The organism is Paenibacillus glufosinatiresistens, from assembly GCF_031470375.1.
Taxonomy (GTDB): Bacteria; Bacillota; Bacilli; order Paenibacillales; family Paenibacillaceae; genus Paenibacillus_AQ; species Paenibacillus_AQ glufosinatiresistens.
Window position 1 is genome coordinate 461,374 of sequence record NZ_JAVFHT010000001.1, and the last position, 57,671, is coordinate 519,044.

The following is a 57,671-nucleotide window of genomic DNA, read 5'->3' on the forward strand; positions in this document are numbered from 1 at the left end:
GTATTCGGTCACACCGATAAATTTCGGGATAATCAGGATGACCAGAGTGGAGATGAACAGCGAAATGGCGTTGGAAGCCATAGTGTAATATATATTCTTCATCGTCCTGAGCGCTTTTAGGTTCAATGGCTTCACATCGTTTCTACGCGTATTGGAGCAGCTTTTTCAGCTTGTTTCTGGCACGGTTGAAGTGGTAGATATAGAGATCGACAAGCCGCAGCCGCTTCTTATTGTATTTTTTGAAGTCCTCGCTTGTAATGGCCGAAGCGTTCTTCAAGGCGAAGCCGGTAGGAGTGATATAGAAGGAGCATGGGCCGTTCGGCGGCTCGATTCCGCGCATCTTCCTCTTCTGGAAATGGATATAGGCAAAAGAATCCCTCCGCGCCATCCGGTATCGGTCATCCAGATATTCGCGGAACACTTCACCGTCCTCCCAGTAGAAAACCTGGTGCTTATAATTGTAGGATTCGACCAGGGTCAGCTGTTTGTGCTTATCAGAAATATCGGCAAAAATCCGGTTGCCGTACTGACGGATGCCCGCCGACCGTACAATCGGGTCCATTCCGCCGTGTTCATCGAAGAAACGGCATTCCGGGTCGGCCAGGATCTCCTTGTAGTCGATCTGCCCGCCGGGATGCATGAACAGCCGGTTGATAGCCGGAGTGTTTCTGTAGATCGTCAAATGTCCATAAAACAAAATTTTGTCACACTCTGACAGAATAATGTCGGTTATGAATTTGCGGATGTTGCCGAAGATCAGGTCGATGTCGCAGTATCCCCAGTATCCATAAGACTCCAGCATTTCCTCAAACACAAATCCGTAAGTCGGTTTAAAATCGCATAATTTATAAGGCTTGTCAATAGTAAGGGGAGTCGGAATTTTGGCAGCAAGAATTGCGCAAAATTCATGAAACCCGATTTCAATGATTCGGACATTAGGCGGCAGGGACAGGGCTGGCGGGTGGTCGACGAACAGCAACCAGTCAATCGCCGGATTGTGCTCGCAGGATTTCAGCCATAAAGAGAAATGCTCCGGTAATTTTCCAAAGTAAGGTACGAACAGCAAAATGCGATTTCCCTTATCTTTGGCGCGATGTTTTTCCCCCATAGTCATCCCGACCTCTCCCGCTTCCATTTTTATTAATTTTTATAATACAATAATCGTCCTCCTTTAATCTTTCAAGTCAAAAATGCGAAGAAAGCCCCAAATGTGCAAAAAATACTCAAGCCGGGGCCTTCCATCCCGCAGCTTGAGTATGACCATGTAACCAATCGGCTTCCTACAGCGCTCCACCGATCACCTTCCGCCCATACGTATACGACAGCAGGCCGAAGACCGAATACAGGGCCGTGTAGAGCAGCATGACGATCACCATCGGCGTCCACAGCTCCGATCCGAAGAAGAACCAGCCGGAGCGGACGGCGAAGTAGCTGTGGCAGAGGCCAACGGCCAAGGGGATGCCGAAGGTAATCAGCTGTTTCACGGCAAGCCCGCCGCCCAGATCGGAGCGGGTGAAGCCGAGCTTCCGCAGAATCGTATAGATCGGCCGTTCGTTCTCGCTCTCCTCCATCTGTTTGAAATAGAGGATGCAGCCGGACGTGAGCAGAAAGGCAAGTCCGAGGAAGCCGACGATGAACATGATGAGTCCCATGTTGCGTCTTTGCTCCAGGGTCGTCTCATATTGGGATTCTTCACCCGGAGCCGAGCCGAAGCCCAGCGCGCGGAAGAGCGCATTGGTCTCCTTGATATCCCGGCTCTTGTCCGTCAGGTTGAAGCCGTAGTACCAGGGAAGCTTCTGAATCCGGGGATCCGGATTCTTGGCAATCGCCGCAAAATCAGCCGCATCCAATATGGCAACCGGCATGCCGAACGTATAGGAATATTGCAGAACGGCCGCTTCCCGGAGAGCGGTGACTTTAAAAGAACGGCTCGACAAGACAATGGAGCCTTTATGCAGCTTCAGCAGACTGGAGGTATCGCTTCGGTAACCGGCCAGCACTGCCGTCCCGGGCTTGACATCCGTCTTCTTCACTGTATCCTCGCTGACGGCAACCAGGGTGGTGTGAGCGGGACTGTGGTTGTTGTACCATTCAAAATCGGCCCCCACGATGCCCGAAATGTCGGCCTGGGTATTCACCGCTTCGCGTTTGACCAGGGAATAGCGGATTCCGTGCTCTTGGAGAGCCTGCTCGAACTGGGCGGCCGTCTCGGCGGATGTCAGGGAGAAGTCGTCGGGGACGTTGCCCTGCGCTGTCTTCTCGGTAGAGTAGTACGTAATATAACTCAGCGATAAGAGTCCCAAAGCCAGCGCCGACACGGTAGTGATGACCGTCAGCAGAAGAGCGGAGGACTTGATCCGGAACATGATGCTCGACAGCGAGAGTACATGGTTGACGCCGAGATAGCCCCTTTTTGCCCTGCGAATCAGGTTGAACAGAAAGGAGACCGAACCTTTGTAGAAGAAATAGGTGCCCAGAATGACGGAACCGAGGATCGCAACCATCACGATATACAGGGAACCCACGTCGTTGAAATCTCCGCTGAAGAGCTGGGTCGACAAATAGTAGCCGGTCAGAATCAGTCCGATTCCCAGAATGCCGAGCAGAATCTGGAACCAGGACAGCTTGCGTCCGGTTTCTTCCGATACCGTCCCGCCTTTGAAGAGCGACAGCAGATTCTGGCGTTTGATAAAGACGGCGTTCATCAGCATGATCAGCACATAGATAGCGGAGAAGACCAGCAGCGTTCGCTCCAGCGCTGCCGACGAGAAGGACAGCGTGGCATGATTGTCAACGCCGGTAAGCTTGAAGAGAATCAGCTTCAGCAGCCGGGAGCCGGCGAAGCCTGCGGCGATTCCAACGATCAGAGAGCCGGCGTAGATGGCCAGATTCTCGGCGGTCAAGAGCCGGAAGATGCGCGGCCGGGTCATGCCGCTGAGCTGGAATAATCCGATCTCCTTGCTGCGGCGCTTGATGAACAGATTGTTCGCGTACAGCAGGAAGACGGCGACAATGACAATCAGCAGCACAGTGGCTGCTTTGATCGCTGCCTCCCCCTTGATAGAGCCCGCGGTCTTATCCATGGCCGGATCGAACTGCAGCGTCACGAACGAGAAATAGAGGGCAACGCTGAAGACCAGCGCGAATACATAGAGATAGTAGTTGCGGATATTCTTCTTCAGATTCCGGTAGATCAGCGTGCTAAGCTTCAACCTGCACACCCCCGAGAACGCCCTGCGTCTTGATGATATCGTTGAAGAACGCTTGGCGCGAATCGCCGCCACGGTTGAGCTGGGTAAAGACCTGTCCGTCCTTGATGAAGACGACCCGGCTGCAATAGCTGGCGGCGAACGGATCGTGCGTGACCATAATGATGGTCGCTTCCCGGCTGCTGTTCATCCCGCTCAGCTTGTTCAGCAGATCGGCGGCGGATTTGGAATCCAGCGCTCCGGTCGGCTCATCGGCAAAAATAATGCTGGGCTCATGAATAAAAGCGCGCGCCGCCGAGGTCCGCTGCTTCTGTCCGCCGGAGATTTCACTCGGATACTTGTGGGCCAAATCCGAGATGCCGAGCTCGGAAGTGACGGCGGCGAAGCGCTTCTCCGCCTCCTGGCGCGGCAGCTTCTGGATGGTCAGCGGAAGGAGGATGTTCTCCTTGACCGTCAGAGTGTCAAGCAGGTTGTAATCCTGAAAGATAAAGCCGAGGTGCCGTTTGCGGAACTCGGCGAGCTGCTTTTCCTTCATGGCGGTGAAGGTGTGTCCTTCGATCTGAATGCTTCCGAGATTCACCTTGTCGATGGAGGAGAGGACGTTCAGCAGGGTCGTCTTGCCCGAGCCCGAAGGGCCCATGATGCTGACGAACTCGCCTTTCTCCACCCGAAGGTCGATGCCCTTCAGCACCTCCTGGGAATTGAATTTGCTGCCGTAGCTTTTGTGAATCCGACTTGCTTCAAGTATAGCCATTCTCGCTCACTCCTTTGATTGATACCTTCATCTTACAGGAGCGGCATCTGATTCTCCTTCGTTTGGCCGAACAATCGCGGAGTCCCGTGTGACAATGCTGTCACCTGTTCGTGAGGCGAAGCAGATCGTTCTTCTGCGGAAAATGGAGCGTGAACGCCGAGCCGGCCCCCGGCTCTGATTCCGCCTCAATCGTGATTAGCAGGCGCTCGGCTGCCTGTGCGGCCAGATACAGCCCCATGCCGCTCGAGGCCTGGTCGCGGTGCCGGCTGCCTGCGGTAGAAGTGAAGCCCTGCTCGAAGATCCGGGGAAGGTCCTTGGCGGAAATCCCCCTGCCCTGGTCCTGCACGCGCAGTGCGACATGTCCGTCGCTGCGCCGGAAGCTCTCCACCGTGATATCCGAGTCGGAGCTGTACTTGACCGCGTTGCTCAGAATCTGGCGCAGAATGAAGCCCAGCCACTTGGCGTCGCTCAGCACTTCGGGCTCGTCCAGGGAGATGTCGAAGCCGATATGCTTCTGCATGCACCAGGAGCGGAGCGACTGGATCTCGGCGTTCAGCAGCGGCTCCAGAGGGACGGCAGCGACGGCAAGATCGTTGTGCATAAAGGGGAGACGCTTGCGGTGAAGCTGCTGGTCCACCAGCAGATGGACGCGCAGCCATTCGGCCATCAGGCGCGGCCGGGCCGACTCGTCGTCCAGCCGGTCGATCATCAGCTGCAGTGTGGTGAGCGGCGTCTTGATCTCATGGACCCAGGACAGCAGCTCGTCTTTCTCGCGCGTCAGCTCCATTCGCCGGGCCGAGGCTTCTGTCCGGTAGCGGTCGTCCTGGAGAGCGACCGCGTCCCAGACAATCCGCTCGAACGGACTCGAAGGCTCGCGTCCGGGAGCCAGGTCGCCGGCCGGGTCGTACTCCCGCAGACTCCGGTAGAAGGCGGTCTCCCGGGAAGCCCGCCAGAGCAGGAAGGCAAGGAAGGCCAGCGAAGAGAGCAGCACGATATAGAGCAGCGAACCGAGCGGGACGGAACGGTCCAGCCAGGCAACGAGCAGGATCAGCAGCTGGGAAGCGGCGAAGAACACCAGCCAGCTCAGGCGCTCCCGAAGAAAGGCCCGGATCATGCTTCCGCCTCTTCCGTGGCCATATACCCTTGACCGACCTTGGTTTCAATATATTGGCCGAGGCCGATGTCATCCAGCTTCTTGCGCAGCCGGTTGACATTGACAGTCAGGGTGTTGTCGCTGACGAACTGCTCGCTGTTCCAGAGCGCGGCGATCAGCTCCTCACGGCCGACGATGGCGTTGCGCCGTTCGAGCAGGAAGTCGAGAATGAACATCTCATTGCGGGTGAGAAGGACCGTGCCTTCTTCGGCCGATACTTTATTCTTGGCGGATTCCACCGATGCGCCTCTCCAGGTGCGAAAAGCGCTCTGTTCGTTCCCGTAGTTGTAAGCCCGGCGAAGGACCGCCTGGATTTTGGCGATCAGCACATCGAAGTGGAACGGCTTCTGTATGAAGTCGTCGGCGCCAAGCTGCATGGACATGACCATATCGGTCGGATGATCCCGCGAAGAGAGGAACAGGATCGGGACTTTCGAATGGGCGCGAATCATCCGGCACCAGTGAAAGCCGTCGTATTTGGGCAGCTGAATATCAATAATGACCAAGTGCGGCCGGCAGGCCGCAAATTCCTGAAGCACCTGGCCGAAATCAGAGACGCCGCATACTTCATAGGACCACTGCGAGAGGCGTTCCCGCACCTCTTCGAACAGGATATGGTCGTCTTCGATCATCATGATTTTGAACATGGCAGATACACTCCCGTATAATAGCGTTCCAGCCTTAGTGTAGCGGAATTTGCAGAAAAACAAAACCGTTTGAGGCTCCCGGACGTCTATATGGAAGAAGGGGCGAAAGGAGAACGATATGGAGAGCCTGATTCAGATACAGGCCCCGTCCCTGTCCGAAGAAGAGGAATTCTTCCGGCAGGTGGGGGAGCACCGGCGGACCTTGTACGGCATCGCGTACAGCTATCTGCGCAGCGAGTCCGATGCGCTGGAAATGCTGCAGGAGGCGACCTGCCGGGCGTGGATCAAGCGGGGAAGCCTCAGGGAGGCGGAACGGATGGGCCCCTGGCTGATCCGGATTGTCATCAACTGCTGCAACGACGAATTGAAGCGGCGCAAGCGCAGCCGGTCGGCCGGCTACCGGAGTCCGGCGGAGAACGGAGTCGCCGAGATGAGCAGCGACGCCAGGCTCGACATGGAGCGGGCACTTGAGGGCATCTCCCCGAAATACCGGCAGGTGCTCGTGCTGAAATATTACCGCGACATGACGGTAGCCGAGATAGCGGCCGTGCTGGAGAAGCCGGAAGGCACCGTCAAGACCTGGCTGAACAAGGGGCTGGCCGGAATGAGACGCCGATTGGGGAACAGGAGGGATCAAGACGATGTATGAAGCTGAGGAAAAAGCGCTCCGCGACTATTTCGGCGTTCTGCCCGCCGAAAGCGGGGCCGTTCCGGACGAGGCGCTGGAACGCGCCGTCCGGTCGGGAATAGGCCGTGGGCGGGCGCGCCGAACCGCGGCCAGACGGCTGCGCGCGGCAGCCGGCGCAGCTGCGGCGGTTCTGCTGCTCCTGTTCGCCCTCCCCTGGCTGTCCGGGAGGACCGGGGAGCTGCGCAGCAGCCGGGAAGCGCCGCTGAGCTGGGGCAGTCTGGAGAAATATCGCGCAGTTGCCGAAGGCGATATTACGGTCAGCTCTGCGCTCGATTCCGGCCAGTACACCCGGATCGGATCGTCCAGCGGAGAGAAGAACGGCTATTCCTTTACCGTGGATGCGGTCATTGCCGACCGCCGGGGCATGATCGTGCTGTATACGACCGAGAACCGGACGGAGGAGAAGGTTCAAATCGGAGGCTTCCAACTGAAGGGGAAGAGCCCAAAAGCGATTTCCCTCATCTCCTATTCCGGCTGGTCGGAGGAGGAAGGGCGAATCGGCGCCGTTCCGCACCTGATCCGCATCAACTGGGCGGACGGCTACCAGCCGAAGGGAGACTGGACGGCAAGCCTGACCATGACGCCGGATAATGCGGCGGCGCTGAGTGCGAGCAGCAGCAGATACCGGACGGTTCTGCAGGCTCCGATCAAGCTTGACCCGGCGGCGGATATCGCTTCGGGTAAAGTGCGCAGGCTGGACAAGGAACTTGTCATCGGCGGCCAGAGCCTGACGCTGGAGCAGGCGTATTACGGAACAACCGGCATTTACCTCGACTATATGTACGGCAAAGATAATTCCAAGCAGCTGTTCAGCGCGATCAAGCCGACGATCACGGAAGAGAGCGGGGGGAAGCAGCCGACGACGGAGTTGACCTCCTCCACAGAGATGTACCGGACGGACGGCGGACGGACCCTGATTTTTGAGAATGACAACCGGAATGCGAACGGAGCCATGGAGCTTCATATCCTGGGCCTTCAAGCGCTGGATAAGACGAAGCTGGACCTGGTCGTGGACACGAAGCGGCAGCGGGTGCTGCAGGGGCCGGATGACAAGCTCTCCTTCTCGGAGCAGCCTGCGGCCAAGGGTCAGCTGATTCTGTCCTATCAGCTGGGGCAGCTTATCGGCAAGGAAGGCAGCAAGGAATACCTGCGCTACGGAATCAATCTGGAGGAAGATTATACAGATGGGGAAGGGAAGCGGCACCGCATGGACGCGAACCGGTCTTCTTCGACCTACAGCGGTTCCTCCGGGGAGGAACGGCAGGATTTTATTTATGACCTGGGCACCGCCGCAGAACTGCCGCAACCGCTGACCTTTCGAATCTCCTCTTATCCGAGTCCCGTGCTCGAAGCCAAGACGATACGGATCCGCTAGCCGCATCATCTCCCGGAAGCCGGCCTTGGCCGGTCCCGGAACGACGCAAAAGCGGCCTCTGAAACCCGAAAGTTCAGAGGCCGCTTCCTTCTATCTGTTACTGGATTCGCTTCACGATTCGCCGGAACCGGCCAGCGCATCGCAAAAGGCCTTGCCGTAAGGCGGGAGATCCGGGGGACGACGCGCCGATATAATATGACCGTCGGCCACGACCGGCTCGTCCTTCCATACGGCTCCCGCGTTCTCCATGTCGTCCCGGATGCCGGGAGTAGAGGTAACCGTCACGCCCTTCAGGATCTTGGCGGAGATCAGCACCCAGCCGGCATGGCAGATTTGTCCGATCGGCTTGCGGGCTTCGTGGAAATCCCGAATCAGCTTCAGCACAGCGGGGTAGCGGCGGATTTTGTCCGGCGCCCAGCCGCCGGGAACGAGGATGCCGTCATAATCGGCCGCATCCAGCTCGTCCCAGGAGCGGTCGGCCACGGCCGGAACGCCATATTTGCCGGTGTAGGTTGCCCCGGCTGTCGAGCCGGCCAGCACTACCTCGGCGCCTTCCTCCCGTACCCGGTAGACCGGATACCAGAGTTCCAGATCTTCGAATTCGTCGTCTACAAGCGCAATGACTCGTTTGCCAGTAAGTCGCATGGCGCAGCTTCACCCCTTCATCCAATGTCAATCCAATTGTAGCAAATCGGGTCCGTGAAGTCACTCTGCGGGAGTAAGCCCTGGCTTCTGGCCGATCTGGTAAATAAAACATGATATGCAATCGGAAGGAATTGAGCGCTCTGGCGCCGAATAAATCAAGTAGTCCGAAAATCGCCGATTTTCGGCATCACTGATCAGGTCCGAGGTGTCTGTTATGAGCGATTGGAGCAGGATTCAGAAGCGCTGCGGCTGCGGAGCCGCAATGACGATACATATGCATACCCTGATATATAAGCGAAGAGTTCAGATCGCGGAGGTACCGGTCTACAGCTGCGCCCGCTGCGGCATCTATGAGCCGGTGCCGATGATTCGCCAGGAATTGATGACCCTTCTGGCGGAATTGAATGAGCAGACGCCCTCCGGCAGTCTGTCCTTTGCGGAACGCTCCGAATGGGCCGCTATCGTGCGGGACACGCTAACGTCAGAAGGTGCGGGAGCAGCAGAGGAAGACGGATTGGAGCCGGCCATTCAGCAAGCCGTTGAGGGCCGGATTGATCTGCTGCTGGATTTATACCGGTTCGCTTCCGCCGCCGGAGAGGCGACCTGGATGGCGGAGATCGAGCGAAGATTGTCGAGCCTCACCGGTGTGGCCTTAAATGGAATGAAAATGGAATCGAATTGAAATATATCTGAAAAACTATTGAAAATTTTTCAGGAATGATGGATTTTTGCGTCGAATTTTGATAGGATTAAAGTAATGAAGCAACACCGTGTAAAGTAACGTCTTTGAAAGAAATTCTGAAAGGAAATTGAAGCGTTATCATTGCACAAAAGCACGAAGTGTCGTATCATGTTTTTAATTGAATGATCGATAAAATTTATCGCAATGGAGAGAGTATATTGACGGTAACCATTTACGATGTGGCGCGAGAAGCAGGCGTATCCATGGCTACGGTATCCCGGGTTGTGAACAACAACCCGAACGTGAAGCCTCAGACCCGCAAGAAAGTATATGAAGCGATCGAGCGCTTGGGCTACCGCCCGAATGCAGTGGCGAGAGGCCTTGCCAGCAAGAAGACGACAACAGTCGGAGTGGTTATTCCCGACATTTCGAACTCGATTTTTGCCGAAATCGCCCGCGGTATCGAGGATATCGCCAACATGTACCATTACAACATTATTCTGTGCAATGCCGACAAGCGCAAAGAGAAGGAAATCCGCGTCATCAACACGTTGCTCGAGAAGCAGGTGGACGGGCTTCTGTTCATGGGCGGCACGGTAACGGAAGAACATATTCTGGCCTTCCAGACCGCTGCGGTTCCGATTGTACTGTGTGCGACAAGCGATGAGAAGGGGCTGTATCCTTCCGTGGATATCGACCATGAGACGGCGGCCTTTGATGCAGTCAACACGCTGATCCGGCACGGACACCGCGACATCGCCATGATCAGCGGCACGCTGCAGGACCCGGCCAACGGCTACGCCCGGTTCCAGGGCTACAAGCGGGCGCTGGAAGCGGCTGGAATTGAATATCAGGAGGATCTTGTCCGCATCGGCAACTACCGGTACGAATCCGGGGTAGAAGCCATGAAGTACTTCCTGGGTCTAAAGAAGAAGCCGACGGCAATTTTTGCGGCAACGGACGAGATGGCTATCGGCGCCATTCACAGCATTCAGGATGAAGGCCTCAAGGTTCCCGGTGATTTCTCGGTGATCAGCGTGGACAACATTCGCATGGCTTCGATGGTTCGTCCGCTGCTGACGACCGTAGCCCAGCCGATGTATGACCTGGGCGCCGTGGCCATGCGTCTGCTGACGAAGCTGATGAAGAAGGAGACGGTCGATAATCCGCGGGTGATTCTGCCGCATGAGACCATTCTCCGTCTGTCTGTCAGCCATGTGAACGAATAGGCCAAGTCGTACAAGCTTACAGGAAGCCCCGTTCGGGGCTTCTTTTTTTGAAGAAACGAAGGGGGAGACTGCCATGCGTCCGAAGAGACTCGGACTGATCGGAGCAATGGAGGAAGAAGTCCGGCTGCTGCTGGAGGAAATGAAGGAGAAGACGGAGAGCGTCCGGGCCGGTATCCGCTTCTATGAAGGAATGGTGCAAGGGCACAAAGCCGTCGTCTGTACGACGGGGGTCGGCAAGGTCAATGCTGCCGTGACCACGCAGATTCTGATCGACCGGTTCGGCGTGGATGCGGTACTGTTCACCGGTGTAGCAGGTGCGCTGCATCCTGAACTTGAAATCGGCGACCTGGTCATTTCGTCGGACTGCATTCAGCACGATATGGATGCCTCGCCTCTCGGTTATTCGCCGGGGATGATTCCTTACCAGGACAACTCCGTGTTCGCTGCCGACCGGGCGCTGATTGCGCTTGCGGAAGCGGCTTGCCGGGACAGCGGCGTGCATGCCGTTACCGGACGGGTGCTGTCCGGAGACCGGTTCATCGCCGACCGAAAGGAGGCGGCCGCTCTCCGGGAACAATTCGCGGGATGCTGCGCCGAGATGGAAGGGGCTTCCGTAGCCCAGGTCTGTTCGATGAACGAGGTGCCGTTCCTTATTCTGCGGTCGATGTCCGACCAAGCCGACGGTTCGGCAGAAATGAGCTACCGTGAATTTACCGAGCTGGCTTCGCGTCGAAGCCACGAAATTCTGATGTATATCCTGAAGCGCCTCCCGGACTTGTCCGGAACCGACACTTTCTGACGAACAAGAAGGGCCGTACCGTTCAGCGTCTGCTGTAAGGTACGGCCCTTCTGCTTAATCGGTGTCGACTTCGGTTCCCTCGCCGCCCGGTTGAACAATAATCATGCCGGGATCGACGGCTCCCGTCCCGGGGTCCGCGACGGTCCCGGGGTCCACGCCGGCGTCTGCGCCAGGGAGCAGGCCGCCGGGCTGTTCGCCGCTGCCCGGAGTCGGTTCTCCTTCCGGCAGCCCGAGACCCGGAGGCAGCGTGTTATCCGGGCTTGGCGAAGGTTCGGGCGTCGGGGCCCCAACCCGTTCCGACGAAGATTCATGCCCGGCGACATCAACAGCCACGACATAGAAGATTGCGCCCGAGGAAGCCGGGGTCCCGGAGTAGAACGTAGATCCGTCTCCCGCACTCAGCACGGCTTGCTTCTGGTACGAGACACCGTCGAGCGAGCGGTACAGCCGGTAGCCGACGACATCTGCCGAATGGCTCGGCGTGAAGGTTACCACGGCTTTGCCGGTCGCATACGACACGGATACGCGGGCCGGAGCCTGCGGCGCGGCGCCGTCATCGACCCGTGGATCGACTTCGGTCGGCATGTCGGTTCTGGCATCCTCCGGCATATAATACTCCAGCGGCTCGTGCTCCTTCATTCCCTTGAAGGCGTCCAGAAGCTCTTTAACCAGCTCCTGAATCGGTTTGTCCCGCTTAACGACCACCTTATCTTTCAGGAAGTCTTCCGGGGTTCCCTCCTGCGGAATATAGTTCACGCCCTTATAGGTAATATAGGTGGCTTGCGCGATTCCGTCATCGCTGTCGGTCGGCACATACTTCTCATTGAAGAGGTCGGTAGTGAATTTGTCGGTAAGATCGGTCGGCAGCTTGCCGCTGTAAGCAGAGACGGTTCTTTTGACGATGCCTTCGGGCTTGCTGAACGTCTTTGTCTCAAAGAGCTCCGGTCTCCGGTCGATCACGGCGTTCATGACTTTGCTCCACAACGCCTGCGCCTGCTTGCGCTGGGTTTTGCCCTCAAGCGTGTTGATCTGTTCCTTGTATCCGACCCACATTCCGAGTGTGACATCGGGTGTGTAGCCCATGAACCACACATCGCCGTAGTTCTGGGTCGATCCGGTCTTGCCGACAATCGGAATATCCTGAAAATGCTTGTAGCTGCTCTTGACCGTACTGCCGGTTCCGTCCGTTATGACGGTACGGAGCATGTCGGTCATGAGGTAGGCGGTCTGCGGCGAGAATACCGTAGCCGGTTCCGCCTTGTGCTGGTAGACAATATGCCCGGCGGCATCGACGATCTTGTCGATCATATAGGCATCGTTGAATACCCCACCGTTGCCGATGGCGGAATACGCATTGGTCAGCTCTTCGACCGAGACCCCGTGGGTCAAGCCTCCGAGTACGCCGGTCTGCGCGTAGTCATCTTTGTCCTCAAGCGTTGTAATTCCCAGCTTTCGGGCGAAGGCCCAGGCGTTCTTGATGCCGACCTTCTCGTTGAACAGCTTGAGAGCCGGCAGATTGAGCGAGTTGTTCAGCGCGTAACGCGCGGTAACCAGCCCCTGATAGCGGTTATTGGCATTCTTCGGGATATGGAAGCCTTTCTCTCCGTCCTTCATGACCATCGGAGCATCGTCAAGGATGCCGGCCGGTTGAATCAACCCGGCTTCGAGAGCAGGGAGATAGGCGGCAATCGGCTTCATCGTCGAGCCCGGCTGGCGAATCATCTGCGTGGCATAGTTCATCTGCTCAATGTTGAAGTCCCGACCTTCAATCATGCCCAGAATAGCGCCGGACTTGTTATCGATCATCATGCCGGCGGTCTGCTCCTTGCCCTTGGTTTTGCTGTCGGGCGTGAAGTTGGAGCTGTCCTCCGACACACTGTGCATCGCGGAATACACCTTCTTGTCAATCGTGGTGTACACCCGGTAGCCTCCGGTCATCAATTTCCGGCGCGCGTCTTCAAACGCCTGGGAAGAGTTGTTCGCACTCGCCGCAGACGGCGCATTCTCGGCCGCCCCGGCATCCGTATCGGACTTTGCATTCTCCATCGAGAGCAGAATGGCGGTAGCCTGACGTTCCGTTTCCAGCATCAGATAGGGGTAAGTCACATAGGCTTTTTGGGTCCGGGGAGCCAGCGATCCTTTGATATCAAAAGCCAGCGCTTCCCGATACTCTTCGGAAGTGATTTTGTTCTCCTCGAGCATCCGGCGCAGAACCAGCTGCTGGCGTTCCACCGCCCGCTTGAAGGCGGCCTCGTTGAATTCGCCCGTTCCCTTGAAGGCGGAGTAGGAGGAGGGAAGCTGAGGGAGGCCTGCCAGATAGGCGGCCTGCGCAATGTTGATCTTGTCCAGCTGATCGATGCCGAAGATACCTTTGGCGGCCGCTTTGATTCCGAACAGATTGTATCCGCTTGCCCCGTTGCCGAAGGGCACCTTGTTCAGGTAGGCGGTAATAATTTCTTCTTTGGTCAAAAAGCGCTCCAGGCGCAGAGCCAGCAAAATCTCCTTGACCTTCCGGTCTTCCGTCCGGTCCAAATTCAGAAAGACGCGGCGGGCGAGCTGCTGCGTCAGCGTACTGCCTCCGGTCTGCACCGGTTCATTCAGCAGCTTTTGCTTCACGGCGCGCAGCGTACCGCGGAAATCGACGCCGGGGTGAGTGTAGAAGTCGTTATCCTCAATCGAGACCACAGCGTCGAGAATGACCTGCGGAATATCCTTGTACTGAACGAGCCTGCGGTCCTCTTCGGTCCGCAGCTGGCCGATTGGCGAACCGTCGCGGAAATAAGCGAAGCCGGTAACGTCGTTCTTCTCGATCTCTTCGTGAATCAGCTTGCCGGAGCGCACCGGATCGTCTTTCACAATGGAAGCGATATATCCGCCCACGGCGCCGCCGGCGAACAGGACTCCCATCAGGCCGAGTATGAACATCCATTTGAAGACGGAGCCCAGCCGGCGCAGCCAGGATCTTCGCCCGGGTTTCGGGGTGGGGTTAGGTTTGGCTTTCTTTTGCTTGTTGTCCTCAACCATCAACGACAATCCTCCTTTATAACGGACTTATTATAGCATAATTCGGAGAATTTGAATGCGCTTCGCAGGCGATGAGGCAGGAGGACAGGAGAAAAGGCCAGACAGCGAAAAGAAGCCCCCGGCATAGCCGGAGGCTTCGGACCCGCATCCTCTCGGATGCCGGGCGGATTAACGGTTGTAGAATTCGACGATCTGCTTCTCGTCGATGTCCTGGGACAGCTCGGAACGCTCCGGCAGGCGGATGTACTTGCCTTCCATAGCGGTGTCGGCGTATTCCAGGTATGCCGGCAAGTGATTGCGGTTCGCCAGGGCTTCCTTGATGGAAGACAGGGAACGGCTTCTCTCGCGAAGACCGATGACGTCGCCGAGGCTAACGCGGTAGGAAGCGATGTCGACCTTCTTGCCGTTAACCGTTACGTGGCCGTGGGAGACCAGCTGACGGGCGCCGGCACGGGAGTTCGCAAATCCGAGACGGTATACGAGGTTGTCCAGACGGCTCTCAAGCAGGAACATGAAGTTCTCGCCCGCGATACCCTGCATCTTCTGCGCATGCTCGAACAGCGTGCGGAACTGCTTCTCGCCAAGACCGTACATGTGGCGCAGCTTCTGCTTCTCTTGCAGCTGCATGCCGTAGTTGCTGATCTTTCTGCGCTGGTTGGCGCCATGCTGTCCCGGAGGGAATGGGCGCTTCAGGTCTTTGCCTGTGCCGCTCAGGGAGATTCCCAGCCGGCGGCTGAGTTTGAATTTAGGACCGGTGTAACGTGCCATGTTATAGTAGACTCCTTTTTAAATGAAATTCTTCAGGGCTCTATTTGCGCCGCTTTTCGTATAAGGCGGCACTGTCCGAACGGACGGCCGCACTGAGGGAGAAGTTCAGCCGCTGCTCCTTCAGTAACAAAATGCGTGAGGGTGACACAACGTTACGCCCAATGCAGACTGATACAGTCTTGCTCAACAATAAATATTATATGAAATACCATGATGAAGTCAAGCAAATCCAAGCCAAATCAAAATTAATATTGACGATAGTTCTAAGGGCCTAAAAAAAAATCCCGATTCTACCGAAAATATAATGCAAGGGAATATGAGAAAGAGTAAAATATGGTTAATTGCTAGTGTACGGTTTGCATGAACTCGCAGGGTTTGAAATTGAAGGTAAAGGGGAACCTCTTTATGTCAGAGCATGAAGCTTACGGCCATAAAGATCATCATGCCCTGATCAAGGGCTCCACAGCGGACTGGAGCGGGGAGGACCCCGTTGCCTGGCTTGCCGAAGCGGACATGCTTGAGGCTGATTTTCCCCATGCCGCCGGGATGATTATGGAGACTTTCCGGGAATGGATCGAGAATGGAACCCGGCTTTCCTTTGCTGAGAACTGGGAATGGAGCTTATTCGATTACAAGGGCAGATGGCTGGCGGATTCGCTGGAGCGGGAAGCGTCGGACAATCCGCTGTGGGAGCAGGTCGCATCGGTCAGCCTTCTCTCGCGGCGGGAATGCAGCCTGCAGATTGTAGAAGACGGAGCGGAGAAATCCTATATGGCACTCCCGGTCGGCAGCCGTTCCCGGGGAGAGATCTTCGCCCTGCTCGGCTGCTCCATGCCCGCTGTTCAGTTCTCGGCGGGAGGGAAGAATGCGGCGGAAGCTATGGCTCCGCATTTCCGGACGATCTTCTACCGCCGCTTCGAGTATTCGTTCATCTCCGATCTCGCCAGCGTTCATGGCGACGGCGAGAGCGCCAGCAGCCATCATTCGCTGCTGTTCCAGATGGTTCAGCGCATGCATGACTCGATTGACGTCCGCGCTGTGCTGACGGAAGTATTCGACAGTCTGGAAGCGATGTTCCCCGATGCCGAACTGACCCTGTACATCTCGCAGGACCAGGTGAGCGGCTTCTCGCGCGTCAAGCCGCTGCCGACCGGCTGGGAGGGCGACGATGTGCGGGAGAGAGCGTTCAAGGACGGGACGGTATCCGTACGCCTCGGAACCGGCGATAACGAGCAGATGGAGATTGCCCTGCCGCTGGGCGGCAAGCAGGGGGTGTACGGTGTGCTCCATTTGACCCAGCGGGGTTCTTGCGACGTGAACCGGGAGCTGCTCGGAATGATTGCGAGCACGGCTGGGACCGCTTTCGAGAATGCGAAGCTGTACGAGCGTTCCAACCAGCTCGTCCGCGAGCTGCGGATGAGCAACGATTTGACGCAGCGGCTGAACCAGAGTCTGCGTCTGGAAGATACGTTCGAGGCCGCTTTTGAAGAACTGATGGATATGTTCGAAGCGGATTACTGCTGCATCCTGCATTTCAACGAAGACAAGGGCGGATTGGAGGCCGTAGCGTGCAACCACCCGGCTCTGGCGAATGAGATTATTGAGATCGGCAGAGGATTGGGCGGGAAAGTATACGAGACCGGGGAGTCTATGATTTTGTCGGATTACCTGGACTTCAACGAGACGCGTTCCAAGCTGATGGATCTGACCGACTCGCATTCGCTGATTGCCACGCCCCTCAGTGTCGGCGGCCAGGTCAGAGGCGTCATTATGCTGAGCCATCAGCAGCCCCACTTCTTCTCTTATGACAATTACAAGTTTCTGCAGGCGGTAGCGGGACATATCGGACTGGCTGTGGGCAACGCCCTGCTGCACGCCGAAGTGAGAAGGCTGGCCAACCGGGATACGCTGACCGGACTGTTCGCCCGCCACTATCTCGATGATGAGATCAAATTCCGCCAGGGCAATGATTTTTGCGGGTCGCTGATCGTTGTCGATATCGACGAGTTCAAGATTGTGAACGATACATACGGGCATCAGCAGGGAGACAAGATTCTCAAGCAGGTCAGCGAGGTGATCCGGACCTCGATCCGTGGCGGGGATGTAGCCGCCCGCTGGGGCGGGGAAGAGCTGGCTATCTACTTGCCCCAACTGGGCCTGGATCAGGCGCTTGTGGTTGCCGAACGTGTCCGGGTCCGCGTTCAGCAGGAGACGGAGCCTCAGGTTACCGTGTCCTGCGGCATTGCCGACTGGAGCTGGACCGAAGAACGGATCAGCGTCGAATCGCTGTTCTACAGGGCGGACATGGCGCTGTATGAAGCGAAGAATACGGGACGCAACCGGGTCGTTGCCGACCGGAAGAAGGCGGAAGCCGGCTGGATCAACCCCTGAGGAATTTTCTCAGGGGTTTTTATTCGCGTAAGGTCTACCGGATCGGGGCAGTCTAGACGTATTGCAAGCCAGCCAGAAGGAGGGTGTCACGGTGCGAGCGATACGCAGCAAGAGGAACAAGCTGAATAGGCAGCCCATGCCCTGCGAAACGAACGGGAAACGCCGTCCGGAGCGGATTCGGCCGGTTCAAGCCGCCGCCGGATGGCTGCTGCTTGCCGCCCTTGCCTGGGCGCTTCCGGGATGCGGCGCAGGCGGAGACAACCGGACGGCAAGGGAGAGCCTGGGGCTGGCCGTGTCCGGGCTCCTTGGCAGCGACTCGGTTCGCTGCCAAGGAACAACGGCGCTCACCGTAGGAGGAGAGCAGCGGAGCTTCCGGCGTTATGAAGGCCGGCTGCAGGATCATCAGACGCTGCTGTTGTATCCGCAGTTGTCTTCCCCCTCTCCGTCCAAGGGGGAAGGGAAGACGGCCGGCAGCGGGACCCGGAAGAGTTCCCTGCCGCGGGAAGAGCCGTTCGGGGCGGTAAGCCTGACGAAGAAGAACGGCTCCTGGACAGCGATGAAGAGTGCTGACCTTTCGGGCGCGGGGGCAGCGCCGTTCAATCCGGTCGCAGCGCTGGAAGAGATGGAGAGTCTGGAAGGAGACCTCTCCTATGAACAAGGAGCCGGGCCGGGCCGGGTGCGGCTTAAGCTGAAGCTGGCTCCGGAAGCGGCAAGGACAGAGCTGCAGCGGGAGCTTGAGCGAGAAATGTCGGACCTTAAGAAATCGCTGCCCTCGGGGCGTGAAGCGGCTCTGCGGCTGTGGGCAGAAGAGAACAGCAGATTGCAGGCCCGTCTGGCGAGTGCCGAAGTCGAGACGGTCTACCGGCTGGATATTGACAGCCGCCGTTATCTGCCGAAGCGCTTGTCCCGAACGCGTACGGTCCGGGAAGAATCGGCTGGAGCGAACGTCAAGGAGACGGAGACCAGCGCGGCCGATTTTGACCGGTACCGGTAAGGGGGAACAGAGCTCCCGGAGGGATCGACCGCCGGCTCGGGGACATGCTACAATAGATAGGGTTGTCTATTTAAGGATTGTGAAGGAAGGAAGCGAGAACGATGAGAGACCCCAGAATTGAGAAACTGGCGAAGACGCTGGTGAACTACTCGGTTAACGTACAACCAGGGGAGAATGTGCTGGTCGAGATGATCGGCACGGAGCGCGACCTGCTGAAAGCCGTAGTCGAGGAGATCGGCAGAGCCGGCGGCCATGCCTTTGTAGAACTGACCGACCGCTCGGTGCAGCGGTCGATGCTGATGAACGCGACCAAGGAAAGTCTTCAGACCTGGGCGGATTACGACCTGTACCGGATGAAGCAGATGCAGGGCTACATCGGAATCCGCGCGGGAGAGAACGTGAATGATCTGTCCGATGTGCCGGAAGAGCAGATGCGGCTGTACAACTCGCTCTATTCCCATCCCGTGCACAGCGAACAGCGGGTCAAGCATACGAAGTGGGTCGTACTCCGCTATCCGAACGCCAGCATGGCCCAGCTCGCCAATACGAGCACAGAGGCGTTCGAGGACTTTTACTTCGACGTATGCACGCTGGATTACGCCAAGATGGACAAAGCCGAGGACGCGCTTGCCGAACTCATGCGGAATACGGACCAGGTGCGGGTGGTAAGCCCCGGTACGGACCTGACCTTCTCGATCAAGGGAATCGGAGCCGAGAAGTGCTCGGGCCAGTGCAATATTCCCGACGGCGAAGTGTATTCCGCACCGGTGCGGAATTCCGTCAACGGAACGATCGCCTACAATGCGGCTTCCCTCTACAACGGGGTTACCTTCGAGAATGTCACCTTCACCTTCAAGGACGGCAAGATTGTGGAAGCCGCCAGCAATGACACGAAGCGCCTGAATGAAATTCTGGATTCCGACGAAGGCGCGCGCTATATCGGCGAATTCGCCATCGGGTTCAATCCGTATATTCTGCACCCGATGAAGGACATTCTGTTCGACGAAAAAATCGCCGGCAGTCTGCATTTTACACCGGGTCAAGCATATGATGTAACAGACAACGGCAATCGCTCTTCCATTCACTGGGATTTGGTTCTGATTCAGCGTCCGGAATACGGCGGCGGCGAGATCTATTTCGATGGCCGGCTGATCCGCAAGGACGGCATCTTTGTCCTGCCTGAACTGGAAGGCCTCAACCCGGAGAATCTGAAATAAACGCTTAACCAGAATATCCCTTGCATGAGTAAGCGGATTCAATTATCATGAGAAGGAAAGAGACTCCATCAGTTTTCCATATCCAGTTGCGGAGGGATTCCTATGTCCAATAACAACGCGGCAATCGTGGAAATTGCCCAGACGGCCAGCCGTTTCAGCTCTTCCATCGTACTCCAAGCCGAGAACAAGTACATCGACGTCAAGAGCATCCTGGGACTGTTTACCACATTGGTATCTAACCAGAGCTATGAATTGCATGTTCACGGCAGCGATGCCGAAGAAGCCAAGAAAGCGCTGAGCGAAGTATTCCAGAAGCATGGCCTGCACTTCACAGTTGTAGAAGAGTAGAACTCGGCGGCAGCGAAGCGTCCTCCCGGATGGGAAGGCGCTTTTTTCTTTGCCCTGCAAGAATTGAACTGGGCCCCGGCGCAGAGGGGCGCCTTGTATTAAGCCCCAATTTCGACTAATATTAAAGAAATAGGGGTGTACCCGTTATTTTGGGCCAGAGGGGGAAGAAGGATGACTTCATCGGAATTGCAGGAACAACTGAATCAAAAAGCAGTTACTCTTCTTCAGGAAGATGCCGATAAAATCCAGAAATTGATCGAAGTGCAGATGGAGAATCTGGCTACGCGCTATTGCCCTCTCTACGAGGAAGTACTGGATACGCAAATGTACGGATTCTCAAGAGAAGTAGATTTTGCCGTCCGTGCGGGTCTGCTGGCCGAATCTCTGGGCAAACAGATTCTGAGCAGACTGGAACGCGAACTGGCGGTCTTGTACGAGGCGCTGAACGAGAAAGCGAAGAGCGCGGCAGAGTAGCGCAAGCCCGTACAGCGCAAGCGGTGCAGGCAAGGCGGAGAACGGACCCAACCACAAAGAGCTTCCCGAGGCGCCGGTAACGGCAGCGGGAAGCTCTTTGGCGTACGGCGATAACCGAATCTAAGGGTTAGACCAGGTAGAACGATACGCCGAGGATCAGATAGACGGCAAGGAGCAGCAGCCCTTCGTACCAGTTGGTCGCGCCGTCCTGGGTAATGGATTTGGCGATAAAGACGGCGACGGCAATGGCCACAAGCTCGATGGTGGTGAAGACAATATCCATGGTGCCATGCGCCGTGAACGCACTGACGAAGATCAGGACCGGCGCGACGAACAGGGCAATCTGAAGGCTGCTGCCGATGGCGATTTCGACAGCGGCGCCGATCTTGTTCTTCATAGCCAGCATGACGGCGGCGCTGTGCTCGGCGGCATTCCCGATAATGGCTACGAGGAACGCGCCGACGAACAATTCGCTGAGACCGAACTGCTCGGTAAGGCTCTCCAGCGTGCCGACCAGCCATTCGCTGACGAACGCAACCATAACGGTAGCCAGCACCAGATAAAAGATGGAACGCCCCTTGGACCAGGCCGGCGCATGTTCGTTGGGCAGCTCTTCCTCGTTGTCTTCTGTCACGTCGTCCAGATAGCTCTTATGCGTTATCATGGAGAAGATCAGCCAGGCGATATAGGACACGATAAGAATGCCTGCAACGACAAGACTCAGCACGTCCGTATCCTTGTCCGTGATCGAATGCGTATTCAGGAACATAGCCGGGACGAACAGCGCGATTACGGCCACAATCATCAGCGAGCCGTTCAGTCCGGCCAGGGTGATGTTGAATTTCTGGACTTTATGCTTGAGACCGCCTGCCAGGATGCTGAGGCCCAGGACCAGCAGCAGATTGCCGATGATGGAGCCGGTCAGACTTGCCTTGACCATATCGAACAGGCCTTCCTTGACGAGGAAGATAGCGATAATCAGCTCGGCTGCGTTACCGAAGGTCGCATTGAGAAACCCGCCGAGCCGCTGGCCCGCATAGTGGGCGACACTCTCGGTCGCTCTTCCCAGAAAGCCGGCGACAAATACGACGGCAATAGCCGACAGCACGAACTGCAGCGTATGGTTCCAGTCCATGTAGTGGCCGATCGCACTGAGAACGAAGAAGACGGCGAGCAGAGACGGAGATAACCATTTTTTCAAAATCGGACACACCTCGATTCTTTCTGTATGTATTTGTGGATTCCTAACTCAATATACCCAAATAATCCCGAAGTGTAAACGAGTCTGAGAGAAAGCGATTTGCATTTAAGGGGGGCAGGAATTACAATAATTGATAATGAGCGCGAGGGGGACTATAGGCATGGCTGAACAACTGCAACTGGAAATGGGAAACATTCGAATCTCGAACGACGTCGTTTCAAAAATAGCCGGGTTGGCGGCTCTGGAAACCCCGGGGATCGCAGCCATGTCGGGCGGATTGTCCGAAGGCTGGGCCAAGCGCCTGAGCGGAAAGAACGTACAGAAAGGCGTTACCGTCGAGGTTGGCCAACTGGAAGCGGCCATTGATCTGCGGATTCTGGTTCTGTACGAGACTCCGATCCACGAAGTATGCCGGATGCTTCAGCAGAACGTCCGCGAAGCGGTAGAGAGCATGACCGGGCTGCGTGTGGTTGAAGTCAATGTGAAGGTGGAAGGCGTCGCCTTCAAGAACGACGAAATTTCCTGAGGCGAAATTTCCTGAATGGAAGACAGACGAACGAAGGGAGCCGTTTCTCCTGCCGGAAGGCAGAAGGAATGGCTCCCTTTTAATATTTCGGTTCCATGCAGGGGCGATTCTTAACGAACGACCGATCTTGGACCGGGCTTGACGGGCTGGGTAACCCGGACCGAAGTAGTGACTTCTTCCTTCATCGGCCGGGAGGATTCGCGCGATATGCTGAGCACGATGCCTACCGAGACCATCGTAATAAGCAGCGAGGTGCCTCCGTAGCTGATGAACGGCAGCGTAACCCCGGTCAGCGGAATGGTCTTGGTGACTCCGCCAATGTTGACGAAGGCCTGAATGGCAATAAGGCCCATAACGCCGATCCCGACCAGCGTTCCGAACGGGTCCTTGCAGCGAAGGGAGACCAGCACGCCCCTCCAGATGAAATACAGGTACAGCATCAGGAACAAGGCCGTCCCGATAAAGCCGGTCTCTTCGCCGATGACGGCAAAAATAAAGTCCGTGTACGGATATTTGAGGTAATGCAGCTTCTGGACGCTGTTGCCGATGCCCGAGCCGGTGACGCCGCCCTGGCCAAGCGCGGTGAGCGCCTGGATAATATTGTAGCCGCTGCCCTGCGGGTCGGCGAACGGGTCGAGATAAGCCTCGATCCGTCCTTTGCGGTAATCGTTCTCGCTCTGCACGGCTGCCGGAGAGGGGCCGGAGACCGAGTCGATCAGCGTCTTGGCGCCCATGACGATCCCGATGCCGAGCACAAGCAGGGCAACCGATCCAAGAATATGCTTCAGACTGGCCCCGCCTGCAAAAATGACCAGGCCGCTGGTTGCGACCAGGACGAGGCAGGAGCCCAGATCGGGTTGGAGCATAATCAGCCCGGCGACAATCCCGACGATCACCATAACCGGGATATAGCCGCTTCGCAGGTCCCGGAATTTCTCGCCCTTCTTGCTGATCAGCGCGGCAAGATACAGAATAATCGACAGCTTGGCGATTTCGGTCGGCTGAATGCCGAGCCCGCCGAGCTGCAGCCAGCTTCTTGCGCCGTTGATCGGCGAGGTGAAGAGGACGGCAAGAAGCAGAATCAGCGTCAGCAGAAAGAGCGGAGCGTACCACTTCTTGAATTTAGCGTACGGAATATTCATGACAAACAGCATCGCGAAGGAACCGAGAACCGCCCAGACGATTTGTTTGCGCAGAAAGTAAAAGGCATCGTAATTGTATTTCTTGGTTGCCAGCGCTTCACCCGAGCTGGAACTGAATACCATGACCAGGCCGAAGCCGACGAGCAGCAGCACCAGAATCAAGAGCTGAAAATCGGGCGCGCCCTTCCTTGGGCGGCTGCTTGGTTCCTGTTCTTTCATTATTGTCATCCCATTCATGCGCGATCGGCCGCATATTTAGTACTAGCAATCACCGTATTTCTCTAATCATGATAGTATGTTTCCAGGTCCAGTGCAAGAAAGAGCAGAGCAAGGCGGGATAGTCGGTTCAGGGGGTCATCTGCTACAATAGGAAGCAACAAGGGGAAGGGAATGGAAGCGGATGGAACGGATCACATGGGAAAGTCTGGAGCCGGACATGGTGTCCTGGCGGCGTTATCTGCATCGCCGCCCGGAACTGTCCGGCCAGGAGCAGGCTACATCGGCGTTTGTAGCGGACAAGCTGCTTGAATTCGGCCTGGAGGCGCGCCGCTGCGGCGGCGGATACGGCGTGCTCGGCGTACTTCGCGGCGGCAAGCCCGGCGCGACGGTCGTACTTAGAGCCGATATGGATGCGCTGCCGATTCAGGATGAGAAGCAATGCGACTATGCCTCCGGCGTTCCGGGAGTCATGCACGCCTGCGGACATGACGGACACACGGCGATTCTGCTGGCCGTGGCCCGCTATTACAGCAGCATGCGGGAGGAAGTGGCCGGAGAGCTGCGCTTCCTGTTCCAGCCTGCGGAGGAAGTCTGTCCGGGCGGCGCGCTCGGCATGATTGCGGACGGCGCTCTGGAAGGAGCGGACGCGGTCTACGGACTGCATCTGTGGACGCCGCTGCCGGTGGGCACAGCCGCGAGCGCGGCAGGACCGCTGATGGCCTCGACGGATGAGTTCTTCATCGAGATTAACGGCCGGGGGGGCCATGCAGGGGCGCCCCACCGGGCGACCGACAGCATTGTGGCGGCATCGGCTCTGGTGCTGCAGCTCCAGAGCATTGTCAGCCGCAATGTAGACCCCCTGCGTCCGGCTGTGGTCAGCATCGGCACGATTCAAGGAGGCTCGGCCCAGAATGTGGTGGCCGAGCAATGCCGGATCTCCGGAACGGTGCGCACCTTCGACGAGGAATCGCGTGAACTGATCCGCAGCCGCATCCGTTCGATGACGGAGTCGGTAGCTGCCGCCTACGGGGCGGAGGCGCGGATTGAGATGATGATCGGCTACCCGACGCTGGTGAACCATGAGCAAGAGACCCGGCGGTTCTTTGCCGTAGCTCCGGCGGCGCTGGGTCCCCAGGTGAAGGTTGCCAGCATGGAGCCCATTATGCCTGCGGAGGATTTTGCCTATTATGTCCGGGAAATTCCCGGCTGCTTCATGTTCGTGGGAGCGGGCAATCCGGCGAAGAATGCGGTCTATCCGCACCATCATCCCCGATTTGACTTCGACGAGGATGCGCTGCTGCACGGAGCGAAGCTGCTGGCTGCCATGGCCGACTCCCGGCTGCGGGAGCCTGCCGCTCCGAAGAAGGAAGCGCAAGCTTAGGGCGGCTGCGCATAACCGGGCAGACGCAGGGACAGCCTATATTCGCACAGCCGGTCAGTCTGCCCAGAGAGGGGCGGCACTCCGGCGAATCGAATGCAGGAGGCGTGAACAAGCATGAAGAGAACCGTACAGGAAATTATGTCTGCCCGTCCCGTTACTGTCACGCTGCAGGACAATATTTACGAAGCTGCCGTCAAGATGAAGGATCACGATACCGGCTTCATTCCGGTTGTCGAGTTCGCTGACGGCGAGACGCTGATCGGCGTTGTGACCGACCGCGACCTGGTTACCCGCGGCTATGCGGAGAAGCATTCCGGCTCGACTTCGATCGAGACGGTGATGACGACCGGCATCCGCACGGCTTCGCGCTATACCACTGTCGACGAGGCCGCCGAGCTGATGGCGGAACAGCAGATTCGCCGTCTGCCGGTCACCGACGACGGCAAGCTGGTCGGCATTGTATCCATCGGCGATCTGGCGGTCCGCGGCATTTTTGCCGACAATGCCGGGGACGCGCTGAGCGATATCTCGGAACATCACTTGCATTAGAGACTGAAGCGGCTCCAATGTTAAGCCGCCCAATCAGCGCCGACAGAGGCGCCGGATACTCCGTTCCAGACGGAGACCGGCGCCTTTTGTGTCTGCGCAGGAGGAAGAAACGGGAGCCCGGCTTGCAGGCTTGCGCATATTTTTCCAGCAGAGCAGCCAAGCTATTCGGGATAAGGAACGACAGGTCAAGGAGGTGCTGTCATGAACGGCAACGGACCGCTGATTGTCCGGAAGGACCGGACGCTGCTGCTGGATTGCAGCCATTCCCGCTCGGCGGAGGCGGGGGAGAAGCTGGCCCAGTTCGCCGAACTGGTGAAGAGTCCGCCGCCGTATCATACCTACCGGATGAGCTCTGTCTCTCTATGGAATGCGGCCGCCCGGGGGCTGTCGGCGGAACAGACGGTGGAATGGCTGAGAGAGTATGCCCGCTGGGATCCGCCGGAGGGCGTCGCGGAAGAAGTGACGGAGATCATATCTCGCTACGGGAAGTTGCGCCTTCTTCCTTCACCGGCTTCCGCCGACCGGCTGGTGCTGACCGGGGAGATCCATCTGCTGGACGAGCTGGAGCGGAAAGGCGCTTCGCAGGAAGCCGGGCTTCGGCGAACCGGTCCCTGCGAGCTGACCGCGGAACTGGGCAACCGGGGCCGGGTGAAGCAGGCATTGGCCCGGGCCGGGTATCCGGTGCTCGACGAAGCCGGCTACCGGGCGGGAGAAGCGCTGGCGATAAGCTGGAAGCCGGGAAGGGCGTCGGAGCTTCGCGATTATCAGAAAGAAGCGGCGGAACGGTATCGCAGCGCCGGAGGAAGCGGCGTCCTGGTGCTGCCCTGCGGGGCCGGCAAAACGCTGCTGGGCATCGCCGTTCTGCAAGCCCTCTCCTGTGAAGCGCTGATTCTGACCAGCAGCACGACTTCGGTCCGCCAGTGGATCGCCGAGCTGCTCCGCTGGACTGAACTTGAGCCTGCCGACGTCGGCGAGTATTCCGGCAGCCGCAGGCAGATTCGGCCGGTTACGGTGGCGACCTACCAGATGCTGGCCCGCAAGGGAGAAAGAGAGGGCCGGAATCACCTGGGCCTGTTGGGTGAACGGAGCTGGGGCCTTATTGTCTATGATGAGGTCCATCTGCTGCCCGCTCCCGTCTTCCGGGTAACGGCGGATCTTCAGGCTACCCGCAGACTGGGGCTTACGGCAACGCTCGTCCGGGAAGACGGAAGAGAAAGCGACGTCTTCTCTCTGATCGGACCCAAGCTGTATGACTGCCCGTGGAAGAAGCTGGAGGGACAGGGCTGGCTGGCGGAAGCGGCCTGCACGGAGGTTCGGGTGCCGATGGCTCCGGAGCTTAGAATGCAGTATCTCCGGGCGCCGGTTCGCGACAAGTTCAGGCTGGCTTCGGTCAATCCGGCCAAGACGGAGGCCGCCCTGCGGCTGCTAAAGCGCCATGCCGGAGAGCCGGTTCTGATTATCGGCCAGTACCTGGACCAGCTGGAGGAGATCGCCGCTGCCGCCGGAATTCCGCTTCTGACCGGAAGGACGCCGCAAGGACGGCGGATGGAGCTGTACCGGAGCTTCAATGCAGGAGAGATTCCGGGGTTGGCGGTGTCCAAGGTAGCCAATTTTGCCGTGGACTTGCCTGCGGCGGCCGTAGCCATCGAGGTATCGGGGGCTTACGGCTCCCGCCAGGAGGAAGCGCAGCGGCTGGGACGGATCCTTCGGCCCAAGCCGGGCCGGAACCGGGCCATCTTCTATGTTCTGGTCACGGAGGACACAAGGGAGGAAGACTTTGCGGTCCGCCGACGCCTGTTCCTGACGGAGCAGGGCTACGAATACCGGCGTATCGGACTTGAACTCTTCGGGAACGGACCGGAAGGAGGATACCGATGCTGAGCGACAAGGCTGCGGAGCTGCTCCGGCTGGTCTGCGCCGCGCATGCGGCGCTGCCTTGGACGGAGGAAGCGGCGGAGAAGCTCCGGCCGCCCGGCATGAGCCGGTCGGAGCTGATCATCGCCCGGGAAGAACTGCTGGCCCAGGGGCTGCTCGCCGGCGTACGGCGCGTTGGCGGAGAGCTTCTCTACGGCATTCCAGAAGGGCGGCTTGCGGAAGTGCAGGGCCGCTTCTTCCGCTATGTCCCCGAGACCGGTCCTGAGCCGGCAGTCCGGATCATCATGCCGGCAGCAGCGGGGCTTCCGGCGGACCTGTTCCGTCTGCTGCACCGGATTGCCGGAAGCGGGCTTCCGCTTACGGCGAAAGGACTGCTGCATCTGGGCCATCTGAAGAAGCTGGCGGCGGGGGTATCTCTCCAGGAAGGGCATCTGGAAGGGCTCGGACTTCGCTCGTCCTATCCGGCGGAGTGTCCGCTGCCGGCGCTGGTGCTAATCGATCTGCTGCTGACGCTGGGACTGATCCGCCGGCGGGACGGGCTTCTGATCCCGGACCGGGAACGAACCGAAGCATGGCTCGGCCTGGCGGAGCAAGCGATGTACGCCCGGGCGCTTGAAGCCGTATGCTTCCGGTACGGCGCTCTCGGCCCGGGGGCGCAGCTTTTGCGGGGCGCGGTTGCGGGAGCCGGCTGGCTGGCGGGCCGCTGGTACCGCCTCGACCGCCTGCTGGCTGCGCTTGAAGCAGCGGGTCTGGGACAGGGCCGAAGAGCGCCGGAGCAGCAGGAGCCGGAAGCGGCCGCCTGGCTGTCCTGGCTGGCGGGGGCGGGGCTGCTCTCGCTGGGACGCGCGGACGCGGACGGCGGGCTCTGCTTCCGCTGGCGGATGCCCTACCCCTGCTCTGCAAGCTGCCTGCGGCAGGAAACTGCGCCGAATGAGGACAGGGAGAAGGATGCGGCGGAAATCTCCGAAGCTGTCGAGGCTGCCGAAGCGCGAACCGGACAGTTGATCGTTCAGCCCGATCTGGAGGTGCTGATTCCGCCGGAGACGCCGTACCGGGTGCGCTGGGGACTGGCCTGCTTCGCCGAGCCCGAGAAGCTGGAGAGCGGGCTCTGGAGCTTCCGGCTGACCCGGGAACGCCTGGAGGCCGCTTCGGCGGCCGGACTCCCGCCGGAGGAGGCCGCAGCCTGGCTCGGCCGTCATGCCGCGGGCGGCCTCCCTCCCGGCGCAGCGGAGATTATCGGTCAGTGGGCGGCCGGGCTTGGGCGGACGCGTCTGTCCGAGATGCAGGTGCTCGCCTGCCGCGATCTCGCCGACGCGGAGGCCGTAGCCGGCCACCCGCGCCTGGGCGACTGTCTGGTCCGGCTGGGCCCTCTGCACTTCGGGGTGCTGCCGGACCGCCTGCCGCCGCTGCTGCGCGAGCTGGCGGCTGCGGGTCTTGCGCCGCCCTCCGGCCGCGGCGCGGCCCCTGTGCCGGAACCGGAGCTGTTCCGGCTCGACCCGCCGCCCGCTGCGCCGGGCGGCGGGGAGGGCGCGGCCGCCCGGGAGGGCCGCGCCGCAGGCAGCGCGCCGAAAGCGGCGGCGCGCGAAGGAAGCCCCGGTGCGGCGCCGGGGCTGTTCCCGCCGAGCCGGGGGCTCGGCGAAGGGGCCGCCGTGCGGGAGCCGGCGGCGGAGCTCTGGCCGGACCGGGACCGGGTTCCGGCCATGTGGCTGCGGGAGCGGCGGCGGTACCATGCCGCGACCTCCCGCAGCGTGATGGAGCAGGCGCTACGCTGGGGCGTTGCAGCCGCCGTGACCGTGGACGGAGAAGAGCGGCGGTTCGTGCCCGAGCGAATCCTGCCGGGCCGCTGGCGGGTCTTCGGCTATTTTGCCGATGAAGACGGGGCGGAACCCGCGGCCGCCGAGCTGGAGGCCGAAGATTGGGGCGAGATCGGAATCATGCTGCCGAAATCGCGCATTGCCTCTTCTGCGGGGCAGGGCGATATGGTATGATAAGGAGAGTCCACCGCAAGGTGGGTATTTCATATAGAAGGCAGATGAGGCTCATGAGCGTAGCGGAAGCGCATTCGGTAGACATGGCCGAAGTTCTTATATACGCCTATGAATTGGGCGATATGATTAACCAATCCGCCGAGGTGTCGGATTATTTATACTGGAAGGAACGGGTCGCCGCAAATGCCGGCATCCAGGAGCTGGTCCGCAAGCTGGAGCGGAAGAAAGAGCTGTTTGAGGAGACACAGCGGTTCGGCCACTTCCATCCGAATTATCATGAGGCGCTGGGCGAAGTCGCCAAGGTCGAGGCGGAGCTCGAACAATTCGAGGAGGTTGTCCGTTTCAAGGCCGCGGAGAAGACGCTGGACGATCTGCTGCATTCCATGTCGGAGACGATCGCGTATTCGGTATCGGACAGCATCAAGGTTCCGGGCAATGATCCCTTGCCTTCCGGCGGGGGCTGCGGCAGCGGCGGCAAGTGCTCCTGCGGCTAAAGACGCTGGAATCCTATATCTACGGCAGAGAGGCGGAAAGAAGCATGTTTGCGGAACGAACCGGTTACATCGTCTGGGTCAGCGACGTCAAGGCGGCGCGCAACTTGGAGAAATACGGCAGCCTGCATTACATTTCCCGGAAGATGCACTATGCGGTCATCTATGTGAATGCGGACCGGGCGGAAGAGACGATGAAGAACATCAAGCGGCTCTCCTATGTCCGCAAGATCGAGCGTTCCTACCGCAATGAGCTGAAGACGGAATATGCCAGCAAGAACCCGGACAAGACCCGCTCCTACAGCCTGTAGGCCGCGGTTGTCCGGTGCAGGATGAACAAGGAAGCGCCCGGAACCTCGCGTTCCGGGCGCTTTTTATTTGCAGGGGGCAGCGGACGAAGCACCGCCCGGGAATGAACGCTGCGTCTTCCGGCCCGAACGCGTTCGTCAAGGGTACATGGATATCCGCCGTTCATCATGGTAGAATAGGACCATTAGAAGCGCCAGTACCTGAACGCCGGGAGTGTGAGACTTGTATGCGCGATATTGAAGCGGAAGGCCCCGGCATGAACGATCCGTTCTTTATCATGCTGGAGGGCCGGCGGATTGCGGATGCCGCAATCGCGCCCCACGCGGCGCGGCGGCTGGAGGAATGGAACCAGAGAGAAGGAAGCCCGGGCCGTTGGAGCGCTTTTTGGCTGTGGCAGTGCCTGAAGCAGAAGCGGATTCGCGTCCACTCTCCGGAAGAGCCGGAGATCTACTGCATCGATAACGATCTGGTGATCGCCGTTCGGCTGACGGAGATTGCGGGAGAGACGGACAAGCTCGGCAACGTGTTGTACAAGCTGACGGTCGTCTCTTTTCTCGGCAAAATGTCGGAGGATATCCACCTGCGGGATCTGAGCGCACTGACGGCCCGCCCGCGGAACGCGAAGCGCGGCAGTCTGGTGCATACCGGCCGGAAACGGCGGTAGCGCCTTGGACCCAGAGGCTCGCGGCCACCCGGCCGCGGGCTTCTTGCTTATTTGAACAGTCCGTTCAGAGCGGCGGGCCGGGAAGTGCGCCTTCAGGTTCGGGACGCGCCGGATTTAGAGCCGCAAGGAGAAGGGGGATGGGCATGAATATACATCAGCTTCGCATCTTTTATACCGTATCTGAACGGGGGAGTTTCTCTGCGGCAGCTCAGGCGCTGCATATGACTCAACCGGCAGTGACCATGCAGATTCAAGGGCTGGAGGATTATTTTGGGGTCAAGCTGTTCGACCGTTCCGGCAAGAAGATCATGCTGACCGACGCCGGAGAGGCGCTGCTTCCGTTCGCGCTCCGCACCCTGGAGCTGATGCGGGAGACGGACCGGGCCATGGCGGAGTACACACAGCAACTCTCGGGCCGGTTGCAGCTTGGAGCCAGCCTGACGATCGGCGAATATGTGCTGCCCGGGATTCTGGTTCCGTTCGGCCAGGCGTATCCCGAAATTTCGGTAACCCTGGAGGTCAGCAATACGACACAGATTATCGAGGAGATTGCCCGCAATCGGCTGAGCTTCGGGTTAATTGAAGCCGAGGTGTCCCACCCCGATATGGATATTGAGCCGGTAATGGAAGACGAGCTGCTGCTGGTGGTGCCGGCAGGCCATGAACTGGCCGGGAGAGAGAATGTCACGCTGGAAGAGGCGCTTCGATATCCTTTTGTGCTGCGTGAACAGGGATCCGGGACCCGAAGAGTTATGGAGGAACAGCTGATGGCCAAGGGCTATGACCCGAAGGAGATCAACACCGTCATGGAGCTGGGGAGCACCGGAGCGGTCAAGTCCACCGTTGAGGCGGGGCTGGGCATCGCGATGCTCTCGCCGTCGACCCTTCGTCACGAAATCGCGCTGGGCCTGCTCTCGACCGCACGTATCCGGGACGCCTCTTTCCGGCGCCGGTTCTATGCCATCCGGTTAAAATCTACGCTGCTGCCGCTCCCCGCCGTAACCTTCCTGGCGTTCCTGCGCCAGCATGGCGGGCGGGAACAGGAGGAGGCGCAGCGGGCATACCAAGGAGGAGACGTTCATGAATAATACAGGAACCGACCGGCTTCTGGCGGCCGGACGCTGCGATCTTCATACCCACACCCAAGCTTCCGACGGGATGCAGCCGCCCGCCGAGAATGTGCGTCTGGCGTCCGAACGGGGACTGGCCGCCGTCGCCATTACCGATCATGACACGGTAGCCGGCGTGGCTGAAGCGCTGGAGACCGGGAAGCGGCTCGGCCTTGCCGTCGTGCCCGGAGTCGAGATCAGCACCCGGGCCGGAGGCAAGGATATCCACATCCTCGGCTACTTTATTGATTATGAAGACCCGGTCTTCCTGGAACGGCTGAGAGGGCTGCGGGACACCCGGGCTTCCCGCAACGAGGCCATTCTGGTCCGGCTGCGCGAGCTGGGCATTCCCGTTACGATGGAAGCGGTACTGCGCGGCATCGGCCGGGAGCTGAAGCCCGACGAGAGTGTCGGACGGCCGCATATCGCCGATGAACTGGTGCGTCTCGGCGCTGCCCGGGACATGCGGGATGCCTTCGACAAATTCCTCGCCGAAGGTGCGGCGGCCTACGTATCGCCGCCCCGGATCACACCGGCGGAGGCCTGCCGCTGGATCGCCGAAGCGAAGGGGCGGGCGGTACTGGCGCATCCCGGTCTCTACGGGGACGACGGGTTGGTGCGGGATATTCTGGACCAGGGCGGATTCGCCGGAATCGAGGCGTATCATTCCGACCACGGGCCTGCCGAGGAGCAGCGCTATCTGGCGCTTGCGGAGGAGTACGGTCTGCTCGTAACCGGCGGCTCCGATTATCACGGTGCCCGGGGCGGCGTAGTCTTCCACGGCGAGCTCGGCAGCGTGACGGTAGATGCGGGCGTGCTGGAGAAGCTGGCGGGGGACCGGAGCGAAGACAGCCGGATGGCCTGAAGCTGCAGTGGGCCGGAGCGAAGACAGTCGGGTGGCCTGAAGCTGCGGCGGGCCGGCGGCTCCCGAGACGACAGTCACCGGGGCTTCGCGGCATCCGGCGCTGCACTGCGCGTGATAAATGTAGGTCAGGGCCGCTTCAGCGAGATGCGGACCGAAGGGACGGGGTCCCAACTCAAAGAGCAGCCGCCTGTTAGACAGGGCGGCTGCTCTTTGGGTTTTTTTGCCGGAAGGAGGCAGCGGGACGATGAACGCCCGGGAAGTCAGCTTCGCAGCGCGCTTGGCAGCGCTCTGATCCGGTCTTCATCGGGGGTGACAACCAGCGTCTTCTGGCGGTCATAGATGACAAAGCCGGGCTTGGAGCCGTTCGGCTTGCGGACATACCGGATCAGCGTGCTGTCCACCGGAACGCTGCTCGACTGCTTGGCCTGGCTGAAGTAGGCGGCGAGCTGGGCGGCTTCCTCCAGCGTAGCATCGCCGAAGCTCTCGCTGCGGATGACCACATGGGAGCCGGGAATGTCCTTCGTATGCAGCCACGTATCGTTCGGACCGGCGAGCCGGTTCGTCAAATACTCGTTCTGGAGATTGTTCTTGCCGACATAGATCTCGATTCCTTCCGACGAAGTGAAGACCTGAAACGTTGGCCGGGACGGTTTTTTCTTCTTCTTGCCTTTCTTGCTTCGGTCCCGCAGATAGCCGCCGGAGACAAGCTCGTCGCGGATCTCTTCGATGTCGTTCAGGGACGCATGATCCAGCTGCTGAAGCAGGCTCTCCATATAAGTGATCTCCTCGCGGGTCAGAGCGGTCTGCTCGTCAATGACGGCGAGGCTGTTCTTGTACTTGTTGTACTTCTTGAAGTAGCGCTGCGCATTGTCCGAGGGCGTCAGCAGCGGATCGAGCGGAATGTCGATCTCCGCCTGGTTCTCGTCGTAATAATTGACCAGCCTGGCTTCGCGGTCGCCCTTCTTGAGCGCGTGCAGCGAAGCGAAGATCAGTTCGCCGTAAATCCGGTAACGGTCGGCGTCCTGCGCCTCTTCCTGATCCTGGCGAAGCTTATCGAGCTTCTTCAGGTTCTTGCTCCGTTCATTGGACAGGAAGCGGATCAGATCGCTGACGCGCTGCTTCACGGTGTCGCGCTCGGCTTTGTCGCCGTAGTAGTCCTCCATGCAGGCGCTGATCGTCGGATAGCGTTTGATCTCTCCTTCGAACAGACTCAAGGGAACCGCCGAGAAGATCGGCTTGCCCTTCGCATTGAAGCCCGTCATCGGGGTGAAGGCGGAGGCGCGCACAAGAGAGAAGGTGGCTTCAAAAGCGTCCGCCAGCGCCTCCGCGGTCCGGGACTCCGACCGGCGAACCATGTCCTGCGCGATCAGGGGACTGATCCCGCTGAACGACGCGACGATCCAGCCGGCCGGATCGTCCAGAGGGGAAGGCGCCGCGGTCGCAGCTTCAGCCGGGCTTCCGGCCGGCTCGCGTCCGGCTGACTCCGCCTCTTGCCCGCTTGCGGATTCGTCCCCGCCGACTTGAGCGGCGGCCGCTTGCGCCGCCTCTTCCGCCGCCTGACGGAAGAGCCCGGCGAACTCCTCCCGGCTCATCTCCAGCGGGTTCCGCTTATGCTGGCGCGGCGGCTCTGTGTAGGCAAAGCCGGGCATTACGATCCGGTAGCTGCTGATCGCGGGGGTGACATGATGTATTCCGTCGATAATCGTTCCGGTTGCAGCGTCGGTCAGAATCAGGTTGCTGTGCCGGCCCATCAGCTCGATAATGAGGATCTTTGCAGATACATCTCCCAGCTCGTCGCGCTGGCGGATGCGCATATGAATGATCCGCTCGAGCCCGATCTGCTCCACGCTCTCAATGACGCCGCCTTCGCAGTGCTTGCGCATCAGCATGCAGAACATCGGCGCTTCCGAAGGATTGATGCCCTGGCGCTCCGTGAAATGAACGCGGGGATAGGTCGGGTTGGCGGACAAGAGCAGTCTGCCTCCTACGGCTCCCCGCAGGGTGAAGACCAGATCATGGTCGCTGGGTTGATATATTTTGCTGATCCGCTGCCCCGTGCAGGCTTGAAGCTCGCTGACGATGGCGCGGGTTACGATGCCGTCAAGTGCCATGATTGCTTAATCTCCCGTCCTTGAAGTTAAAATTGCTTCCTCTATGATGCCATACTTCCCGGTTCGGACGCAAAGAGGGAGGCGAAGCGCTGCCGCCCCTGGTTTCCGGGACAGGGTGATAATTGCGGACGACCCCGAATACATTAGGTCATGAACGGGTGGAAAAGCTGTCGGTCCGCTTCCCTGGCGAAGCGGATACAGAAATGACCGGGAGGGGAACGATTGTCCATGGAACACACAAGTTGGCACCGGCTGGGAAGAGAGGAGCTGCTGGCGCATTTTAACGTAACGCCCCAGGGCGGACTGAGTGAAGAGGAAGCCGGGAGAAGGCGCGAGGACAGCGGGTACAATGAGCTCTCGGAAGGAGAACGGCTGTCGCCGTTCACCCTGCTGCTCAACCAATTCAAGGATTTCATGGTGCTGGTGCTGATGGGAGCCACCCTGGTGTCCGGCCTGCTCGGCGAATATCTGGATGCCGTTACCATCATCGCCATCATCATTCTGAACGGTATTCTCGGATTTGTTCAGGAATTCCGGGCGGAACGCTCGCTGCGGGCGCTGAAGCAGCTGTCGGCTCCGACGGCCAAAGTGGTGCGCGGCGGCGAGAGCCGGCATGAAGCGGCGAGGATGCTGGTGCCGGGCGATATTGTCCTCCTGGAGAGCGGCGACCGGGTGCCCGCCGATGTGCGCTGGCTGGAATGCAGCAGCCTGTACACGGAGGAGTCCGCACTGACGGGCGAGTCGCTTCCCGTATCCAAGCATTCGGAGCCGATCGCTGCGGAGGAAGTGCCGCTCGGCGACCAGAAGAATATCGGCTTCATGGGGACGATGGTTACCCGCGGAACGGGCCGGGCCATCGTCGTGCGAACCGGGATGGATACGGAGATGGGGAAGATCGCGGACCTCATCCAGAGCACGGAATCCCAGGAGACGCCGCTGCAGCGGCGTCTGGAGCAGCTCGGCAAAATCCTGATCTACGTCTCGCTTATTCTCACCGTCGTCGTTGTGCTGGCAGGAATCTTGCATGGCCAGCCCGCAACCGGAATGTTCCTGGCCGGGGTCAGTCTGGCGGTCGCCGCCATTCCCGAAGGGCTGCCGGCCATCGTCACGATTGCCCTGGCGCTCGGCGTGCAGCGCATGATCAAGCGCGGCGCTATCGTCCGCAAGCTCCCTTCAGTGGAGACGCTGGGCTGCGCTTCCGTCATCTGCTCCGACAAGACCGGAACGCTGACGCAGAACAAGATGACGGTAACGCGGGTATGGACGGGCGGCCGGGTGATGGAGGTCACAGGAGAAGGCTATGCGCCGGTCGGTGCGGTTACCGACAAGGGCAGACCGGTAGAACTCAAGCATGACCAGAGCCTGCGCCGGGTGCTCCAGATCGCCGCGCTCTGCAACAATGCCGAGATTGTGGAGACCGAAGCTGAGAACAAGGCCAAGTCCAAGGCCAAGCGCAAGAGCAAAAAGAGCGGGAACAGCGAAGGAGAGGAGGGCGCCGAGGCGGTCTATTCCGGAGAGAAGGTGTGGACGCTCAAGGGGGACCCCACCGAAGGCGCGCTCATCGCGCTGTCGGCCAAGATGGGGCTGACGGCCGGCCATCTGGCCCAGACCTTTACCCGCGAGAAGGAGTTCCCGTTCGATTCCGAACGGAAGCTGATGTCGGTCATTGTCCGGCATCCGGGAGGCCGGATGGTCTGCGCCAAAGGCGCGCCCGATGTGCTGCTCGGCCGCTGCGCCTATATGCTGTGGGAAGGCCAGGTAGTGCCCTGCACGCCAACGCTCCGCCAGAAAGTGCTGGAAGCGAACGAGAGCATGGCTTCGGGCGCGCTCCGGGTGCTCGGGCTGGCTTTTCGGGAACTTCGCTCCGGCGAGAAGAGCGAGACCGACAAGGAGACGGAATCCCAGCTCGTCTTCGCGGGTCTGACCGGCATGATCGATCCGCCCCGGCGCGAAGTGCGGGACGCCATAGCCGTCACGCGCCGGGCAGGGATCAAGACGGTGATGATTACCGGCGACCATGGAACGACCGCCGAAGCCATTGCCCATCAGCTGGGCATCATTCAGCGGGGGGGTTCCGTTCTGACCGGAGCCCAGTTGTCGCGCATGGACGATGATGAGCTGGATAAAATGAGCGACCATGTCTATGTGTACGCCCGGGTCTCCCCTGAGCACAAGCTGCGGATTGTGAAATCCTTGCAGCGCGGCGGACATGTGGTGGCCATGACCGGAGACGGGGTCAACGATGCGCCGGCGATCAAGGCGGCCGACATCGGCATTGCGATGGGCATTACAGGTACGGACGTAACCAAGGAAGCGTCTGCGCTTGTCCTGGGAGACGACAACTTCTCGACGATTGTCGCGGCGATTGAGGAAGGCCGAAGCATCTACGAGAATATCCGGAAGTTCATCCGCTATCTGCTGGCCTCCAATGTCGGCGAAATCCTGACGATGTTCTTCGCCATGATGCTCGGTCTGCCGCTGCCGCTGGTCCCCATCCAGATTCTGTGGGTCAATCTCGTCACGGACGGACTCCCGGCGATGGCGCTCGGCGTGGATCAGCCCGAGAAAGACCTGATGGAACACAAGCCGCGCGGTTCCAGAGAGAACATCTTCGCCCGGCGGCTGGGCTGGAAGATTATCAGCCGCGGCTTTCTGATCGGCCTGTGCACCTTGGGCGCCTTCTGGCTGACCTTGCGCTCCGATCCCGGCGATCCCGCCCGGCTGATGCAGGCGCAGAGCGTAGCCTTCGCCACCCTGGTGCTGGCCCAGCTCATCCATGTGTTCGACTGCCGCAGCTCCCGCTCGGTGTTCCACCGCAATCCCTTCCAGAATAAATACTTGGTGCTCGCCGTGCTGTCCTCGGTGCTGCTCATGCTGGCCGTCATGTATATCCCGGCCATGCAGCCGATCTTCAAGACGGTGCCGCTCGGATTCCGCGACCTCGCACTGAGCTTCGTCGCCGCCGGGATTCCGACCTTCCTCATGGGAGCGGGCAGCGTATGGAGCGGCAACCGGTTGAAGCGCCGCCATGCCGGAAGCGGACGCAGCGGAGGCAGCGGAACCAGACCGCAGGCGAAAAGTACAAAAATTTCGGCATAAAATCAATAGCATTGTCCCGCTCCTTGCGGTATGCTGTTTGCAGTTTACTGAAGGAGTGGTCGATTCATGGAATTCACCAAAATGCACGGACTCGGCAATGATTTTATCGTCGTCTTCGGGGAACGCGAGCTTCCGGACGATGCGCCGGAACTGGCCGTCAAGCTCTGCAACCGGAATTTCGGCATCGGGGCCGACGGGCTGGTCTATATTCTTCCTTCCGGGATCGGCGACTTCAAGATGCGGATCATCAACTCCGACGGTTCGGAAGCGGAGCAGTGCGGCAACGCCATCCGCTGCGTCGCGAAATATGTATATGACCACGGGCATGTAACCTCCGAGCGCATCGTAATCGAGACGATCGGGGCGGGCGCCCAGAAGGTCAGCCTAACCGTCAAGGACGGGCGCGTGGAGACGGTAACGGTGGATATGGGAGAGCCGGTACTGTCCGGTCCGCAGATTCCGGTCGCCGTTGACGCCGAGCCCGTTCTGGGGCAGCCGATTGAGGCGAACGGACGCGAGTTCCGGTTCACGGCTGTATCTATGGGCAATCCGCACTGCGTGATCTATGTCGAGGATGCGGTCAGCTTCGACCTTGAAGCCTTCGGTCCTCCGCTGGAGACGCATTCGCTCTTTCCCCGCAAGGTCAATGTGGAGTTCGCAACCGTCCGGGACCGGGAGAGCATCGATATGCGGGTCTGGGAACGCGGCGCCGGACCGACGCTGGCCTGCGGAACGGGAGCCTGCGCAACCCTCGTCTCTTCGGTTCTGAACGGACTTGCTAAACGCAGCGCCCGGGTCAGCCTGAAGGGCGGCGACCTGCATATCCGCTGGAGCGAGGAAGACAACCACGTCTACATGACCGGTCCGGCAGAAGCGGTCTTCACCGGTACGGTGGAGATCTGAACCCCCTGCCGGAGAGACCGTCGCCGGAGGGAGCGGCGAAGAGCAAGCGGGCTTCGGGGAACCGAAGTCCGCTTTTTTGGCGCGTAAAAGCCAAAGAATCGCCAATTTGGCTCCTGAATGGCAGGAAGATGAAGACAATCGTGCATTTTCCGCCAATCTCTTATCGAAGCTGCCGATTTGTGTTACATTTATAAAAATCCAAAGTCAGGGGAGGCGTCGACGTGAAGCCGGATTTGCGCAAAGCCTGGGAGAGCGGCATACTGGTCGGAGACGGTGCGATGGGCACCTTTTTGTACAATATGGGGTTCCCGGTGGGAATCTCTTATGAAGAACTCAATCTGACGCGCCCCGAGGTGATTCGGGATGTGCACAGAAGCTATATGGAAGCCGGCGCTCAGGTGCTGGAGAGCAATACGTATTCCGCGAATGAGGACAAGCTGTCGAAGTTCGGGCTGGAATCGGGCGTAGAGGCGATCAACCGGGCGGGCGTCCGCATTGCGCGGGAAGCGGCCGGCGAGACGGGCTATGTAGTCGGAGCCGTCGGTTCCATCCGCGCCGGCAAGCGGGCGAATCTCTCGGCTGCCGAGCTTAAGCGCCTGTTCGGGCGGCAGATCGGAGCGCTGCTGGAGGAGGAACCCGACGGCATTCTGCTGGAGACGTTCTATGACGTGGAGGAGCTTCACCTGGCGCTGAGAACGGTGCGGAAGCTGAGCGCTCTTCCGGTGATCTGCCAGCTGGCCGTGGACGAGACGGCGATGACGCTGGACGGGCTGACGCTGCCCGAAGCTTTCCGGATTCTGCAGGAGGACGGGGCCGACATGATCGGCTTCAACTGCCGGACGGGACCGATCGGCATCAAGCGTTCGCTCGGCACGCTTCAGGGCCAGCTGGAAGTGCCGGTCTCCGTCTATCCGAATGCCGGCGTCGCCGATTATGTGGACGGCCAGTACCGGTACGGAGCCTCCCCGGAATATTTCGGAAGCATGGCGACTGCCTTCGCCGATCTGGGCGCCCGTCTGATCGGCGGCTGCTGCGGAACGACGCCCGCGCATATTGCGGAGATCGCGGCGGCGCTGACGGACTACGAGCCGCGGCCCCTTCCGGAACCCGCTGCGTCGCCCGAGCGGGACCGGATTCGGATTCAGGAGCCGGCTGAGGAAGAAGGCGGAGACGGCGGAGAACCGACGCTGGTTGATCTGGTCCGGGAGCGGCATACGGTCATTGTGGAGCTGGACCCGCCCCGCGATCTCGACATCTCCCGGTTCCTGGACGGGGCCGAGGCGCTCCGCCGGGCCGGAGCGGACGCGCTGACGCTGGCCGACAACTCGCTGGCCGTCACGCGTATGAGCAATATGGCGCTCGGCGCGATTGCGCTTCAGAAGACCGGTCTGCGGCCCCTGATTCATATCGCCTGCCGGGACCGCAATCTGATCGGCACCCAGTCCCATCTCATGGGCTTTGACGCCCTGGGCATCGACCATGTGCTGGCCGTTACGGGAGATCCGGCCCGGTTCGGCGATCTGCCGGGCTCCAGCTCGGTCTATGATCTGACGTCTTTTGAGATTATCCGGATGATCAAACAGCTGAACGACGGAATTTCCTTCTCGGGCAAACCGCTGAAGCAGCGCGCCAATTTCGTGATTGGCGCAGCGTTCAACCCCAACGTGAAGCATCTGAACAAGGCCGTGGAACGGCTGGAGAAGAAGATTGCCTCCGGCGCCGACTATATTATGACCCAACCGGTCTACGATCCCGAGCTCATCGGCCGTATCGCCGATGCGACCGCCCATCTGAATGTGCCGATCTTTCTGGGCATCATGCCGCTCGCCAGCGGCCGCAATGCCGAGTATCTGCACAATGAGGTCCCGGGCATCCAGCTCTCGGACGAGGTTCGCCGGAGAATGGCGGGGCTTGAGGGCGAAGCCGGACGGGCGGAGGGCGTCGCCATTGCCAAGGAGCTTCTGGACGAAGCCATGAAGCGGTTCAACGGCATTTACCTGATGACGCCGTTCATGTTCTATGAGATGAGCGCGGAGCTGCTGCAGCATGTATGGACCAAGACGGGGCGCCGATTGTCCCCCTTGTTTCGCTAGAAGGAATCCATTACAATAGTGTAACGGATGTGATGCCGATGTCATTTAGCATGACCGGATTCGGTCAATCCATAAGGAAATTCGGCGGTTTTACCCTGCGTTTCGAATTGAAATGCGTCAACCACCGCTACTGCGAAGTGCTGTTCCGCATGCCAAGAGAGTGGGCAAGGCATGAGGACGGACTGCGCAAGCTGGTTCAGCGTGAGATAGCCCGGGGACGGGTGGACGTCAGCATTGCCGCCGATGCGGACGAGCAGAGCGCCGGACCGGTATTGAACGAGCCGCTTGTCCGCGCCTATCTGGCCGCTGCCGAACGGCTCCGTTCCGGCTTCGGCCTTCCCGGCGACCTTACGCCGGGAGAACTGCTTCGCCTTCCCGGGGTAATGGAAGGACAAGACCGTTCCTCGGTCCTTCAGGGAGAGGCGTTTGAGACCGTGCTTCGCGACGGGCTGGAAGAGAGCCTTCGGGAGCTGGTCGCGATGCGGGCAAGAGAAGGGCGTTTTTTGTCGGAAGAGATGCTCCGCAGACTGGAAGTTCTGGAGCGGCATCTGGACGAATTGGCGGCGCTGGCGCCGTCCGTTCCGGAGGAATACCGTGACAGGCTGAGGAACCGGCTGCAGGAGCTGAGTGAAGGCGTGTTCCCCTTTGACGAGCAACGGTTTAACATGGAGGTCGCTCTATTCGCGGACCGCAGCAGCATTGATGAGGAGCTCGTACGGCTGCGAAGCCATGCCGGACAATTCCGGGATCTGCTTGAGGGCGGCGGTCCCTCGGGCCGCAAGCTGGATTTTCTCGTTCAGGAGATGAACCGGGAAGCCAATACGATCGGCTCGAAGAGCAGCCGTCTGGAGATTACGAACCGGGTTCTCGATATCAAGAACGAGCTGGAGAAGATCCGCGAGCAGGCTGCCAATCTGGAGTAGCGGCTTTTTGCCGGCGCACGAATGAATCAAGAGTCAACCATATGGGGGGAACAACCGGAACATGGCCATTAAACTTATCAATATCGGCTTTGGAAATATCGTCTCGGCCAATCGCATCATTTCCATAGTCAGCCCTGAATCCGCTCCGATCAAGCGAATCATTCAGGAAGCCCGGGATCGGCATATGCTGATCGACGCGACCTATGGACGCCGGACCCGAGCCGTCATCATCACGGACAGCGACCATGTCATTCTCTCGGCCGTTCAGCCGGAGACGGTGGCCCACCGCCTGTCCAGCAAAGATGACGATAACGACGAATAAACGAGTGATGGAGTGTACTATGCGAAAAGGATTGCTGATTGTGTTGTCCGGACCTTCCGGAGTGGGTAAAGGAACCGTGTGTACCGCCCTGCGGCCGAGAATACCGGATCTTGTGTATTCCGTCTCGGCTACGACGCGCAGCCCCCGTGCCGGGGAGCAGGATGGCGTGAATTATTTTTTCAAGACCCGCGAGCAGTTCGCCGCCATGATCGAGAACGACCAGCTGCTGGAACATGCCGAGTACGTGGGCAACTATTACGGAACCCCGCGCGACTTCGTGGAGAAGACGCTGGAGAGCGGGCGGGACATCATTCTGGAGATTGAAGTCCAGGGCGCGCTTAAGGTCAAAGAGAAATTCCCCGAAGGCATCTTTGTGTTCCTGCTGCCTCCTTCGATGGACGAGTTGAAAGACCGGATTCGCGGACGCGGAACGGAACATGACGAAGTCATCAACCACCGCATGTCGGTGGCCGAGGATGAGATCAGCCTTATGCGTCACTATGATTATGCGGTGGTTAACGACGAGATTGATCTGGCCTGCAAGCGAATAGAAAGCATTATTATCGCCGAACATTGTAAAATCAAGTAATTCATCCGAAGTGAAGAGGTGTGCTTGTGCTATATCCGTCTATTGATGAAATGATGAACAAGGTGGACAGCAAATATTCGCTCGTGGTGGCAGCCGCCCGCCGGGCGAGACAGCTCCGCGAAGGCGCGAAGAGCGATCTGCAATCTCCGAAATCCCACAAGAACGTCGGAGTTGCTCTGGAAGAAGTGTACAAGGATCAAGTCGTCGTCGGTCACGAGGAAGAAGAATAGACCCTTCGCCGGACACGACAGGCCCGAGAGGGAGTGCGGCCGCTTCGGCGGCCCGCCCTGCCGGCCCATAGGTAGATAAGCCCGGAAGCGGGCAGATCCTGACAACCGCAAGGTTGTTATTTTTTTAGTTTGGGAGGGAAGAGGATGTTGCACGGCAAAACGATACTGCTCGGCGTCACGGGCGGCATTGCGGCCTACAAAGCGGCGGCGCTGGTCAGCAAGCTTACCCGGAAGGGCGCCAAGGTGCATGTCATCATGACGGCTTCCGCCAAAGAGTTCATCACGGAGCTTACGCTGCAGTCGCTGTCGAAACAGCGGGTCTTCAGCGATACCTTTCAGGAACGCGACCCGTCCTCCGTCTCGCATATCGACCTCGCGGATGCCGCAGATCTGGTGCTCGTTGCTCCGGCCACGGCGAATATTATCGGCAAGATGGCGAACGGAATTGCCGATGACATGCTGTCCACCACGCTGCTTGCGGTGACGGCTCCCGTTATGCTGGCTCCGGCGATGAACGTCCATATGTATACGCATCCGGCTGTGAGGAACAATCTGCGCACGCTCGCTGAACGCGGCGTCCGGATGATTGAACCGGGCGAAGGGCTGCTGGCCTGCGGCTATGTCGGCAAGGGGCGGATGGAGGAGCCGGAGACCATCGTGGCTTGTGTGGAAGCCTTCTTCGCGCAGCAGGAGAAGGAGAAGACGCTGGCCGGACGCAAGGTTGTCATTACGGCGGGCGGTACGGTGGAACGGATTGACCCGGTTCGCTATATTACAAATGATTCTTCCGGCAAAATGGGCTTCGCCCTTGCCCGGGCCGCCAGCCGGCTCGGCGCGGAGGTTACGCTCATCGCTGCGAAGACCGACGTTCCGCCGCCGCCGGACCTGAAGGTGGTCCGCGTGCAGTCGGCCGCCGATATGTATGAAGCCGTCCTTGGAGAATGGGCGGACTGCGATATTCTGATTAAGGCGGCAGCCGTCGCCGATTACCGGCCGGCGGAGCGGGCGGAGACGAAGATCAAGAAAGCGGGCGAGCGGATGACGCTCGAACTGGTCAAGACGATTGATATTCTGGAGACGCTGGGCCGTTCCAAGACGACGCAGTTTCTGATCGGCTTTGCCGCAGAGACGGGCAATGCCGAGGAATACGCGAAGGACAAGCTTGCACGCAAGAACTGCGATCTCATCGTTGCCAACGACGTGGCCGAACCGGGCGCGGGTTTCAGCGTCGATACGAACCGGGTCTCCGTCTACGACCGGAACGGACTGGTCGAGAGTCTGCCGCTGATGTCCAAGGACGACGCGGCTGAGCGCATCCTGGATATCGCCGCCCGGCGCACGGCGGGAGCTCTGCTGTAATGGACATTGCCAAAGTCATCGTAGACGTCCCGGTGCGCAGCACGGACCGGCCCTTTGACTATTCCGTTCCCGACGCGATGAAGGTATGGATCGAGGTCGGAAGCCGCGTGGCCGTTCCGTTCGGGCACCGGACGGTGCAGGGTTTTGTTGTGGCGCTGGAATACGGCGACGTTCGGACTGTACCCGGCCTCAAGCCGGTTCAGGAGGTATTGGATTTGATGCCGCCTCTGTCGCCGGAGCTTGTGGAGCTGGCGGATTGGATCAGCGAACGCTATGCCTGCCGCAAAATCTCCGCGCTCCAGGCCATGCTGCCAACGGCGCTCAAGGGAAAGGCTGAACGGCTCATTTCGCTGGGCGACGAGGAAGCGGAGCCCGATGCGGCCATCTTTCCGGATGAGGAATGGCTGCCGATGTTCCCGGGACCGGGAAAGGAAGAGCGCGACATTGCAGAATTTGTCCGCCGGAGCGGCGAAGTGTCGATGAAGCAGCTAGCCCGGGCGTTCCCGAGCGGCGCGGAGACCGTCAAGTTCATGCTGCGACGCGGCGTGCTGAAGGAGAGCCAGTCGATCAAGGATAAGCTTGGCAAAAAGAAGTTGAAGGCTGTAGATCTGGCCGTAGACCCGGAGGCGGCGCGCGATGCGCTGGCTTCCTTCCCGGCCCGTTCCGCCCGGCAGAAGGAAGTGCTGTCTTATCTGATCGACCTGGAGGCGGTGCTGCCGATGCCGCTGAAGGACGTGTTGGCCGCGCTGCAGGTCACGGCGGGAACCGTCAAGGGCTTGGAGGACAAGGGTCTTGTCGAAATCACCGAGATTGAAGTGTACCGGGACCCCTACCGGGGCCGGGACTTCAAGCCGAGCACGCCGCTTGCGCTGACCGAAGAACAGCAGGCCGCCTACGATCCGATCGCGGCCGCCGTCGAAGAGCGCAGACATGAAGTCTTCCTGCTGCACGGTGTAACCGGGAGCGGGAAGACGGAGATTTATCTGCAGACGATCCAGCGCTGCGTGGACCAGGGAAGACAGGCGGTCGTGCTGGTCCCGGAAATATCGCTGACTCCGCAGATGGTCGAACGCTTCAAGAGCCGGTTCGGCAGCGGCGTGGCCGTGATGCACAGCCGGCTGTCTTCAGGCGAACGCTATGACGAATGGCGCAAGATCCGGGAAGGCAAGGCATTCGTCGCGGTCGGAGCGCGTTCGGCCGTATTCGCGCCTTTCTCCAATCTGGGTCTGGTAATTATTGATGAAGAGCATGAGACCTCCTATAAGCAGGAGGAGCACCCGCGCTACCATGCCCGGGATGTAGCCGTCCGGCGGGCCGAGCAGGGGGACGCGGTCGTCGTGCTGGGCTCGGCCACGCCTTCGCTGGAGAGCTATTACGCCGCCCGGTCCCAGAGCGATATCCACTTCGCTCCCCGGCTGCTGACGATGTCCACACGGGCGCTCGGCAACGCGCTGCCCCGCGTGGAGATCGTGGATATGCGCGAGGAGCTGAAGGAAGGGAACCGCTCGATGTTCAGCCGCGGGCTGCACAGCGCGCTCGCCGCACGGCTCGAGCGGGGCGAGCAGACGGTGCTGCTCCTGAACCGGCGCGGCTTCTCGACCTTCGTCATGTGCCGCTCCTGCGGCTACGTGGCCGGATGTCCGAACTGCGATATCTCGCTGACTTATCACAGCCGCAGCGACAATCTGCGCTGTCATTACTGCGGTCATGCCGAGCCCTCGCCGCAGGTCTGCCCGGAATGCGGGAGCGAGCACATCCGCTTCTTCGGGACGGGGACCCAGCGGGTCGAAGAGGAACTCGGCAAGCTGTTCCCGGGCATCCGGGTCATTCGGATGGATGTCGATACGACGACGGAGAAAGGCTCGCACGAGAAACTGCTTGCCGGCTTCCGGGACAAGAAGGCTGATGTTCTGCTCGGGACCCAGATGGTCGCGAAGGGACTTGATTTTCCGGATGTCACCCTGGTAGGAGTCATTACGGCCGATTCCGCCCTGAACCTGCCGGATTTCCGGGCCGCGGAGAAGACGTTTCAGCTCCTCACCCAGGTAGCCGGACGGGCGGGCCGCCATGTGCTGCCCGGCGAAGTGCTGATCCAGTCGTATACGCCGGATCACTATTCGATCATTCATGCCTCCGGGCATGATTATGACTCTTTTGTCCGCGACGAGCTGAGGCACCGGAAGGAAATGCATTACCCGCCTTACTGCCGGCTTATTCTCGTTACGCTGTCGCATGAAGAAATGTCGGTGGCGCTTCGGATGGCGGAGAATCTGGCTTTGAATTTGCAGGGCCGGGCCCGCCAGCGCCGCTGGTTCGGCAGTCTCGACAAGCTGTCTTCGGACGCCCTGGATCTCCTGGGGCCGGTGGCCTCGCCGATTCCGCGCCTGAAGGGCCGCTACCGCTTCCAGTGCATCGTCAAATGGAGAGGCTCGATCGACGCGATCGGCCTTACGCGGGAAGTGGCGGACGAGCTGGAGGATTCAGCCCGGGACAGCGGGCTTCAGATTGGCATTGATGTGGATCCGCAAATGATGATGTAATGGAAATAAAAGGAATTTGGAACGACAGGAAAGGTGGACCAGAGACTTATGGCAATCCGTTTGATCGTAATTGAACCCGACGACGTCCTGCATAAGACGGCTAAGGAGGTTACCAAAATCACGCCCAATGTCCAGAAGCTGCTGGACGACATGGCGGACACGATGTACGATGCCGAGGGCGTGGGCCTGGCTGCGCCGCAGGTCGGCATTCTCAAGAGGCTGATTGTTGTCGACGCCGGTGATGAACATGGACTGATCCAGATGATCAATCCCGAGATTCTATCCAAGGAAGGCGAACAGTTCGGACCGGAAGGCTGTCTCAGCATCCCCGGCCTGAACGGAGATGTCCGCCGCGCCGAGACGGTGACCGTCCGCGGCCTGGACCGGGAAGGCAAGGAGCTCACCGTTACCGGCAGCGGTCTGCTGGCCCGGGCTTTCCAGCATGAGATCGACCACCTGAACGGCGTGCTGTTCACGGATATTGCCGAGAAGGTGTACGAAATGAAGCCGGATACCAACGGCTCCGGGGAGTGAGCAGCGTGAGAATCGTATTCATGGGCACGCCGGCTTTTGCCGTGCCGAGCCTGAAGATGCTGGTGGAAGAGGGATACGACGTCGTTGCCGTCGTGACCCAGCCGGACCGGCCGCAGGGCCGCAAAAAAACGCTGACGCCTTCTCCCGTGAAGACGGCTGCGCTGGAGCTCGGTCTTCCGGTGCTGCAGCCGGAGCGGCTGCGCCGCCTGGAAGGCGTTGCGGAGCTCGCCGCCTGCAAGCCGGACCTGATTGTTACGGCCGCGTACGGCCAGATTCTGCCGAAGTCCGTGCTGGACATGCCGCGCCTCGGCTGCGTCAATGTCCACGGCTCGCTGCTGCCCAAATACCGCGGAGGCGCCCCGATTCAGCGCGCAATTATCAACGGCGAATCCGTGACCGGCGTCACGCTGATGTATATGGCCGAGGGCCTGGATACGGGCGATATGATCGCCAAAATCGAGGTGCCGATCCTGGATGAGGATACTTCCGGCACGCTCTTTGAGAAACTGAGCGAAGCCGGCTGCGCGCTCCTGCGGGAGCAGATGCCCCGGCTGCTGGCCGGCCCGGTCGAGGCACAGCCGCAGGATGAGCTGGCGGCGACGTATGCGCCGAATCTCAGCCGCGGCGATGAGCGCATCGACTGGACGGCTTCGTCGCGCTCCGTCTATAACCGCATTCGCGGACTGGTGCCTTTCTCCGGCGCCTTTACGCTCTGGAACGGAGAGACGTTCAAGGTCTGGGCCGCGGCGAATCCGGGAGAGATGCCGCTGTCGGGCGCGGTACTGACCGAAGACGGTTCGGGGAAGGCCGAATCGGTACCCGGCACGGTACTGAATGCCGGTCCTTCCGGGATTGAAGTCCGCACGGGCGACGGCAGCCTACTGCTGCTTACCGTTCAGCCTGCGGGCAAGAAGGCGATGTCTGCGGCCGATTTCGCCCGGGGCGGCATCATGAAGCCCGGAACGGTGCTGGAATGACGCCGTCCGAGCGCCGCAGCGGCGCTGCCGGGCGGAGCGGCAGAGAAGCGACGGCGCGCAGCGTGGCGCTGGACGTGCTGATCCGGGTCGAGACCAACGGAGCTTACAGCAATCTGCAGCTCAACAGCAGTCTGCAGAAGGCCGGCTTGTCCCGCGAAGATGCGGGCCTTACGACCGAGCTGGTGTACGGAACCATCTCCCGGCTGAACACGCTGGACTACATTCTGGCCGGCTTCGTGAAGAAGGGCCTGAGCAAGCTGGAACCCTGGGTGCGCTGTCTGCTGCGGATGAGTCTGTATCAGCTGGTCTATCTGGACCGCGTCCCGCCGCATGCGGCGGTGAATGAAGCGGTCCGGCTGGCGAAGCAGCGCGGGCACCAGGGCATTTCGGGAATGGTGAACGGCGTGCTGCGCAGCGCGCAGCGGGCCGGCCGTCTTCCGGTGCTCCCTGATGACGCCGGAGAAGCGCTCCGGATTGCCCTGACCCACTCCCATCCCGAGTGGATGGTGCGGGAGTGGATGGAGCAGTACGGAGCGGAGAAGGCGGAGGCGATCTGCCGGGCCAACAATGAGCCGCCGGCCGTCAGCGTTCGGGTCAACACGACGATGACGACCCGGGAGCGGCTTCTGGATGAGATGAAGCGCGAGGGCCTTGACGCGTCGGCATCGGCGGTCAGTCCCTACGGCATCGTCGTCCGCGGCGGCGGCAATCTGGCGCTGACGAACTGGTACAAGGACGGCCTGCTCTCCATTCAGGATGAGAGTTCGATGCTGGTCGCCGAAGCGGTGGCTCCCGAGCCGGGCATGAATGTGCTGGACTGCTGCTCCGCGCCCGGCGGCAAAACCTCGCATCTGGCCGAGCTGATGCTCGACCGGGGCCGGGTGGTCGCCTGCGACCTGCACCCGCACAAGACGGAGCTGGTCCGGGACCAGGCTGCCCGCTTAGGGCTGGAGGCCGTCGAGACGCGGGCGGCCGATGCGCTGCGGCTCGGAGAGAGCTATGAGGAAGGAACCTTCGACCGCATTCTGCTGGATGCGCCGTGCTCGGGTCTTGGGGTCATCCGGCGGAAGCCGGACCTTAAATGGACCAAGTCGCCCGAGGACACCGCGGCCATTGCGGAGCTGCAGCGCGGTCTGCTGGATGCCGTCTGCCGCCTGCTGAAGCCGGGCGGCCTGCTTGTCTACAGCACCTGCACGATCGAATCGTCCGAGAATGAAGAGCAGGTCCGCCGCTTCCTGGACCGGCATCCCGACTTTGAAGCGGCGGACCGGGGAAGCCGCCTGGCCAGCCGCATGGAGGACAAGCTCCGCGGCGATGCTCCCGGCCTGCAGATTCTTCCGCAGGACTACGGCAGCGACGGCTTCTACATTGCTGTATTGAAGCGGAAAGCGGAGTAGGCGCGGAATTTCCGCCGAATTAGACGGATGTGAGGAGAGGCGCCGCGCCGCGCTTCTGCAAGCGCCGGGGGCGGTCACCGGATTACCGGGACCGCCTTCCGGTTTTTTTGTGCCGGCCCCGCAAGGCCGTGCGATTTTTTACCGAATCCGAGATTTATGGTAGAATAGGCAAGATGGAAGCCTCCATCCGAATAAACTGCAGAAAGAACAGGTGCGACATCCATGAAACCTTTAATATATGAGTATACGCTGGAGGAACTGCAGCAGTGGGCGAAAGATCAGGGGCAGCCGGCTTTTCGCGGCGGCCAGATTTTTGACTGGCTCTATGTGAAGCGGGTCCATTCCTTTGAAGAGATGACCAATCTGCCCAAAGTCCTCCGCGAGCAGCTTGCCGAGCAGTTCAGCATGGACGCGCTCAAGGAAATCACGAAGCTGGAATCGAAGGACGGTACGGTCAAATTCCTCTTTGGCCTGCACGACGACCACGCTATCGAGACGGTCATCATGAAGCATAATTACGGCAACAGCGTCTGTGTCACGACACAGGTCGGCTGCCGGATCGGCTGCACGTTCTGCGCCTCCACGCTGGGCGGACTGAAGCGGAATCTGACGGGCGGAGAAATTATCGCCCAGGTCGTGCGCTCGCAGCAGATTCTTGACGCCCGGGGCGAGAGAGTCAGCAGCATCGTCATCATGGGAACGGGCGAACCGTTCGAGAACTACGACGAGACGATGAAATTCCTGCGGATGATGATTCACGAGAAGGGACTCCATATCGGACAACGGCATATTACCGTCTCGACGAGCGGAATTGTGCCGAGCATTTATAAATTTGCGGACGAGGACACTCAGATCAATCTGGCCATCTCGATCCATGCCCCCAACGACGCGCTGCGCTCGAAGCTGATGCCGGTCAACCGGCGTTATCCTTTTGACGAAGTCATGGAATCGCTGCGCTATTACCAGGCAAAGACGGGCCGCCGGATCAGCTTCGAATACGCCTTGATCGGCGGCGTCAACGACCAGCCCGAGCACGCGGAAGAGCTGGCCGGAGTGCTGAAGACGATGCTGTGCCATGTGAATCTGATTCCGGTCAACCATGTGCCGGAACGGAAATACGTCCGGACCTCCCGCAACGATATTTTTCAGTTTCAGCGGATTCTGGCCGACAACGGCGTGAATGTCACCATTCGCCGGGAACAGGGCCACGATATCGCGGCGGCGTGCGGACAGCTCCGCGCCAAACATTTGGAGTTGAGGTGATGGGTAGTGATCAGAACGGTTCATGTCAGCGATATCGGCCGTGTGCGCTCCGTTAATGAAGATTCGGTATGGAGCGGAACGACCGGAGAAGGGTATACCCTCGGCATTATCGCCGACGGAATGGGCGGGCATCTGGCCGGAGATACGGCCAGCCGGCTCGCGCTGGAGACGGTCAGGGAACGGCTGACCGCTCTCCCCGCCGGCCTTTCCCAGGAAGATCTGGGCTCGGCCATGAACGAAGCGATCCTAACAGCGAATGCGGTTGTCCACGACAAAGCGGCGAGCGACGAGAAGTACCATAATATGGGTACGACCGTCGTTTCGGTGCTTTTGGCGAACGGTGCGGGCTATATCGGCCATATCGGGGACAGCCGGGCGTACATAGTAAGAGAGGGTCAGGCCGTTCAGCTCACCGAGGACCATACGCTCGTCAATGAGCTGTATAAGAACGGCCAGATCAGCGCGCAGGAGCTGAATACGCACCCGCGGCGCAATGTGCTGATCCGGGCGCTGGGCACGGATGCCGACATTATCGTGGATCTGATCCCGGTGACGCTCGCGCCGGGCGAGACGATCCTGCTCTGCAGCGACGGACTCAGCAACCATGTCAGCAAAGAGAATCTCGGCAAAGTGGCGGGAATCCGGGAGATTACCCTGGAGGAGCGGGCCGAGCGCCTGCTTCAGCTTGCGCTGCTCTCGGGAGGAAGCGACAACATCTCGGTTGCCATGCTTGAACATCATGAGGAGGCCGCGGTGCCCGAAACGAAGGAGTGGAAGTGATGATCGGTCACGAGTTAGGCGGTCGTTACCAAGTCATCGAGCGAATCGGCGGAGGAGGGATGGCGCTCGTCTACCGGGCGCACGATATTCTGCTCAACCGCAACGTCGCCATCAAAGTGCTGCGCAGCCAGTTTGTGCACGACGAGGAGTTTATCCGGCGCTTCCGAAGGGAGGCCCAATCGGCGGCTTCGCTCTCCCATCCCAACGTGGTCAGCATTTACGACGTGGGGCAAGAGGACGAAATTCATTATATTGTAATGGAATATGTGGAAGGCAAGAACCTGAACGAGATTATCAAGGAGAGGGCTCCGCTTCAGGTCGATGAGTCGATCCGGATCGCATCCCAGATCTGCGACGCGCTCGATCACGCCCACCAGAACCAGATTATTCACCGGGATATCAAGCCCCATAATATACTGATCGGACGGGGCGGACGGGTGAAGGTGACGGACTTCGGGATTGCCCGCGCGGTAACCTCCACGACCATTACCCAGACGGGTTCGGTCGTCGGGTCGGTCCACTATTTCTCGCCGGAGCATGCCAAAGGCGTCGCCACGGGCGAGAAGTCCGATCTCTATTCGCTCGGCATCGTGCTGTACCAGATGCTGACGGGCCATCTGCCTTTTCTCGGAGAGAGTCCCATCAGCGTTGCGCTGAAGCATCTTCAGGAGGAATTCGAGGAGCCGAGGAAGCTCAATCCCCACATTCCGCAGAGCGTGGAGAACATCATTCTGAAATCCATGCGCAAGAATCCGGAGGAACGCTATCAGTCCGCCAAGGAAATGCTTCAGGACTTGGAGACCTGCCTGCTTCCCGAACGCCGAAGCGAACCGAAGCTGGACTTCAGCGAAGGGGAGGACGAAGAGCGGACCCGGGTCATTCCGGCGATCAAGCCGACTCCCCGCGGCCTCGGCCAGCGGCCGAGACAGGAAGAGCGAATGGTGCGGGAAGAGACGTCTGAGAACGGCCCCAAGCGAGCCAAGTCCAAAGTAAAACCGATCATCTGGATTGCACTGGCCCTCGTGCTGCTGCTGGTAGCCATGTCCGGCGTAATCTGGTACGTCAACAACAAGCTGTCCGTTCCGGAGGTCAAGGTGCCGAAGTTAACGGAGATGAAGCTGGACGATGCCAAAGCCAAGCTGGAGGAGCTCGGTCTCGTCCTGACGATGCCGGTCTCGACCAACTACAACGCCAAGTATGATCAAGGCATCGTGCTGCTGCAGAGCCGGGAGCCCGATTCCGTAGTGAAGAAGGGAACGGAGATTGCACTGACGGTCAATACGGCCAAACCGCTGTCGAAGATTCCCGACCTGACCGGCAAGACGTTCGAGGAAGCGGCGGCGCTGCTGACGGAACAGGGCGTTGACCAGAGCCGGATTACCCGGGATGAAGAGTACAGCGCCGATTACTCGCCCGGCCAGGTTATCCGTCAGAATCCGGTCGGCAATTCGGAATATGACCCCGATGCCGCTACCGTCTCGCTGGTGGTCAGCAAAGGGCAGGAGAGCGTAACCATGCCGGAACTCAGCGGGCTGACCGAGCGGGAGGCGAAGCGCAAGCTGGAAGAGAACGGACTGGTACTGGGCGAAGTGAAGAACGAGTCCAGCTTCTCGGTCGAGGAAGGCAAGGTCGTGAAGCAGTGGCCGTATGACAAGGGAGTCTCGGCGCCTCCGGGCAGCGAAATTACGATCTATGTCAGCACCGGCTATCCGCCTGAAGCGTTGGAATACACCTTTAATCTGCCGGTATCCCCAGCGAAGGAAGGCAGCAGGACGAAGATCCGGATCGAGTATGCCGACGCGAGAGCGGGCGGCGAGAAGCAGGATTGGGGAACGCGCACGATCACGAAGACGCAGGTCCTGTCGGTGAATCTGGTTCTCGCTCCGAACATCGACGGGGTTGTGAATGTATACCGCGACGGTGATTTCTACGATTCCTACCCGGTAACCTATATGGATGCCAAAAATGGAACGGTTCCGATTCCGGAACCGTCGGCCGCCGAGCCGCCGCCGTCGCCGTCTGTGACGCCGACCGCAACCGCGCCGCCGTCGCCGGACCAGCCTGCCGACCCGGCGGCCGTGCCGGATGACGGGGAGCAGGACGGCGGAGAAGCGGATCAGACGGCCTACGTCCTTCCGAATGCCAATCCGAATGCCAATGCCAACAAGGCCTCGGACCATGCCAAGGTTAAGGGCAACGGCCAGGAGAAGACCAAGAACAAGGATAAGAAATCGACAGATTAAGTTCCGATATGCGGAAGGATGGCTGTAACTATGCCCGAAGGAGTCATTGTCAAAGCGCTGAGCGGGTACTACTATGTGAAGCCGCTGCGGGGCGAAGACATTGCCTGGGAAGCGGATAACATACAGTGCCGGGCGAGGGGAATCTTCAAGAAGAGGGGCGAGTCGCCGCTGGTCGGCGACCGGGTCCTCTATACGCTGACGGAGAACGGCGAGGGCGCGGTAGAGCAGATCCTTCCCCGCAGCACCGAGCTGATTCGCCCCCCCGTTGCCAATGCGTCGCTTGCCGTGCTGCTGTTCTCGGTCCGCGAGCCGGACCTCAACCTGCAGCTTCTGGACAAGTTCCTTGTCCATATCGAGCATGCCGGTCTGGAGACGCTGATTGTGCTGACGAAGCTGGATTTGGCCGGCCAAGACATGGACGCAGCGGAAGCAGCGCGCCGGCTCTACGAGAAGATCGGTTACGAGGTGCTGGTCACAAGCTCCGTAACGGGACTGGGTCGCAAGGAAGTGCAGAAACGCCTGGCCGGCCGGATCAGCGTATTCTCGGGTCAATCCGGAGTGGGGAAATCCTCCTTGCTGAATGCGCTGGTGCCCGAGCTGGACCTGGAGACCAGCGCCATCAGCCTTCGTCTCGGACGAGGACGCCATACGACCCGTCATGTCGAGCTGATCGACATCGGGGGCGGGTATGTGGCCGACACGCCGGGCTTCAGTCAGCTGGATTTCCTGGAGCTGGGCGTTGAGGAACTGGGATCGTGCTTCCGTGAATTCGCCGCCCTCTCCCAGGATTGCAAGTTCAGAGGCTGCACCCATCTTCACGAACCGGGCTGCCGCGTCATGGAAGCGGTCGAGGCCGGAGAGGTGGCTGCAAGCCGTTATGAGCACTACCGGACATTTTTCAATGAGATGAAAGACAAGAAGCGGAGGTACTGACTCTATGATAATCCTCGCACCATCCCTGTTGTCTGCCGATTTTGCCGCCCTCGGCTCGGAAGTGGCCGAGATCGAAGCGGCCGGAGCCGACTGGCTTCATGTGGATGTAATGGACGGCCGGTTCGTGCCCAACATAACGCTGGGACCGCCGATTGTTCAAGCGGTATCGCGCCATACGTCGCTTCCGCTGGACGTGCATCTGATGATCGAAGAGCCGGAACGCTACATCGCCGATTTTGCGAAGGCGGGAGCGTCGGTGATTACCGTTCATGCGGAGGCTTGCATCCATCTCCATCGAACGATTCACCAGATCAAGGAACTGGGGCTGAAGGCAGCCGTAGCCCTTAATCCCGGGACGCCCGCTGTGGCGGTCCGCGAAGTGCTGGGCGACCTCGATATGGTGCTGGTCATGACGGTTAACCCCGGCTTTGGCGGACAGGCCTTTATTCCCGGAATGGTTCGCAAAATCCGCGAGGTTCGCGCCATGGCGGAGGAGTTCAATCCTTCCCTGCGGATTGAGGTGGACGGAGGCATCGCCGAAGCGACCGCTCCTCTCGTCTGCGAGGCGGGAGCCGATGTGCTCGTCGCCGGCAACGCCGTCTTCGGGCGGCCGGACCGCGCAGGGGCGATTGCTTCCATTCGCGCCGCCGCCGAATCGGGGCGCGCCCAAAGAGGCGGGACAGCGGAATAGGCCAAGTCCGGGCCGCATAAATATGGTTACATGAGCGGAAATCTCATGTAGCCTTTTTGGCGTTGGCGCAGAGGCTGCATCACCGATCGGAGGGTGAAGGATGAAATTCTATACGTTCAAGCTGCCGAAGTTCCTGGGAGGATTCGTGAAGGCGATTCTGAACACGTTTCAGAAGAGCTGAGGACGGACAATTCAATAGGAGAACATGAAAAAAAGCACCTTACGTAAGTAAAGGGTGCTTTTTGCTTGAATGCCTTATGAAAGTTGAGGCTTACACGCGCTCGACTTTGCCGGATTTCAGGGCGCGGGTGCTGACGTATACACGCTTCGGCTTGCCATTCACCAGAATGCGCACCTTCTGAACGTTAACCCCCCAGGAACGGCGGTTGTGGTTGTTGGCGTGGGATACGTGGTTGCCGCTTCCAGGCTTCTTACCAGTAACAGAACATTTGCGGGACATGAATTACACCTCCTTGAATAACACTCCTGCTAAAAACAATACCTAACTATAATATCACAGCAAAAAATGCTTCGTCAACCGATTCAAAAACATTTATTTCTGTGAGCGCTTATAGTACAATATATAATAGTGTATTTTGTGATAAATTGAAAGAAGAATCAGATCAGGCAGCAAGTATGGAAGGGGAATTCTCATTGAGTAAGCGTTCTATAAATGGAACTGATTTTACCGCGATGGTGTTGACCGGAGCGGACCAGCTGCAGCAGCATGCGGAGCACGTCAATTCCCTGAATGTATTTCCCGTCCCCGACGGGGATACGGGAACGAACATGAATCTGACGATGACAGCAGGCGCGGGCGAGCTTCGCCGGAACAATACCGAGTCGATCGGTCAATGTGCGGGCGTGCTCTCCAAAGGGCTTCTGATGGGCGCGCGCGGGAACTCGGGCGTTATCTTGTCCCAGCTCTTCCGCGGGTTCAGCCGGTATGCGGCCCAATACGAAGAACTGAATGCGCAGCAATTCGCAGCGGCGCTCCAGACTGGAGTCGACACCGCCTACAAGGCCGTCGTCAAGCCGGTGGAAGGAACCATTCTGACGGTGGCCAAGGAAGCCGCGCGCCATGCGATCTATTATTCGCGGAGAACGGCGGATATCGCGGAGCTGATGCAGGAGGTTCTGATCAAAGCCAAAGAAGCGCTTGCCAATACGCCCGAACTGCTGCCTGTTCTGAAGCAGGTCGGAGTGGTCGATTCCGGAGGACAAGGCCTTGTCTACATCTATGAAGGATTCAACCAATATTTGAGCGGATCGGTCTCCGCTCCGGTCCGGACGCCCGAAGCGGCCCGCCCGGCTGTCCAGGCGACGCCTGCCGGGGTTCCGGCCGCTGCGCCGGTGCATGCCGCGCCGCACAGCTCCGCGCAGTCGAGACTGAACACCGAGGATATCGAATTCCTGTACGATATGGAATTCTTCATCAACCGCCGCTTGGGCGGAGGGGCGACGGTCGATTTTGACGAGGACAAGTTCCGCAAGGCGCTGTCGGTGAACGGGGATTCGATTATTGTCATCTCCGACGACGAGACCATTAAGGTGCATGTGCATTCCAAAGCGCCGGGCGAGGTGCTGAATCTGGCGCTGCTCTATGGAGAAATTACTCAGATCCATATTCTGAACATGCGCGAGCAGCACCGCGACCTGCTGGAAGCCGGAATGGACATTGCGCCTAGCCCCGAACTGTTCGCGGACATGCCCGAGGAGACCAGCAGCGTGCCTGCGCCGGCGGTTCCTCCGGCAGACGATCTGGCGCCGTACGGCTTCATCGCCGTGTCGTCAGGCAGCGGAATTACCGAGATCTTCAAGAGTCTGGGCATCGATTCCGTACTGGCCGGCGGCCAGACGATGAATCCGAGCACGGAAGACTTTGTGAATGCGGTGAATTCCATTTCGGCCAAGCACATCTTCATTCTGCCGAACAACTCCAATATTATTCTGGCCGCCCAGCAGGCG

Annotated in this window: 52 protein-coding genes (2 of these 52 only partly in view); 39 read left to right on the plus strand and 13 right to left on the minus strand. The window is 59.6% G+C overall.

Going from position 1 to position 57,671, the window contains the following annotated elements; genetic code table 11:
- The 6 genes from RBI05_RS02095 to RBI05_RS02120 form a co-directional block, all read right to left on the minus strand.
- Window positions 1-102, minus strand: the beginning of a protein-coding gene (locus RBI05_RS02095; protein ID WP_310549956.1) for a lipopolysaccharide biosynthesis protein. 1,302 nt of this gene lie to the left of the window's left edge; 102 of the gene's 1,404 nt are visible here — the first part of the coding sequence; it begins with the start codon at window positions 100-102; the stop codon falls past the left edge of the window.
- Window positions 103-142: 40 nt separating this feature from the next.
- Window positions 143-1,114, minus strand: coding sequence for a DUF6625 family protein (locus RBI05_RS02100; protein ID WP_310549957.1), 972 nt, complete (start codon window positions 1,112-1,114; stop codon window positions 143-145).
- 166 nt (window positions 1,115-1,280) lie between these two features.
- Entirely contained in the window at window positions 1,281-3,212 is a 1,932-nt protein-coding gene (locus RBI05_RS02105; RefSeq protein WP_310549958.1) for an FtsX-like permease family protein, read from the minus strand.
- Window positions 3,202-3,963, minus strand: coding sequence for an ABC transporter ATP-binding protein (locus tag RBI05_RS02110; protein ID WP_310549959.1), 762 nt, complete (start codon window positions 3,961-3,963; stop codon window positions 3,202-3,204). The genes RBI05_RS02105 and RBI05_RS02110 overlap by 11 nt, the downstream gene beginning before the upstream one ends.
- Window positions 3,964-4,063: 100 nt before the next feature.
- On the minus strand, window positions 4,064-5,077 hold the full coding sequence (locus RBI05_RS02115; protein ID WP_310549960.1) for a sensor histidine kinase: 1,014 nt from the start codon (window positions 5,075-5,077) through the stop codon (window positions 4,064-4,066).
- Window positions 5,074-5,763: a response regulator transcription factor gene (locus RBI05_RS02120; protein ID WP_310549961.1), complete on the minus strand. Its 690-nt coding sequence runs from the start codon at window positions 5,761-5,763 to the stop codon at window positions 5,074-5,076. The genes RBI05_RS02115 and RBI05_RS02120 overlap by 4 nt, the downstream gene beginning before the upstream one ends.
- A 118-nt stretch (window positions 5,764-5,881) precedes the next feature.
- On the opposite strand from RBI05_RS02120, the gene RBI05_RS02125 reads away from it, so the two are divergent.
- A complete protein-coding gene (locus tag RBI05_RS02125; RefSeq protein ID WP_150458379.1) occupies window positions 5,882-6,412 on the plus strand; it encodes an RNA polymerase sigma factor in 531 nt (176 codons plus the stop codon).
- The gene (locus RBI05_RS02130) at window positions 6,405-7,826 is read left to right on the plus strand and encodes a DUF4179 domain-containing protein (RefSeq protein ID WP_310549962.1); all 1,422 of its coding nucleotides are present in this window, start codon (window positions 6,405-6,407) and stop codon (window positions 7,824-7,826) included. Before RBI05_RS02125 ends, RBI05_RS02130 begins: the two co-directional genes overlap by 8 nt.
- A 111-nt stretch (window positions 7,827-7,937) precedes the next feature.
- On the opposite strand, the gene RBI05_RS02135 is transcribed toward RBI05_RS02130, so the two are convergent.
- Window positions 7,938-8,471, minus strand: a complete 534-nt coding sequence (locus RBI05_RS02135; RefSeq protein ID WP_310549963.1) for a type 1 glutamine amidotransferase domain-containing protein — start codon at window positions 8,469-8,471, stop codon at window positions 7,938-7,940.
- 214 nt (window positions 8,472-8,685) lie between these two features.
- On the opposite strand from RBI05_RS02135, the gene RBI05_RS02140 reads away from it, so the two are divergent.
- The 3 genes from RBI05_RS02140 to RBI05_RS02150 all read left to right on the plus strand — a co-directional run bounded on the left by RBI05_RS02140 (window position 8,686) and on the right by RBI05_RS02150 (window position 11,181).
- Complete coding sequence (locus tag RBI05_RS02140; RefSeq protein WP_310549964.1) at window positions 8,686-9,153, plus strand: hypothetical protein; 468 nt, start codon at window positions 8,686-8,688, stop codon at window positions 9,151-9,153.
- 218 nt (window positions 9,154-9,371) lie between these two features.
- Window positions 9,372-10,382: a catabolite control protein A gene (gene ccpA, locus RBI05_RS02145; RefSeq protein WP_150458383.1), complete on the plus strand. Its 1,011-nt coding sequence runs from the start codon at window positions 9,372-9,374 to the stop codon at window positions 10,380-10,382.
- A 73-nt stretch (window positions 10,383-10,455) separates the two neighbouring features.
- Window positions 10,456-11,181, plus strand: a complete 726-nt coding sequence (locus tag RBI05_RS02150; RefSeq protein WP_310549965.1) for a 5'-methylthioadenosine/adenosylhomocysteine nucleosidase — start codon at window positions 10,456-10,458, stop codon at window positions 11,179-11,181.
- Between the two features lie 54 nt (window positions 11,182-11,235).
- Here the strand turns inward: RBI05_RS02150 and RBI05_RS02155 are convergent, their stop codons facing one another.
- Both RBI05_RS02155 and rpsD read right to left on the minus strand, forming a co-directional pair.
- Window positions 11,236-14,205, minus strand: a complete 2,970-nt coding sequence (locus RBI05_RS02155) for a transglycosylase domain-containing protein (protein ID WP_310549966.1) — start codon at window positions 14,203-14,205, stop codon at window positions 11,236-11,238.
- Window positions 14,206-14,373: 168 nt separating this feature from the next.
- A complete protein-coding gene (rpsD, locus tag RBI05_RS02160) occupies window positions 14,374-14,973 on the minus strand; it encodes a 30S ribosomal protein S4 (RefSeq protein WP_150458386.1) in 600 nt (199 codons plus the stop codon).
- Window positions 14,974-15,378: 405 nt separating this feature from the next.
- Between rpsD and RBI05_RS02165 the strand changes: the two genes are divergently transcribed.
- The 5 genes from RBI05_RS02165 (at window position 15,379) to RBI05_RS02185 (ending at window position 20,397) form a co-directional block, all read left to right on the plus strand.
- On the plus strand, window positions 15,379-17,364 hold the full coding sequence (locus RBI05_RS02165) for a sensor domain-containing diguanylate cyclase (protein ID WP_150458387.1): 1,986 nt from the start codon (window positions 15,379-15,381) through the stop codon (window positions 17,362-17,364).
- A 91-nt stretch (window positions 17,365-17,455) separates the two neighbouring features.
- Window positions 17,456-18,358 carry a hypothetical protein gene (locus RBI05_RS02170; protein ID WP_310549967.1) on the plus strand — a complete coding sequence of 301 codons (903 nt, stop codon included), beginning with the start codon at window positions 17,456-17,458 and terminating at the stop codon, window positions 18,356-18,358.
- A gap of 101 nt (window positions 18,359-18,459) precedes the next feature.
- Window positions 18,460-19,575: an aminopeptidase gene (locus RBI05_RS02175; RefSeq protein ID WP_150458389.1), complete on the plus strand. Its 1,116-nt coding sequence runs from the start codon at window positions 18,460-18,462 to the stop codon at window positions 19,573-19,575.
- Window positions 19,576-19,677: 102 nt separating this feature from the next.
- Entirely contained in the window at window positions 19,678-19,923 is a 246-nt protein-coding gene (locus RBI05_RS02180) for an HPr family phosphocarrier protein (RefSeq protein ID WP_150458390.1), read from the plus strand.
- 171 nt (window positions 19,924-20,094) lie between these two features.
- Window positions 20,095-20,397: a YlaN family protein gene (locus RBI05_RS02185; RefSeq protein WP_150458391.1), complete on the plus strand. Its 303-nt coding sequence runs from the start codon at window positions 20,095-20,097 to the stop codon at window positions 20,395-20,397.
- 127 nt (window positions 20,398-20,524) lie between these two features.
- Here RBI05_RS02185 and cax read toward each other — a convergent pair whose 3' ends face one another.
- The gene (cax, locus tag RBI05_RS02190; protein WP_310549968.1) at window positions 20,525-21,598 is read right to left on the minus strand and encodes a calcium/proton exchanger; all 1,074 of its coding nucleotides are present in this window, start codon (window positions 21,596-21,598) and stop codon (window positions 20,525-20,527) included.
- Between the two features lie 160 nt (window positions 21,599-21,758).
- Between cax and RBI05_RS02195 the strand changes: the two genes are divergently transcribed.
- A complete protein-coding gene (locus tag RBI05_RS02195) occupies window positions 21,759-22,124 on the plus strand; it encodes an Asp23/Gls24 family envelope stress response protein (protein ID WP_150458393.1) in 366 nt (121 codons plus the stop codon).
- 110 nt (window positions 22,125-22,234) lie between these two features.
- On the opposite strand, the gene ftsW is transcribed toward RBI05_RS02195, so the two are convergent.
- Window positions 22,235-23,485: a putative lipid II flippase FtsW gene (ftsW, locus tag RBI05_RS02200; protein ID WP_150458394.1), complete on the minus strand. Its 1,251-nt coding sequence runs from the start codon at window positions 23,483-23,485 to the stop codon at window positions 22,235-22,237.
- Between the two features lie 181 nt (window positions 23,486-23,666).
- Between ftsW and RBI05_RS02205 the strand changes: the two genes are divergently transcribed.
- The 9 genes from RBI05_RS02205 to RBI05_RS02245 all read left to right on the plus strand — a co-directional run bounded on the left by RBI05_RS02205 (window position 23,667) and on the right by RBI05_RS02245 (window position 32,716).
- A complete protein-coding gene (locus tag RBI05_RS02205) occupies window positions 23,667-24,866 on the plus strand; it encodes an amidohydrolase (protein WP_310549969.1) in 1,200 nt (399 codons plus the stop codon).
- Between the two features lie 114 nt (window positions 24,867-24,980).
- Window positions 24,981-25,415, plus strand: a complete 435-nt coding sequence (locus tag RBI05_RS02210) for a CBS domain-containing protein (RefSeq protein WP_150458396.1) — start codon at window positions 24,981-24,983, stop codon at window positions 25,413-25,415.
- Window positions 25,416-25,616: 201 nt separating this feature from the next.
- A complete protein-coding gene (locus RBI05_RS02215; RefSeq protein WP_310549970.1) occupies window positions 25,617-27,296 on the plus strand; it encodes a DNA repair helicase XPB in 1,680 nt (559 codons plus the stop codon).
- A complete protein-coding gene (locus tag RBI05_RS02220) occupies window positions 27,290-29,278 on the plus strand; it encodes a helicase-associated domain-containing protein (RefSeq protein WP_310549971.1) in 1,989 nt (662 codons plus the stop codon). The genes RBI05_RS02215 and RBI05_RS02220 overlap by 7 nt, the downstream gene beginning before the upstream one ends.
- 53 nt (window positions 29,279-29,331) lie before the next feature.
- Window positions 29,332-29,772, plus strand: a complete 441-nt coding sequence (locus RBI05_RS02225; RefSeq protein WP_150458399.1) for a YlbF family regulator — start codon at window positions 29,332-29,334, stop codon at window positions 29,770-29,772.
- Between the two features lie 44 nt (window positions 29,773-29,816).
- On the plus strand, window positions 29,817-30,080 hold the full coding sequence (locus RBI05_RS02230; RefSeq protein ID WP_150458400.1) for a YlbG family protein: 264 nt from the start codon (window positions 29,817-29,819) through the stop codon (window positions 30,078-30,080).
- Window positions 30,081-30,304: 224 nt separating this feature from the next.
- A complete protein-coding gene (locus RBI05_RS02235) occupies window positions 30,305-30,742 on the plus strand; it encodes a hypothetical protein (RefSeq protein WP_150458401.1) in 438 nt (145 codons plus the stop codon).
- Window positions 30,743-30,879: 137 nt separating this feature from the next.
- Window positions 30,880-31,830, plus strand: a complete 951-nt coding sequence (locus RBI05_RS02240) for a selenium metabolism-associated LysR family transcriptional regulator (protein ID WP_310549972.1) — start codon at window positions 30,880-30,882, stop codon at window positions 31,828-31,830.
- Complete coding sequence (locus tag RBI05_RS02245) at window positions 31,823-32,716, plus strand: PHP domain-containing protein (protein WP_310549973.1); 894 nt, start codon at window positions 31,823-31,825, stop codon at window positions 32,714-32,716. The genes RBI05_RS02240 and RBI05_RS02245 overlap by 8 nt, the downstream gene beginning before the upstream one ends.
- A gap of 260 nt (window positions 32,717-32,976) precedes the next feature.
- Here the strand turns inward: RBI05_RS02245 and RBI05_RS02250 are convergent, their stop codons facing one another.
- Entirely contained in the window at window positions 32,977-34,827 is a 1,851-nt protein-coding gene (locus tag RBI05_RS02250) for an Rqc2 family fibronectin-binding protein (RefSeq protein ID WP_310549974.1), read from the minus strand.
- Window positions 34,828-35,055: 228 nt separating this feature from the next.
- Here RBI05_RS02250 and RBI05_RS02255 point away from each other — a divergent pair, with 228 nt between their 5' ends.
- The 18 genes from RBI05_RS02255 to spoVM all read left to right on the plus strand — a co-directional run bounded on the left by RBI05_RS02255 (window position 35,056) and on the right by spoVM (window position 55,884).
- Entirely contained in the window at window positions 35,056-37,926 is a 2,871-nt protein-coding gene (locus RBI05_RS02255) for a calcium-translocating P-type ATPase, SERCA-type (protein ID WP_310549975.1), read from the plus strand.
- A gap of 66 nt (window positions 37,927-37,992) precedes the next feature.
- The gene (gene dapF, locus RBI05_RS02260; RefSeq protein WP_310549976.1) at window positions 37,993-38,829 is read left to right on the plus strand and encodes a diaminopimelate epimerase; all 837 of its coding nucleotides are present in this window, start codon (window positions 37,993-37,995) and stop codon (window positions 38,827-38,829) included.
- A gap of 221 nt (window positions 38,830-39,050) precedes the next feature.
- Window positions 39,051-40,922, plus strand: a complete 1,872-nt coding sequence (locus tag RBI05_RS02265) for a bifunctional homocysteine S-methyltransferase/methylenetetrahydrofolate reductase (protein ID WP_150458407.1) — start codon at window positions 39,051-39,053, stop codon at window positions 40,920-40,922.
- Between the two features lie 38 nt (window positions 40,923-40,960).
- Entirely contained in the window at window positions 40,961-41,845 is an 885-nt protein-coding gene (locus RBI05_RS02270) for a YicC/YloC family endoribonuclease (protein WP_310549977.1), read from the plus strand.
- 61 nt (window positions 41,846-41,906) lie between these two features.
- Window positions 41,907-42,167 (plus strand): extracellular matrix/biofilm regulator RemA, encoded by a 261-nt coding sequence (gene remA, locus RBI05_RS02275; protein WP_006209218.1) that lies wholly within the window; start codon window positions 41,907-41,909, stop codon window positions 42,165-42,167.
- Window positions 42,168-42,186: 19 nt separating this feature from the next.
- Window positions 42,187-42,756, plus strand: coding sequence for a guanylate kinase (gene gmk, locus RBI05_RS02280; RefSeq protein WP_150458409.1), 570 nt, complete (start codon window positions 42,187-42,189; stop codon window positions 42,754-42,756).
- A 26-nt stretch (window positions 42,757-42,782) separates the two neighbouring features.
- On the plus strand, window positions 42,783-42,986 hold the full coding sequence (gene rpoZ / locus RBI05_RS02285; protein WP_150458410.1) for a DNA-directed RNA polymerase subunit omega: 204 nt from the start codon (window positions 42,783-42,785) through the stop codon (window positions 42,984-42,986).
- A gap of 144 nt (window positions 42,987-43,130) precedes the next feature.
- Window positions 43,131-44,345 (plus strand): bifunctional phosphopantothenoylcysteine decarboxylase/phosphopantothenate--cysteine ligase CoaBC, encoded by a 1,215-nt coding sequence (coaBC, locus tag RBI05_RS02290; RefSeq protein ID WP_310549978.1) that lies wholly within the window; start codon window positions 43,131-43,133, stop codon window positions 44,343-44,345.
- Entirely contained in the window at window positions 44,345-46,885 is a 2,541-nt protein-coding gene (priA, locus tag RBI05_RS02295) for a primosomal protein N' (RefSeq protein ID WP_310549979.1), read from the plus strand. Before coaBC ends, priA begins: the two co-directional genes overlap by 1 nt.
- Before the next feature lie 48 nt (window positions 46,886-46,933).
- Window positions 46,934-47,419, plus strand: coding sequence for a peptide deformylase (def, locus tag RBI05_RS02300; protein ID WP_310549980.1), 486 nt, complete (start codon window positions 46,934-46,936; stop codon window positions 47,417-47,419).
- A 5-nt stretch (window positions 47,420-47,424) separates the two neighbouring features.
- Window positions 47,425-48,396 (plus strand): methionyl-tRNA formyltransferase, encoded by a 972-nt coding sequence (gene fmt / locus RBI05_RS02305; RefSeq protein ID WP_310549981.1) that lies wholly within the window; start codon window positions 47,425-47,427, stop codon window positions 48,394-48,396.
- Window positions 48,393-49,793 (plus strand): 16S rRNA (cytosine(967)-C(5))-methyltransferase RsmB, encoded by a 1,401-nt coding sequence (gene rsmB / locus RBI05_RS02310; protein ID WP_310549982.1) that lies wholly within the window; start codon window positions 48,393-48,395, stop codon window positions 49,791-49,793. The genes fmt and rsmB overlap by 4 nt, the downstream gene beginning before the upstream one ends.
- Window positions 49,794-50,015: 222 nt before the next feature.
- Window positions 50,016-51,056, plus strand: coding sequence for a 23S rRNA (adenine(2503)-C(2))-methyltransferase RlmN (gene rlmN / locus RBI05_RS02315; protein ID WP_150458416.1), 1,041 nt, complete (start codon window positions 50,016-50,018; stop codon window positions 51,054-51,056).
- 6 nt (window positions 51,057-51,062) lie between these two features.
- Complete coding sequence (locus RBI05_RS02320; RefSeq protein ID WP_310549983.1) at window positions 51,063-51,836, plus strand: Stp1/IreP family PP2C-type Ser/Thr phosphatase; 774 nt, start codon at window positions 51,063-51,065, stop codon at window positions 51,834-51,836.
- On the plus strand, window positions 51,836-54,079 hold the full coding sequence (gene pknB / locus RBI05_RS02325; protein ID WP_310549984.1) for a Stk1 family PASTA domain-containing Ser/Thr kinase: 2,244 nt from the start codon (window positions 51,836-51,838) through the stop codon (window positions 54,077-54,079). Before RBI05_RS02320 ends, pknB begins: the two co-directional genes overlap by 1 nt.
- A 30-nt stretch (window positions 54,080-54,109) precedes the next feature.
- Window positions 54,110-55,012: a ribosome small subunit-dependent GTPase A gene (rsgA, locus tag RBI05_RS02330; protein ID WP_310549985.1), complete on the plus strand. Its 903-nt coding sequence runs from the start codon at window positions 54,110-54,112 to the stop codon at window positions 55,010-55,012.
- Window positions 55,013-55,016: 4 nt separating this feature from the next.
- Entirely contained in the window at window positions 55,017-55,703 is a 687-nt protein-coding gene (gene rpe / locus RBI05_RS02335; RefSeq protein WP_310549986.1) for a ribulose-phosphate 3-epimerase, read from the plus strand.
- 100 nt (window positions 55,704-55,803) lie between these two features.
- Window positions 55,804-55,884, plus strand: coding sequence for a stage V sporulation protein SpoVM (gene spoVM, locus RBI05_RS02340; protein WP_006675261.1), 81 nt, complete (start codon window positions 55,804-55,806; stop codon window positions 55,882-55,884).
- Between the two features lie 90 nt (window positions 55,885-55,974).
- Here spoVM and rpmB read toward each other — a convergent pair whose 3' ends face one another.
- Window positions 55,975-56,163, minus strand: coding sequence for a 50S ribosomal protein L28 (gene rpmB, locus RBI05_RS02345; protein WP_150458421.1), 189 nt, complete (start codon window positions 56,161-56,163; stop codon window positions 55,975-55,977).
- A 194-nt stretch (window positions 56,164-56,357) separates the two neighbouring features.
- Between rpmB and RBI05_RS02350 the strand changes: the two genes are divergently transcribed.
- Window positions 56,358-57,671 carry the 5' portion of a DAK2 domain-containing protein gene (locus RBI05_RS02350; RefSeq protein WP_310549987.1) on the plus strand. Its footprint extends 462 nt past the window's final position, so only the first 1,314 of its 1,776 coding nucleotides appear in the window; it begins with the start codon at window positions 56,358-56,360; its stop codon lies off the right edge, out of view.

Bases quoted from the DNA above. Each gene is read 5' to 3' on its own strand.
- rpmB (WP_150458421.1), bottom strand. From the start codon at position 56,163: ATGTCCCGCAAATGTTCTGTTACTGGTAAGAAGCCTGGAAGCGGCAAC.
- RBI05_RS02110 (WP_310549959.1), bottom strand. From the start codon at position 3,963: ATGGCTATACTTGAAGCAAGTCGGATTCACAAAAGCTACGGCAGCAAA.
- spoVM (WP_006675261.1), top strand. From the start codon at position 55,804: ATGAAATTCTATACGTTCAAGCTGCCGAAGTTCCTGGGAGGATTCGTG.
- RBI05_RS02140 (WP_310549964.1), top strand. From the start codon at position 8,686: ATGAGCGATTGGAGCAGGATTCAGAAGCGCTGCGGCTGCGGAGCCGCA.
- RBI05_RS02100 (WP_310549957.1), bottom strand. From the start codon at position 1,114: ATGACTATGGGGGAAAAACATCGCGCCAAAGATAAGGGAAATCGCATT.
- RBI05_RS02195 (WP_150458393.1), top strand. From the start codon at position 21,759: ATGGCTGAACAACTGCAACTGGAAATGGGAAACATTCGAATCTCGAAC.
- RBI05_RS02225 (WP_150458399.1), top strand. From the start codon at position 29,332: ATGAGCGTAGCGGAAGCGCATTCGGTAGACATGGCCGAAGTTCTTATA.
- RBI05_RS02135 (WP_310549963.1), bottom strand. From the start codon at position 8,471: ATGCGACTTACTGGCAAACGAGTCATTGCGCTTGTAGACGACGAATTC.
- dapF (WP_310549976.1), top strand. From the start codon at position 37,993: ATGGAATTCACCAAAATGCACGGACTCGGCAATGATTTTATCGTCGTC.
- RBI05_RS02255 (WP_310549975.1), top strand. From the start codon at position 35,056: ATGGAACACACAAGTTGGCACCGGCTGGGAAGAGAGGAGCTGCTGGCG.
- RBI05_RS02130 (WP_310549962.1), top strand. From the start codon at position 6,405: ATGTATGAAGCTGAGGAAAAAGCGCTCCGCGACTATTTCGGCGTTCTG.
- RBI05_RS02220 (WP_310549971.1), top strand. From the start codon at position 27,290: ATGCTGAGCGACAAGGCTGCGGAGCTGCTCCGGCTGGTCTGCGCCGCG.
- RBI05_RS02185 (WP_150458391.1), top strand. From the start codon at position 20,095: ATGACTTCATCGGAATTGCAGGAACAACTGAATCAAAAAGCAGTTACT.
- coaBC (WP_310549978.1), top strand. From the start codon at position 43,131: ATGTTGCACGGCAAAACGATACTGCTCGGCGTCACGGGCGGCATTGCG.
- RBI05_RS02155 (WP_310549966.1), bottom strand. From the start codon at position 14,205: ATGGTTGAGGACAACAAGCAAAAGAAAGCCAAACCTAACCCCACCCCG.
- remA (WP_006209218.1), top strand. From the start codon at position 41,907: ATGGCCATTAAACTTATCAATATCGGCTTTGGAAATATCGTCTCGGCC.
- RBI05_RS02150 (WP_310549965.1), top strand. From the start codon at position 10,456: ATGCGTCCGAAGAGACTCGGACTGATCGGAGCAATGGAGGAAGAAGTC.
- ftsW (WP_150458394.1), bottom strand. From the start codon at position 23,485: ATGAAAGAACAGGAACCAAGCAGCCGCCCAAGGAAGGGCGCGCCCGAT.
- RBI05_RS02215 (WP_310549970.1), top strand. From the start codon at position 25,617: ATGAACGGCAACGGACCGCTGATTGTCCGGAAGGACCGGACGCTGCTG.
- RBI05_RS02230 (WP_150458400.1), top strand. From the start codon at position 29,817: ATGTTTGCGGAACGAACCGGTTACATCGTCTGGGTCAGCGACGTCAAG.
- RBI05_RS02165 (WP_150458387.1), top strand. From the start codon at position 15,379: ATGTCAGAGCATGAAGCTTACGGCCATAAAGATCATCATGCCCTGATC.
- RBI05_RS02180 (WP_150458390.1), top strand. From the start codon at position 19,678: ATGTCCAATAACAACGCGGCAATCGTGGAAATTGCCCAGACGGCCAGC.
- gmk (WP_150458409.1), top strand. From the start codon at position 42,187: ATGCGAAAAGGATTGCTGATTGTGTTGTCCGGACCTTCCGGAGTGGGT.
- RBI05_RS02250 (WP_310549974.1), bottom strand. From the start codon at position 34,827: ATGGCACTTGACGGCATCGTAACCCGCGCCATCGTCAGCGAGCTTCAA.
- def (WP_310549980.1), top strand. From the start codon at position 46,934: ATGGCAATCCGTTTGATCGTAATTGAACCCGACGACGTCCTGCATAAG.
- RBI05_RS02235 (WP_150458401.1), top strand. From the start codon at position 30,305: ATGCGCGATATTGAAGCGGAAGGCCCCGGCATGAACGATCCGTTCTTT.
- RBI05_RS02125 (WP_150458379.1), top strand. From the start codon at position 5,882: ATGGAGAGCCTGATTCAGATACAGGCCCCGTCCCTGTCCGAAGAAGAG.
- rlmN (WP_150458416.1), top strand. From the start codon at position 50,016: ATGAAACCTTTAATATATGAGTATACGCTGGAGGAACTGCAGCAGTGG.
- RBI05_RS02240 (WP_310549972.1), top strand. From the start codon at position 30,880: ATGGGCATGAATATACATCAGCTTCGCATCTTTTATACCGTATCTGAA.
- RBI05_RS02210 (WP_150458396.1), top strand. From the start codon at position 24,981: ATGAAGAGAACCGTACAGGAAATTATGTCTGCCCGTCCCGTTACTGTC.
- rpsD (WP_150458386.1), bottom strand. From the start codon at position 14,973: ATGGCACGTTACACCGGTCCTAAATTCAAACTCAGCCGCCGGCTGGGA.
- priA (WP_310549979.1), top strand. From the start codon at position 44,345: ATGGACATTGCCAAAGTCATCGTAGACGTCCCGGTGCGCAGCACGGAC.
- rsmB (WP_310549982.1), top strand. From the start codon at position 48,393: ATGACGCCGTCCGAGCGCCGCAGCGGCGCTGCCGGGCGGAGCGGCAGA.
- RBI05_RS02270 (WP_310549977.1), top strand. From the start codon at position 40,961: ATGTCATTTAGCATGACCGGATTCGGTCAATCCATAAGGAAATTCGGC.
- pknB (WP_310549984.1), top strand. From the start codon at position 51,836: ATGATCGGTCACGAGTTAGGCGGTCGTTACCAAGTCATCGAGCGAATC.
- RBI05_RS02175 (WP_150458389.1), top strand. From the start codon at position 18,460: ATGAGAGACCCCAGAATTGAGAAACTGGCGAAGACGCTGGTGAACTAC.
- RBI05_RS02245 (WP_310549973.1), top strand. From the start codon at position 31,823: ATGAATAATACAGGAACCGACCGGCTTCTGGCGGCCGGACGCTGCGAT.
- rsgA (WP_310549985.1), top strand. From the start codon at position 54,110: ATGCCCGAAGGAGTCATTGTCAAAGCGCTGAGCGGGTACTACTATGTG.
- rpe (WP_310549986.1), top strand. From the start codon at position 55,017: ATGATAATCCTCGCACCATCCCTGTTGTCTGCCGATTTTGCCGCCCTC.
- RBI05_RS02115 (WP_310549960.1), bottom strand. From the start codon at position 5,077: ATGATCCGGGCCTTTCTTCGGGAGCGCCTGAGCTGGCTGGTGTTCTTC.
- RBI05_RS02205 (WP_310549969.1), top strand. From the start codon at position 23,667: ATGGAACGGATCACATGGGAAAGTCTGGAGCCGGACATGGTGTCCTGG.
- RBI05_RS02120 (WP_310549961.1), bottom strand. From the start codon at position 5,763: ATGTTCAAAATCATGATGATCGAAGACGACCATATCCTGTTCGAAGAG.